Genomic DNA, 55,144 nt, shown 5'->3' with positions numbered 1-55,144 from the left:
TAGCGATCGCGGCACTTTCGTCGAGCGCGATGCGTTCACCGCTCGCCCGTTCCCAGTGTTCGACATCGCGCCCGAAGGGATGGCCCTCCTCCTCCCAGATGGCATATGCGCGCTTCTTGATCCATTCGTCCCGAGATTCCAACATCTGCTGTTCTCCGTTCGCATCATTGAACATGGTTTCGATGAACAATGCCCGTTCTTGAAACGCGGGCTTTCACGCCTCCCCCGAGCATCCGAGACGCCATGGCCTAAACAATGCCAGGCTTGTTTTCTTCGGTCTCGGCTCCCGAACGCAGTGGCGCTTCAAACAAGAAACAAAGTTACCGTGGGGGACGGTAGCGAAGCAGCCGAAGCACCCTAAGTATGAAGGCGCCAACAACTGTCTTCAATTAAAAATATCTAATAGGATGAGTTTTAGCACCATAATCGGCCAAAGATCTGCAATCGCAAGCCAGCTCGTTGCAGCTTTTGCGGGCAGAGATATACTCGCGCCATGATCGACCTGGTGGATGCCCATTGGGGCCAAGTTCTCGCTGTCCTGTCCATTGGGTTGGGGGCAGCCGCCGCGATCCATGCGGCAATGACCAAAGAGGATGTTCGCGCGGCGATCGGCTGGGTCGGTGTCGTGATCCTGTCGCCCATCATTGGCGCCGCGCTCTATGCTTTTGCGGGCATCAACCGCATCCGCAGGGCCTCGCTCAGTTCACAGCGAGATGCGCTTTTTCGCAAGGATGCGAACGGAGAACTCTCCAGCTTCGATGCCGAGGACGACCGGGTGCGGCGGCTTTTCGGCGAGCGTTTCGGCTCGATGAAAACGCTCGGCGACCGCGTCGTCCGCTATACGATGAGCACCGGCAACACGATCGAAATGCTGACCAGCGGCGACGCCGCTTACGGGGCAATGAAAGCTGCGATAGATGGCGCCGAACGCAGCATCCTGATGGAGACCTATATTTTCGATCGCGACCCGATCGGCCTGCGCATCGCCGACGCCCTGATCGCCGCCGCCAAACGCGGCGTCAGCGTGCGCGTGCTGATCGATGCCGTCGGGGCCCGCTATTCGGTGCCAAGCATCATGGGCTATCTCAGTCAGGGCGGCGTCGAGGTCGACGTCTTCAACGGCAATGTCATCATGGGCCTCAGACTGCCCTACGCCAATCTGCGCACCCACCGCAAGATTCTGAGCATCGACGGACGGATCGCCTTTACCGGCGGCATGAATATCCGCCAGGGATTCACGCGGGAATTTGCCCATGACCATTGCGCCCGCGACATGCATTTCTGCGTGACAGGCCCGGCGGTTGCCGATCTTTTCAATACAGCCGCCGAGGACTGGCGCTTTACCACCGGCGAGGTCCTCAGCGGAAACGAATGGCGGATTGCAGCGCCCTCCAATGAGCCGGGAGCGGCTGTCTTCATGCGGGTGGTCGCTTCCGGCCCGGACCGCAGCGTCGAGACCAACCACAAGATGCTCATCGGTGCCCTGTCGGTTGCACATAAATCGATCCGCATCATGTCGCCGTATTTCCTGCCGGATCGGGAGCTGATCAGCGCGCTGGTCACGGCAGCCCGGCGCGGCGTCGAGGTCGACATTGTCGTGCCGACCGCCAACAATCTCGTGCTTGTCGACCGTGCCATGACGGCGCAGTTCGACCAGATGCTGAAGAACTATTGCCGCATCTGGCGCGCCGAAGGCCCGTTCAATCATTCCAAGCTGCTGGCGATCGATGGAATCTGGGCCTATGTCGGCTCCTCCAATCTCGATCCCCGCTCCCTGCGACTCAATTTCGAAGTGGATCTGGAGGTGCTCGATCGCGGTTTCGCCGGCACGATCGATGCTCATATCGGCGCAATCCTGGAAACGGCGCGTCCGGTCGATCTCGAAAAGCTCCGGGCACGTCCCTTCGTCGTCAGGCTCATCGAGAAGGTTCTCTGGCTCGGTTCGCCCTATCTCTGACGGTCGAGCCCATAGACAATCTATCCCTGTCGCAGCCTTTTTACATGACAAGGCCGATTATCGCTTCTTATACTCCCATGCATGTGTCCGACATGATCTGATCAAAGAACGGTCGACGGATAGATGAAGAAAAAGAAAGAAAGTCTCCGTGCGAGCATTCTGGAAAGCCTGAAGAGCCGGAACAAATCGCGCGCCAAGCCGGTCGGCAAGCCTGATCGCCCTCAGGGCACGCTGATCGCCTCCTATAATGTCCATAAATGCGTCGGCGCCGACCGGCGCTTCGATCCGGAAAGGACCAGCCGGGTCATTCATGAAATCGATGCCGACGTCATCGGCCTGCAGGAGGCCGATACGCGTTTCGGCGAACGCACGGGCATCCTCGATCTGCGCCGGCTCGAACGCGAGACCGGGCTTACCCCGGTGCCTGTCGCCGGCGTTACCAAGGCACATGGCTGGCATGGCAATGTCGTTCTTTTCAAACAGGGCACGGTGCGCGACGTGCATCAGATAAGCCTGCCGGGGCTGGAGCCGCGCGGTGCCCTGATCGCCGAATTGGAACTGGCGCGTGGCGGAAGCATCAGGATCATTGCCGCGCATCTTGGCCTGCTGCACCGGTCGCGGGCGCAGCAGGCCCGCCTGATCGTCGACCTGATGAGCGATGGCGGCGAGGTCCCGACCATCTTGCTCGGCGACCTCAACGAGTGGCGGCTGGGCGATCGCTCATCGCTCAACACCTTTCAGGCCGCCTTCGGCCCGCTTCCTCCCGCTGTTCCGAGCTTTCCCTCGACGCTGCCGCTTCTGGCGCTCGATCGCATCATGGCAAACCGCCGCGGCATGATCTCGGCGGTCGAGGTGCATGACTCGCCGCTGGCGCGCGTGGCTTCCGATCACCTGCCCATCAAGGCCGTGGTCAGTCTGGAAGCGCTCGACTTCGACGCCCGGGCGCATTCACAGACTGCCTAAACGCTATCGACATGCTTCATGTTGATCCCACCGATATATGTGATGACGGGCGACGGACCATCTTATAGGCTCCCCGCCGAAATGACCGATCCGGGAGACAATCATGCTGAAAACTCTGTTGCTGACCGGCGCCGCCGGCGGTGTTGGCCAGGCAATCCGGCCGCTTCTGCCGCAGATTGCCGAGAGCGTTGTATTGTCCGATCTGACGCCGATAAACGATCTCCGTCCGAACGAGCGTTTCGTCGCCTGCGACCTTTCCGATCGCGGCGGCGTCGATGCCATGGTCAAGGGTGTCGACGGCATCATCCATCTTGGCGGCATCTCGGTGGAGAAGCCTTTCGACATGATCCTGCAGGGGAATATCGTCGGCCTCTATAATCTCTACGAGGCGGCGCGCGCCGCCGGCAGGCCGCGTATCGTCTTTGCGAGCTCCAACCACACGATTGGCTTCTATCGCCGCGACGAGCGGATCGACAACAAGGTGCCGACCCGACCGGATTCGCTCTATGGTGTTTCCAAGGTGTTCGGCGAAGCGGTCGCGAGCCTCTACTTCGACAAGTTCGGCCAGGAGACGCTTTCGGTGCGCATTGGCTCCTGCTTCCCCGAGCCGCGCAATACGCGCATGCTGGCCACCTGGTTCAGCGTCAGGGACTTTCTTTCCCTTTGCGGCTGTGCTTTCGATGCACCAAGGCTCGGGCACACGATCGTCTACGGCGCCTCCGACAATGACGAACAATGGTGGGACAATAGCAACGCTGCCTTCCTCGGCTGGAAGCCGCGCGATAGCGCAGCGCCGTGGCGGGCCGAAATCCTATCGAAAGCACCGCCGGAGGATCCCAATGATCCGACCGTCATCTACCAGGGCGGCGGCTTCGCCTCGGCCGGCCATCCGGAAGACTGACCCTCAGGCAATTCCAGGAAAATTACACTGCGGCTTTCCTGGAATTGCTGGAAAACGACGAGACGGAGCGGTTCAGAGATTCCGTGAAAAACTGAACCGCTTCAGCTGCCGTCGCGAAACAGCTTCCAGCGTGTCGGCCTGAAGGCGATACGGTTGCGATCCAAGGCATCCGCCTTGTTCGGCGGCAGCTCGATCTCGATAGGATCGTGCTCGGCACCGATGTTGATCTCAAGATGGCGGGTGCCTGCCACGCGCCTGCTGGCAACGAGCAAACCTGCAATCGCGCCGCCATCGCCGTCGCGGATCTCGATATCGTGGGGTCGGAAATAGAGATAGGCTTCGCCATCAGGCTCATGCGGCGTGCTGAGCCCCAGCGGCTTGTCATCGAACCAGATCTCGCCGCTGGTGATGCGCACCTTGAGACGGTTGGACTGGCCGATGAAGCCGTAGACGAAAGGAGAATTCGGCGAGTCGTAGATCTCGTCCGGCGTTCCGACCTGCTCGATAGCCCCCTTGTTGAGCACGACGACGCGGTCGGCGAGTTCCAGCGCCTCCTCCTGGTCATGGGTCACGAAGACGGTAGTATGGCCGGTCCGGTCATGGATTTCCCGCAGCCACTTGCGCAGGTCCTTGCGGACCTGAGCATCGAGAGCGCCGAAGGGCTCGTCCAGAAGCAGCACGTTTGGCTCGACGGCCATGGCGCGCGCCAGTGCAACGCGCTGGCGCTGACCGCCGGAAAGCTGGGCCGGATAACGCTTCTCTAGGCCGTTCAGTTGCACCAGCTCCAACAGCTCCAGGGCACGCCGGCGAATTTCATCGCGTGGCGGACGACGCGATGCCGAGCGGACTTTCAGGCCGAAAGAGACGTTGTCGAGCACGGTCATGTGCCGAAACAGCGCGTAGTGCTGAAACACGAAGCCGATATTGCGCTGCTGCACCGTCTTTCGCGACGCATCCTCTTCGCCGAAGAAGATCTGCCCCTCCGTCGGGGTCTCCAATCCGGCAATCAGGCGCAGTAGCGTCGTCTTGCCGGAGCCCGATGGACCAAGAAGCGCAATCAATTCGCTCGAGCGGATATCCAGCGACACGTCATGCAATGCGGGAAAGCGACCGAATTCCTTACGCAGGTTTTGAACGCGAACTTCCATCAAGAATTCCTTCAGTGACGCCGGCTAGCTGCGATCTCTTCGCTATAGCGCATTTCCAGCAGCGTCTTCAGTATCAATGTGACAAGGGCGAGCAGGGCCAGGAGCGTGGCAACCGCGAATGCCCCCGAAAAATTATATTCGTTATAAAGAATTTCGACCTGCAGGGGCATGGTGTTGGTTTCGCCGCGGATATGACCCGAAACGACCGAAACGGCTCCGAACTCACCCATGGCGCGGGCGTTGCAGAGCAGCACGCCGTAAAGCAGGCCCCATTTGATGTTCGGCAGCGTGACATGCCAGAAGGTCTGCCAGCCATTGGCCCCGAGCGACAGCGCCGCCTCTTCGTCCGCGCTGCCCTGCTCCTGCATTAGCGGGATCAATTCGCGCGCGACGAAGGGAAAGGTGACGAACATCGTCGCCAGCACCAGCCCGGGAACCGCAAACAGGATCTGAATGCCGTGGCCCTGCAGCCAAGGGCCGAGTGTGCTGTTCGAATTGAACAACAGCACGAAGACAAGGCCCGATATGACCGGCGACACCGAGAATGGCAGATCGATCAGCGTCGTCAGTAAGGCCTTGCCCTTGAATTCGAACTTGGCGATCGCCCAGGCGGCCGCAATGCCGCAGACGAGGTTCAACGGCACACTGATGCCAGCAACGATCAATGTCAGCCGGATCGCTGCGAAGGTCTCCTCGTCGACCAGAGCTCCAAAAAAGGTCTCGATCCCCTTGCGGAAAGCCTCGACAAAGACGGCGGCCAGGGGCAGGAGCACCATCAACGTCAAAAAGGCGAGCGAAATCAATATGAAGGTGATGCGCGCGAGCCGGCTTTCGGTGATGACGGAATGACCCGTTTCGGCAGCTGCAGAAAGATCATGCGCCATAGCCATATCTCCTTCTGCTCCACGACTGGATGAGATTGATGATCAAAAGCATGGTGAAGGAAATGAACAGCATCAGCGTCGCAATCGCCGTCGCTGCGGAATAATTATATTCCTCCAGGCGAATGACGATGAGCAGCGGTGCGATTTCCGAAACATAGGGCTTGTTGCCGGCGATGAAGATCACCGATCCGTACTCGCCGGCCGCGCGCGCAAATGCCAACGCGAAACCTGTCAGCGCTGCAGGCGCCAATCCCGGCAGAAGTACGCGCGTGATCGTCTGAAAGCGGTTCGCCCCAAGGGTTGCCGCCGCCTCTTCGACTTCGCGGTCGATCTCCTCCATGACGGGCTGCGCGGTGCGCACCACGAAAGGCAGACCGACGAAAATCAGCGCGATGACGATCCCGACCGGAGTAAAGGCGATCTTGATGCCGAGCGGTGTCAGGAACTGACCGATCCAGCCATTCGGCGCATAGAGCGTCGTCAGTGCAATGCCGGCAACTGCCGTCGGCAGGGCGAATGGCAGGTCGACCATCGCATCTAGGATGCGCTTGCCCGGAAAGCGATAGCGCACCAGCACCCAGGCAAGGATAAGCCCGAGCACCGCATTGACGAGCGCGGCGATGAAGGCGCCGCCGAAGCTCATGCGCAGCGCATAGAGCGTGCGAACATCAAGAGCCAAAGCCCAGAATTTTTCCCAGCCGAGAGCGCTGCTCTTCCACAGCAAGCCCGACAGCGGAATAAGAACGATAAAGATGAGCCAAGCCAAGGTAACACCGAGCGCCAATCCGAAGCCCGGAATGACGCTCGGCTGCCGTAACCGCCACCGTTTGCGGGTTATAGAATGCATTCAGTCTTACTGTCCCGGCTTGTAGATCTGATCGAAGATGCCTCCGTCAGCGAAGAATTTCGGCTGAGCTTGAGACCATCCGCCGAAATCGTCAATGGTTGCCAGCTTCAAGGCCGGGAAACGGGCAACATCCTTGGGGTCTGCAGCTTCCGGCTTGATCGGCCGATAATAGTGCTTGGCGGCGATCTTCTGACCCTCATCCGAGTACAGATAGTTGAGGTAGGCTTCCGCGACCTTGCGTGTACCCTTCGTGTCGACATTGCCGTCGACAACGGCAACCGGAGGATCGGCTCGGATCGAGACGGACGGAGTCACGATCTCGAATTGATCGGGGCCGAGCTCGTCGAGCGAGAGATAGGCCTCGTTTTCCCAGGCGAGCAGAACATCGCCGAGGCCACGCTGCACGAAGGTCGTCGTCGCGCCGCGCGCGCCGGTATCGAGAACCGGGACATGCTTCAGGAGCTTTGCGACGTAGTCCTGCGCTTTGGCATCGTCGCCGCCATTGGCCTGCTTGGCCCAGGCCCATGCTGCCAGAATGTTCCAGCGGGCACCACCCGACGTCTTCGGGTTCGGCGTAATGACTTCAACGCCGTCCTTGACCAGATCCCCCCAGTCCTTGATGCCTTTAGGATTGCCCTTGCGCACCAGGAAGACGATGGTTGAAGTATAGGGAACGGAATTGTTCGGGAACTTGGTCTTCCAGTCGGCGGGAATCTTGTGCGTCGCCTTGGCGATCGCATCGATATCGCCTTCGAGCGCCAGCGTCACGACATCGGCGTCGAGACCATCGATGACCGAACGGGCCTGCGCGCCGGAACCGCCATGCGAAGCCTTGATATTGATGGTTTCGCCCGTGTCCTTCTTCCACTTGGCGGCAAAAGCCGCGTTGAAATCCTTATACAATTCACGCGTCGGATCGTAGGAAACATTGAGAAACGTCTTGTCCGCCGCCCAGGTCGGCGCGACGGCCGCGACCGAAAAACTACCGATCAGAACTGCGGTGGCGAGAAGCCGGGAAAGCTTTATCGTCTGCATGGATGCACCCCCTTCGTTGTCCTTAAACCCTATCAACTTGGTCGTATAAAGTAACGAAGACCGTTCCCGTTTTAAGGAACTCCGGAGAACAGCATCCCATAGAATCTTGAAAAGTGAAATCACATTCCCGAACAGCGACGAGGGTGCGATCCAAGCACCTCAGGCGATGGAGTCGGACATGAAGACCGAATAGAGTTCGTCGGCGCTCCTGGCCTGCCGCATCGCCGTCAGAACGCCCTCGGTCCGCAGCCGTCTGGCAATCGCGGCAAGCACATTCAGATAGTCGCTCCGTCCGCCTTCCCCGAAAAGCAGCACGAACGCCCATTCCGTCGGAATATCGTCTATAGCCTCGAAATCGACGGCATGGGCAAAGTGCACCATCAATCCGCGCGGCCTCGTCATGCCGGCAATGGCGGCATGCGGAACGGCAACGCCGTTGCCGATGCCTGTGGTGCCGAGCTTCTCGCGAGCCTCCAGTACGCGCAGAACCATTGCCTCATCCAAGCCGAAGCAACTCGCCGCCTTCGACGACAGCATCTGCAGCGCCCGCCACTTGGTCGGAGCCGCCAATCCGACAAAGACGTGTTCGGGAAGAATGATCGTGGAAAGGTCCATGGTCGCACTCAGAGTCGGGCAATCGGTCGTTCTGGAATGATTTTCATCGCCGGAAGATCGAGGCTAAGCCACCTCGATAACGGATCCGAAGTCTTGATGGCTTCAATCCGGCTCGCGCAGGCGATAGCCGACGCCCGTCTCGGTGGTGATATAGTGCGGCTGATCGGGAATCTCCTCGATCTTCTGTCGGAGCTGGCGGACATAGACGCGCAGATACTGCACATCGGCCGCCGGTCCCCAAATCTGCTTCAGCAGGAATTGGTGCGTCAGCACCTTGCCGGCGTGCTGGGCGAGCACGCGCAGGATGTCGTATTCCTTCGGCGACAGCTTGATCTCCTTGCCGTCGACCTTGACGATGCGCTTGACGAGATCGATGGAAAGACCGCCGGTCTGGAAAATCGCCTTCTCGCCCTGCTGTTGCAGCCGATGGCGCAGCGCCACACGGATGCGGGCGGCAAGCTCGTTGACGCCGAAAGGCTTGGTCACATAATCGTCGGCGCCACTCTCGAGCGCCTTGACGATGCCCGCCTCATCCGTGCGGCTTGACAGAATGACGACCGGGATCTGCACCCCATCCTCGCGCCAACCGAGCAACAGATCATGGCCTGATTTATCCGGCAGGCCGAGATCGAGCACGATCAGATCAGGCTGGTCTTCATCGATCGACGCCTGGGCTGACGCGGCGCTCTGCGCCTCATTGACGACATAGCCCTGGGCACCGAGGCCCACGCGCAGCAATTTGCGGATCGGCGGCTCATCATCGACAACGAGAATCTTGACGGCAGTGGTGTTCATTTCAGTTCATCCAGCTTCGGGACATCTGTTGGTTTCGGCAGGCGAATAGTGAAGACAGCCCCTTGCCGATCAGTTCTATTGCCGGCGGCGATCGTGCCGCCCATCGCCTCGATGAAGCCGCGGCAGATGGATAAGCCAAGGCCGGTGCCGGCGCGCACCTGATCGCCCTTGCGCACGCGGTAGAACGTATCGAAGACGCGTTCGAGGTCGGCGGGCGGAATGCCGGGTCCCTCGTCCATCACGCGGAAGACGATATTGTCGACATCCGCCCAGGCCTCCAGGCGGATGGCCGATCCCTCAGGCGCGTATTTGGCGGCGTTGTCGAGCAGGTTGAACAGCACCTGTTCGAACAGCACCGGATCGACCTTCACCATCGGCAGATCGACGGGCATCTGCACATCGACGCGATGATGAGCCAGGATTTTTTCCGCCCGCCGCAGCGCGCTGCCGACGATATCGCCGCCATAATGCAGGGCGTAATTCGGCTCCATCGCACCGGACTCGATCTTGGTCATGTCGAGAAGATTGGCGATGAAGCGGTTGAGGCGTTCCGATTCGTCGATGACCGTCGACAGGAGATCGACGCGATCCTCAGGCGGTAGCGAATGAAGGTAGTCGCGCAGCGTTCCCGCTGCGCCGAGGATGGCAGCGAGCGGCGTCTTCAGATCATGCGAAATCGAGGTCAGCAGTGCGGAGCGCAGCCGGTCGGCCTCAACGGCGAGTTTCGCGCGGTCGACATCGGCCACCAGCTGCACGCGCTCGATGGCAAGTGCGGCCTGATCGGCGAGCGCATCGAGCAGCCGCTGCTGTTCCGGCGTCAGAAGCGGACCGTCGCGGCGATCGCTGTCGAGGCCGATGACGCCGACAGCGGTTCGACCGGTGCGGAGCGGAACATAAAGGCGCTTCGCGCCAGGCAGGGTATCCGCGCCACGGCCTGCCGCATGATTGTGCTCCCAGGCCCAGCGGGCCGCGGCAATATCGGCATCATCGAGCGTATCGTCGGGCGGATAGCCGGCCTTGACGGCGATCGTGCCATGTTCGGGAAGAAGCAGCACCACCCGCAGCTTCAGCATCGAGGCCAGCTGAAAGGCGGTGGCCCAGAGAACATCATCGAGCGTACCTGTGCCGGCGAGCTTCTTGGAGAAGAGATAGAGGTCTTCCGTCGTTCGTGCCCGTTGTCGCGCTGCAGCCGCTTGCCGTTGCACCGTCGCCGTCAGATTACTCGCAATGACCGCGACACCAAGGAAGAAGAAAAAGGCAAGCACGCTTTCCGGATCGCTGATCGTCAGCGTATAGCGCGGCGGCAGGAAGAAGAAGTTGAAGGCAAGCGCGCCGAGAAAACAGGAGTAAAGTGCCGGACGCAGACCCTGGGTCACGGCGCTTACCAGCACCGCCATCAGGAAAACGAGCGCCAGATTGCGGACATCCAGCACCTGATCGAGGATGACGCAAAAGCCCAGCGCGATGGCGACATAGAGCGTCGCCAGAACATAGCCGCGAAGCTGGAAGGGAGGCGGTGAAGGCGCGACCTTGACGCCGCGGCTCGCTGCCTGACCATCCGCTTCGCTACCGGAAATGACATGGACGCTGATATCCCCGGCCTTGCGAATGAGATCATAAGAAACTGAGCGGCGAGACCAATCACGCCATGAGCCGATTTTCGGCGAACCGATAACGATGTGTGTGACGTTGTTGCTGGCAGAATGACGAAGCAGCTCCTCCGCCACCTCCCGACCTGGAAGTGTGATGGCTTCACCACCAAGCTGTTCGGCGAGCCTGAGCGTTGCGGCAATCGTGTCGCGCTGCGCCTCGCTCAAACTGATCGAGCGGTTGGTCTCCACATAGACGGCTGCCCAGGGGGCACGCAAGCGCGCGGCCATGCGTGCGGCGTAGCGGACCAGCGCGGCAGAGCGCGGGTGATGATCGATAGAGACGAGCACGCGCTCGCCGGCAGCCCAAGGGCCCTGGATCGCGTGCGCCTGCATATGGGTCAGCAGCTGGTCGTCGACGCGCTGGGCGGTGCGTCGCAGCGCCAGCTCGCGCAAGGCCGTCAGGTTGCCGGGCGTGAAATAATTGGTCAGCGCCCGCTCGGCCGTCTTCGAGACATAGACCTTGCCGTCATGTAGCCGCTTGATGAGATCATCCGGCGTCAGATCGATGATCTCGACATCATCGGCCATGTCGATGATCGAATCCGGTACCGTCTCGCGCACCCGGATGCGGGTAATCTGCGAGACGACGTCATTCAGGCTTTCGACATGCTGGATATTCAGCGTCGTGTAGACATCGATCCCACGGTCAAGAAGTTCCTTGACATCGAGGTAGCGTTTGGGATGCCGGCTGCCATGGGCATTGGTATGAGCAAGTTCGTCGACCAGCACCAGGTCGGGGCGGCGTTTCAGGATGGCATCGAGATCCATCTCCTCGAGCGCCCTGCCCTTATAGTCGACATTGACTCGCGGAACGATCTCAAACCCTTCCAGCAGCGCCTGCGTCTCGCGGCGGCCGTGGGTCTCGACAACGCCGATCACGACATCGACACCGTCGGCGATCTTCGCCCTGCCTGACATCAGCATCTCATAGGTTTTGCCGACGCCGGGTGCCGCTCCCAGGAATATCTTCAGCCGTCCGCGTGTCTCGGCCCGCGCCTTTTCGAGAAGCGCATCGGGGGAAGGCCTGCTCAACATGTCGCGGCTGTCGTCTGCCATTCGAGAGTCGTCTTTCCTGATAGGTTGAGACGGCGCTAACCGTCTCAATCCCTTCAACTTATTGAGTCATAGAAGCATCGAGCGCCTGGTTCAATGCCAGCACATTGACCACAGGCTCGCCGAGAACGCCGAGCTCGCGGGGCTCGATGGCAGCATCGACGAGCGACTTGACCTTAGCCTCATCCATGTTGCGGGCCTTGGCGACGCGCGGAACCTGGAAATAGGCATCTTCAGGCGAGATATCCGGGTCGAGACCGCTGCCCGAAGTGGTGAGCAGATCGACCGGAACCGGCGTATTCGGGTTCTGCGCCTGCAATGTCGCAGCATCCCCCTTGATACGGGTGATCAGGCTCGAATTGGTCGGACCGAGATTGGAGGCCCCGGAGTTGGCGGCGTTGTAAGGTACGGAAACCGATTTGGTCGGATCATTCGGATCGGCGCCGGTCGTGGCCGAAGGGCGGCCGTGGAAATACTTATCCGCCGTGAAATTCTGGCCGATGAGGCTGGAGCCGATCACCTTGCCGTCCTTCTCCACCAGGCTGCCATTGGCCTGGTGGGGAAAGAGCGTCTGGGCGACACCCGTCATGGCAAGCGGATAGGCAAGGCCGGTCAGGACGGTCGTGGCGACGATCATGACGATGGCGGGTCTGATTTGTTTCAACATGAGAGAAACTCCTTAGGCGAGGCCGATGGCGGTGATCGCCATATCGATGGCCTTGATGCCGATGAAGGGGACGATGATGCCGCCGAGGCCATAGATCAGCAGGTTGCGGCTGAGCAGCGCGCCGGCGCCGATCGGCCGGTAGCGGACCCCCTTCAGCGATAGCGGGATCAGTCCGACGATGATGAGCGCATTGAAGATGATGGCCGAAAGAATGGCGCTTTGCGGCGTTGCCAGCCCCATGACATTCAGCATTTTCAGCTGCGGATAGAAGGCGATGAACATGGCCGGAATGATGGCGAAATACTTGGCGATGTCGTTGGCGATGGAGAAGGTGGTCAACGCACCGCGCGTCATCAGCAGTTGCTTGCCGATCTCGACGATCTCGATCAGCTTCGTCGGGTCGCTGTCGAGATCGACCATGTTGCCGGCTTCGCGGGCGGCGACCGTACCGGTATTCATGGCGACGCCGACATCGGCCTGGGCGAGCGCTGGCGCATCGTTCGTGCCGTCGCCGCACATGGCGACCAGCTTGCCCTGTGCCTGCTCCTGACGCATCAGCGCCAGCTTCATTTCGGGCGTTGCCTGGGCGAGAAAGTCGTCGACGCCGGCTTCGGCGGCAATGGCGGCGGCCGTCAGCGGATTGTCGCCCGTGATCATCACGGTGCGGATACCCATGCGGCGCAGTTCCGCAAAACGCTCACGGATGCCGCCCTTGACGATATCCTTAAGATGGATGACGCCGAGAAGACGACCGTCTCGCGCCACGGCAAGCGGCGTGCCGCCGGCCTTGGCGATCTCGTCGGCGATCACCTGCAGCTCGCGCAACGTTTCACTCGTCGTGCGCGACATCACGGCCGTGCCTTCCGTCGTGTCATTGGCCGCACCTTCGACATAGGCGACCACGGCATCGACAGCGCCCTTGCGGATCGAGGAGCCATCGAGATCGACGCCACTCATGCGGGTCTGGGCCGTGAAGGGAACGAAGGTCGCCTTCAGGCTCGTCATGTCGCGGCCACGGATCGCATATTTCTCTTTGGCAAGCACGACGATCGAGCGGCCCTCGGGCGTCTCGTCGGCAAGGGAGGCAAGCTGCGCGGCATCGGCAAGGTCCTGCTCGCTGATCCCCCGGACCGGGCGGAAGGCGGTCGCCTGGCGGTTGCCGAGCGTGATCGTACCAGTCTTGTCGAGAAGCAGCGTGTCGACGTCCCCGGCGGCTTCGACGGCGCGGCCGGACATAGCGAGCACGTTGAAGCGCACCAGACGGTCCATGCCGGCAATGCCGATCGCCGAAAGCAAAGCGCCGATGGTGGTCGGGATCAGCGTGACGAAGAGCGCAACAAGCACGACAGTCTGGATCGAGCCGCCGGCATAAGCGGCGAAGCTCGGGATGGTGACGGTCGCGAGCACGAAGATCAGCGTCATACCGGCCAACAGGATGTTGAGCGCGATTTCGTTCGGCGTCTTCTGCCGTTCTGCACCTTCGACCAGCGCGATCATGCGATCGATGAAGGTCGAACCAGCGGCAGCGGTGATCCGCACACGTATCTCGTCCGACAGGACCTGCGTGCCGCCAGTCACAGCAGAGCGGTCGCCGCCCGATTCACGGATGACAGGCGCAGATTCGCCGGTGATCGCGGCTTCGTTGACGGAAGCGACGCCTTCGATGACCTCACCATCCGAGGGGATGATATCGCCGGCTTCGACCAGGACGACATCGCCGACCTTAAGGCTGGTGCCGGGCACCATCTTGTAATCGGTGCGGCTGTTGCCGACGAGCAGCTTCGCCTGCGTTTCGGTGCGCGACTTGCGCAGCGAATCCGCCTGCGCCTTGCCGCGACCTTCCGCTACCGCTTCGGCAAAATTGGCAAACAGCACCGTGAACCACAGCCAGATATTGATCTGCAGCGAGAAGGCGAGATTGCCGCCGCCGGTCACGAGATCGCGCAGGAAGAGGACGGTCGTCAGCATCGAAACGACGGCGACCACGAACATGACGGGGTTCTTGGCAAGCGTGCGCGGGTTCAGTTTCTTGAACGAAGCGCCGATCGCCGGAACGAGGATGCGAGAATCCAGAATACTCGCTGATTTTAACTGGCTCATAAGAGGCTCCAGCGTGAAGAGGAAAACGTCAGATCGGAACGCCGCCGATCAGCCGATCAAAAATCCGAAGACGACAATGCCGAGGAACAGTGCGGCCATTGCCAGCAAGATGGCATCGGACGCGCAGGTCGTTCCGGCCGGGCCACGCCCCCTGTCGAAGGGGCGTGGATCGATGACTTTTCTAAGCTTGCCCAGAAGCGGTTGGCTCATGGCCGTCATTCCTTAGAAGGTCTGGCCTACGATCATCGACAGATGTTCGACGATCGGTCCGAGTGCCAGCGCCGGGAAGAAGGTCAGACCGCCGACGATCAGGATCGTGCCGACCAGGAGGCCGACGAAGAGCGGGCCATCCGTCGGGAAGGTACCGGCCGAGGCAGGAACCGTCTTCTTGCTGATCAGAGAACCGGCAATCGCAAGGGCCGGAACGATGACCAGGAAGCGGCCGATCAGCATGACGATACCGAGCGTGATGTTGTACCAGGAGGTATTGCCGGTCAGACCGCCGAAGGCCGAGCCGTTGTTTGCCGCGGCCGAGCTGTAGGCATAGAGGATTTCCGAGAAGCCGTGCGGACCGGCATTCGCGATCGAGGCAACGGCGGAGGGCAATACAACGGAGATCGCCGTGAAGATCAGCATGCCGAAGGGCAGGCAAAGCACGGCAAGCATTGCCATCTTCACGTCCTTGGCCTCGATCTTCTTGCCGAGATATTCCGGCGTGCGCCCAACCATCAGACCCGCAACGAAGATGGCGATGACGACGAACATCAGGATGCCATAGAAACCGGCGCCGACGCCGCCGACGATGACTTCGCCAAGCTGCAGGTTGATGAGCGGGATCAGGCCGCCGATCGCGGTGAAGCTGTCGAGCATGCCGTTGACCGCGCCGCAGGATGCGGCCGTGGTGATGACGGCGAAGAGCGAAGAGGCGGCAATGCCGAAGCGGACTTCCTTGCCTTCCATATTGCCGCCCTGGATACCGAGCGCATGAACAAGCGGATTGCCTGCCGCTTCAGCCCAATAGGTGACGATCACGCCGGCGATGAACAGCGTGCCCATCGCAGCCAGGATCGCCCAGCCCTGGCGCTGACTGCCGACCATGCGGCCGAAGACGTTGGTCAGCGCTGCGCCGATGGCGAAGATCGCCAGCATCTGCAGGAGGTTGGAGATGGCATCGGGGTTTTCGAACGGATGCGCCGAGTTGGCATTGAAGAAGCCGCCGCCATTCGTGCCGAGCATCTTGATGGCAAGCTGCGAGGCGACGGGACCGACGGCGATCGTCTGCCGCGCGCCTTCGAGCGTCGTAGCATCGACATAGGGACCGAGCGTCTGCGGCACGCCGAGATAGACGAAAACAATCGTCAGCACGATGCAGATCGGCAAGAGGACGTAGAGCGTCGCGCGGACCATATCGACCCAGAAGTTGCCGATCGCCTTACCCGAAGCACGTGCGAAAGCACGGATCAGCGCAATGGCGATCGCAATGCCGGTTGCTGCAGACACGAAGTTCTGCACCGTCAGGCCGGCCATCTGCACGAGGTAGGACATCGTGCTTTCGCCGCCGTAGTTCTGCCAATTGGTATTGGTGACGAAGCTCGTTGCCGTGTTGAAGGACAGTTCCGGGCCGACTGCGGTCATGCCGGCCGGATTATACGGCAGACTGCCTTGCAGTCGCTGCAGCGCGTAAAGAACGAGGAAGCCCGCGAGGCTGAACAGCAGCATGGAAACCGAGTAGGTCGTCCAGTGCTGCTCTTCGCGCTCATCCGTGCCGGCCAAACGATAAAGCCCCCGTTCCACAGGACGGAGGACGAAGGAGAGGAAGGTGCGCTCGCCGGTAAAGACACGCGTCATGTAACCGCCGAGCGGTTTGACGAGCAGGAGAAGGATCCCAATATAAAGGAGGATCTGAAGCCATCCGTTGAAGGTCATGGAGGTAACTTTCCCTATCCAGCGCTGTCAGAAGCGCTCGGGGCGAATAAGAGCATAGACCAGGTAGACGGTGAGAAAGATCGTCACGCCGCCACCGAGAATGTAATCGAGAAGCATTGCCGTCTCTCCGACTATAGGCTGTCGCAAGCCTTGGTATAGGCGACGCAAAGGAGGAAGAATAAAACGCCGATCCCGACAAGAATAATGTCCATCATCGATCGCGAGTCCTTGATTGTTATTGTTGATGACAGAAAATAGTAGGGAGCGCCTTGCATGAAGGCGCCTCTTTTCATTCTGCCTGGGGGAAGAGCACTTCAGGTGTATCTTCGCCATACAATATGCGACCGAACCGCATTAAGGTTCGAGACGGGCCGACAGGGGAAGATATAAAAATCTTATAAATGCCCATGGGATTGCCGAGACGAGCGGAGATGTTTCCATTCCGCACCTGGACCGCAAACCTGAGACGGTCGAAAAGGAGTGTGGCGAGATATGAATGCTGAGCGCCGCATCACGCTTGATGCCGTTTCCCGCCAGTGATTTAGTCCACGGCATACGGATCGAGTTTTGATAACTTGTCCTACGACTATTCGACCGCCAGACAAAGAAATGCGAGCCCGTGACCACCAGCATCAGACATATCGCCAAGCTCGCAGGAACATCGGTCTCGTCAGTCTCGCGCGTGCTGAATAATAGCGGCTATGCCTCTCCGGAGCTGCGGGAGCGTGTGGAGGCCGCCATCCGCACGCTCAACTATACGCCGAGCAAGGGAGCACGCATGCTGCGCGGCGCACCGAGCCGGATGATCGGGCTGATGCTGCCATCGATCGACGTGCCTTTCTTCGGCATTCTGGCCCATGCCATCGAGCAGGAACTGTTCCGGCGCGGTTATCAGACCCTGATCTGCAGCACGGCCGAAAATATGGATCACGAGGCGCGCTACATCTCCATGCTCCTATCCCAGCGCGTCGACGGCGTCATCGTCGCGAGCGCCTTCGGGAGCACCGAACATTTCGAAGCGCTGCGCGACGCGCAGATCCCGATCGTCGCCATAGACCGTGAACTGACTGGAATTGCCGGCGATGCCGTCATGGCCGATCATGAGGAGGGCGGGCGCCTGATGGCCCGCCATCTGATCAGCCTCGGCCATCGCGTAATCGGCATTGTTGGCGCCCCTGCCCATAGCCAGCCGGTCCAGCTTCGCCTTCGCGGCATCGGGGCGGAAATGGCCGAGATTGGCATAGCACCGGCGGTGGTGGCCATGGCCGAGGAACAAAGCTTCGCGGCGACCTATCCGCTCGCAAGGAAATTGGTGGCCTCCAGGCCCGAAGTAACAGCCGTCATCGGCACAACAGATATTTCGGCGATCGCCGCAATCCATGCCGTTCAGGATCACGGCTTTTCCGTACCACGCGACTATTCCGTCATCGGCTTCGACGATCTGCCGGAGGCCGCCTATGTCTTTCCACGCCTGACGACCGTCGCGCAGCCGATCCGCGGTGTTGGCGAGCAGGCAGTCCGGCGATTGGAGGCCCTGATCGAAGAGCAAGAGGCAGACGGCGAATCGCGAGAAGACGCGATCGTCAAAATACCTGTCAGATTGATCACGCGCGACTCCACCGGCCCTGTCCGCAAATGAATGCGCACCGCCGTCAATCGGCTTTTACGGTCGGACAATGACCTTGATCTCACCGGCCAATGGTGCGCTGCCGACCACGCTCGCCACCTCTTCAAGACCTATGGTCTTCGTGACAAGCGAATCCAGTTCCAGAATACCGCTCGCCACCATGGCGGCCGCGCGGGAATGGGTGAAGGGATTGAGATAGGCCGGCCTGATCTCGACCTCGTTGACGAGCAGATCGAACGGCAGAACGGGCACTTCGAGACCCGCCGGCGTTACCCCGAAGAGGACGAAGACTCCGCCGCGCCGCGCCATCCGTACGCCGGTCTGCAGCGTTTCGGGAACGCCGGCGCATTCTATGACGACATCCACGCCACCGCCGGTCGCATCCCGGACGGCGGCAACGGCATCGGTCGCCGTCGGATCGAGGGCCAGCGTCGCCCCCAGCCGCAGCGCCGCCTCGCGCCGCGACAGCTGTCTCGTGATCAGGATGATCCGGTCCGCGCCGGCCAGGCGGGCCAGCTGCACCATGAGCAGGCCGATCACGCCGCCGCCCAATATAGCGACGCTATCGCCCCGGCGGATCTTCGCCTTGTCGATGGCATGAATGCAGCAGGCAAGCGGCTCGCAAAAAGCGCCGTGGACGGGATTGAGATCGGGAGGCAGGGTGAACGCCTGGCCGCAGGGAACCGCGACATAGTCTGCAAAGCCGCCATCCCGCGTCACCCCGATGGCCTTCAGATTGGCACAGAGATTCGGCCGCCCGTGCCGGCAGGCGTGGCAAGTACCGCAGGCAATGTTCGGGTCCACCGTCACGAGCTCACCGCCCATGAAGGATGAAACACCCTCGCCCACTTCCTCGACGAGACCACAGAATTCATGGCCCAACGCGACAGGCATGGAAGTCGGATATTCGCCCTTGTACATATGCCGGTCGGATCCGCAGACGCCGGCGGCCAGCACCCGGACGATGATGTCTCCAGGTCCGGCGCTCGGCTTTTCCACATTGCGCATGGCCATGGATCCGATCGCTTCCAAACGGACTGCCCTCATTCTCCTCCTCCGAGCATAAGGTTCAATTTCCTGATCCTATCGCGCCGCTCCCGTCGGCACCATAGCATCCAATGATACGCGTTACCGCTTCGCAACCGACACGTCATACGCAGGCATGCTGCATCGCCGTCACATCCTCCAGAAGCGTTGCCATGTCGGGGATGCCGTCGGTCGCGGTCGCGCCTCCCAGGCAACGGGCAGCGGCGGCATGGGCGGCGGCGCAGATGCGCTCGACGGGCCAATCTTCATGCAGGCCGTAAAGTACGGCGGCGCAGAAGGCATCGCCGGCGCCGACCGTACTGACGATTTCAGCCGGATCGACCGGCCGCGATCTGCAAACAATAGGCGAGTGCCCAGGCGCAAACCAGAAGCAGATTTCCGGAGCATGAATGATCGCACCCCTGGCGACGCCTGCCGCCAGCAGCCGCTCGCCGGCCGTCAGAAGTGCGGCTTCGATCAACTCTCCCTTCCCGTCGCGTACGGTTACGCCGGTTGCCCGCCCCGCCTCGATTTCATTGATGACAAGGAAATCGCAATATGGCAGCGCCGCGCCAACCTTGACCGCAAACTCCGGATCTTCGCTGGAGACGAAATCGACGCAGGTGGTCAGGCCCGCATTGCGCGCGGCCTCCAAAAGGCGCGATGCCCCGGATCGGCCGTCCGCATCGAGCGTGTCGAGACCGGGCAGCAGCATGAGATAGCCGAGATAGAACAAGCGATAGCCGGCATCCGCAAAGACGCCGGCTGAGACGAGCGCATCCGTCACCGCGTCGTTGGCGCCGCCATGATAGAAGAAGGTGCGGTTCTGCCCCGGCACGTTCATGACATGCGTGTGCGCCGTCGCGTGGTCCGGAAGCTGCCGCAGACCGCTCGCATCGATGCCGGCGCTCTGAAGCCGTGTCTTGACGATCTCTCCGTCGATATCCGCGCCGATACAGCCGGCGGCGGCGAGCTTTCCGGGAAAGCCGAGCGAGGCCAGGTCGGTGACGACATTGGCAGCCCCTCCCCCGACCCCCACATCCTGATGCAGGATATGGGCGAGATCACCCTGCTCGGGCCAATAGGACAGCGTGTGCACGCGGTCGACGATGAAGTTTCCCGCGCAAACGATACCTCCCTTGTCTTTCTTTTCGCCGCCTTGAACCTCCTCCCCGGTCCGCATCAGCCACCTGCCTCATTCCATAGGGGTCTGAGCGGCGGCTCGTCCTCCTCGATCGCGGCGAAGCGCCCGATCGGTTCCAGAAAGTAATTATCGGTATTGTCGTCGTTGACTTGACTGACCTCGCCGACGAACACAGGCCCGCCGCCCTTGCGGCCGTAGAACCGATGATAGAGCCCAGTTCGAATCGTGACACTTTGGCCGGGCGAGAGAACCAGCGGCTCCCATACGGCAAGCTTCCTCGGCAAGCCGTCAACCGGAACGGTGACATCATCCTGCAGCACATTGCCTTCCGCGTCGGTCGCGGCGAATTCGATGACGAGATCACCGCCGGCCCTGTTGATGATGTCTTCCATCTTGGCTTGATGACGATGCGTCGGTGTCATCTGCCCTTCCTCGACGAAAAGCAGCTTCTCGGCATAGGTCCGCTCGCCTTCGACACCGACGATACCGTTGCGCAGGCAGAAGAGCACGAGGCCGCATTCGGCAAAGCGGCCGGAGCCGAAATCGGTGACGTCCCACCCCAATTGATGGGCACGCAAATAGCGCGCCGCCTCCTGATTGGTGGCGAAATCCGCCGCAGTCCAATAACCCCATTCCGGCAGCGACCAGCGCCAATGGTCTAGGGTTTTGCTTGCGCGCCGCAGCGCTTCGTTGATTTCGGAGCGCTTCATCGGGCGGCCGCTCCTTCGTAATCGACGGGTACGACGATATTTTCACGGCCGGATTTCAGCGCCGCCGTCAGCACTGCGTGATGCGCCTGCGCTTCTTCGGGCGTCGCACAGGCAAAGCCATTGGCGTTTCCGCCTGCCAATTCGTCGACGAAGGCGGCCCACATTTGCTGGATGGCATCGGCGAAGCCGAACTCGAAGATCTTGCCTGTTATCGCCGGGAAAAGCGAACCGTATCCCAAATCTTCGGTGCTCCATGCCTGCGCGCCACCGGTATAGTCCATCCACTGCCATTGCCGCGGCGACTTGGTGGTGAAGAACGCGCTCTTCTTCATACCGAGGATCCGAATATACCAGTTATTGGCTTCGCCCGGCGCGATGCGCCACGTCTTCAGCACCATCGGAAAATCCTGGCCACCTGCACTGACGCGTGTGCTGATCGTTGCATTGTCCCAGGTCGTGCACGGCACCATGCCGCCCTTGCCGTCCGGGCGCTCGGTGATCTTCTTGACCAGCTGCGCATGGAGGGTTTGCGGGCGCCAGCCGAGCCGCAGGGGCACATGCAGCACATGCATGCCAAGATCACCCATGCAGCCATAGTCGCCATTAATATCGGCCATGCGCTTCCAATTGATCGGCTTTTGCCTGTCGATGTCGGAAGAATGCAGGAAACCGGCCTCGACTTCGAGGATATCGCCCATCTCGCCGCTTTCAGCGAGCGCAATGACCTTCTGCGCTCCAGGGAAGAAGGGCATTTCCGACGAGCAACGAACCAGAAGCTTCGGATTCTCGGCAAGCACCGCCATGATCTCGCGGTTCTGTGCCGCATCCATGCCGAACGGTTTTTCGCCGAGCAGATGCTTGCCGGCCTTCAGGATATCGACGTAAAACTGTTGATGAAGCACATGCGGCACGGCGCAATAGACCGCGTCGACATCCGGATTGGCGAGCAGTTCCTTATAGTCGTTGGTGAATTGCCGGACCGACGGCACATTGTCCTTGAACCAGTCCAGCAGTGCCGCATTGGTATCGCAGACGGCAACGATTTCCGGCCGTGCCCTGGTGTCGGCAAGATGCAGCCAGCGTGCCGCAGCGCTTGCGAATTCACGCCCCATCAGGCCGCAGCCGATGACGCCGAAGCGAAATACCTTCTTCATGTTTCCTCCTCCCAGGATGCGTCAGACGAGATGCCGCGAGGCGTCTTCGACGGAAGCCTCCTCGTGGACGATCGCCATCAGGGCGCGCGTCATGCCAGCGGGGTTACTGTGCTGGATGACGTTGCGGCCATAGACGATGCCGCGGGCGCCCTGCTCCATCAACTGTTTCGTGCGGGAAAGAATTTCCTGATCCGAGACGCGGCCGCCGCCTCGCACCAGTACGGGCAAGCCCTGAGCGATCTCGATAACGCGGTGATATTCCTGCACGTCGTCACAGGGGTCCGCCTTGATGATGTCGGCGCCGAGTTCGGCAGCCTGGCGTACCAGCGGCAGGATCTTGTCGATCGCGCCATCGACCATATAGGCGCCCTTGGAATTGTCCTGCATGACCAGCGGCTCGACCATCAGCGGCATGCCGTAAATCTCACATTCGCGCTTCAGGCTGTTCACGTTGCGCACGCAGGCGCGATAAACCTCCGGCTGGTCAGGCAGCATCAGAAGATTGACGACGACGCAGGCTGCATCCAATACCAATGCCTGCTCGACACCCCGGTCGATCATCTCGGAAAACAGCGCCGAGGGCAGCGGATTGCCGTAGATGTTGGCGATATCGGTCCGCAGCACCAGAGCCGGCCGATGTTTGCCGGGAATTGCCTGGAGGATCGGCGCAGTGCCCGGCGGAAGCTGGATGGCATCGGGCGCGGCATCGGCAATGACCTTGATCGCTGTCCGCATATCCTCGATGCCGGAAAGAAAGGTCCGTTCATTGAACATGCCATGATCGATGGCAACATCGAAGCAATTTCCGGACACGCCGAAGAGGCGGTTGAGCCGCGCCGATTTCATCTGTTTCCTCCCGATGTGGTAACGTTTCCACACAAGCACATTAGAGGACGGATTTGGCGAGTCAAGGCGGATGCCGATCGTCCTCGACATCTGCTCGACCTCTCCAGGGTCAAACGGGGAGCACAGTCAGTTTTCGGATAAGGCTGGCCGCCCCCGATCCTCGTGGGGCGGCCCTTTGCGGAAGCTGCGTAGGATTAGTGCTGTTCCGTTCCCTGGATTGCTGAAAGCGTCCAGTCCGAACCCGGCTTGCGCACGAAGGTCCACAGTTCGGTCGTTTCCGAAGGATTGCGATCGTCGCCATCAACGAGCTTTCCCGTCGTGCGATCGACCAGAGCATCGATGCTCGAATAGCGCATCGCAAGCGTTGCATATTCGGCGTTATCCTCGCGCCAGGCCTCGGCAATATCGCCCTGCAGCAGGCGGACATCGGAAACGCTGTTGCGCACGCCATTCGTCGCGTTTTCCCCAAGCTCTTCGGCCAGATAGGACATCGCCTCCGGCGTGGTCAGCCGGCGCAGCGTGGCGTAGTCTTCCTTGCCATAGGCCGACTGGATTTCGGTCAGGAGATGCTCGAAGCGATCGAGATCGGCCTGGTGCAACCCGATCTCGTCATTGGCTTGACGTGCTTTCTGCGCAGCCGCCGCTCCGCCACCGAGAGACGGGATGGAGAAGGAGGGACGCTGCGAGGCGCTCGCATTGTTCATCGGATTCACATTGTAGGGCGTGCCTGATCCCGGTGCTGCATATTGCGTGCGCTGGCGGTTTGCGAAGAACCGCATGGCAAAGCTGATGAGCAGCACGATCAAGCCGATCTGCAGCAGCATACCGAGGAAGCCGATTCCGCCACCGAAACCATGGCCGAGCAGCATGCCGAGAAGGCCACCGGCGATCAGTCCGCCGATCATCGACCCACCGAAGCCGCCGAAAAGGCCTGGACGCTGTGGCGCGCCAAGCGGCGGCTGGCTCGTCGTCTGCTGCGGCGGCCGCTGCGTCATCGTCCGGTCAATGGGTGCTGCCTGCGTGGGCGCTGTCCTCGTAATGGCCGGCGTATCGAAGGTACGCATCCCGCGGCTTCCGAATCCGCTGGATCCAGCCCGACGCGCATCGGCGGCGTCAAAGGTCGCTACGGACGAAGCGGCGGCAAGGACGACGATAGCTGCGATCTTGGCAAAACGCGGTACTGCACTGAACATTGGCTCTCCTGTCATAGGGCAGAAAGACGAATTTGCCCTCTATATGGGGATGCCGGCTCATGATTGTAAGGTGCGATTTTAAGTTGGTGCAGCTTGAAAAGCTCAATCCTGAGCATGCCGATCGCGCGAGCATGCGGATGACAGGCCGCAGCCTCCGGAGACGATGCTAGTCTTCATCCGCACCTTCGGTCAGACCGTCATAAACTTCCATCAGCGCATTGGTGATCGCCTGCCCGAGCGCATTGCCGGCGGCGCGGACATCATCGTCCGTGCCGTCACGCGCGGCTCTTGCCAGCTCAAAGCCCTCATCGCTGATGATCTGCTTTGCGACCTCGATCGCCCAAAGCCCGAAATCGCCACGATTGTCTATCTTGATCTCGTGTTCCATTGCCTGTCCCATTCCTTCATCGTGAGCAAGCCTCTATAGGCCCTCCCTGCGAAAGACCAGCCTCGATTACGCCGCCACAGGCCGGATCCGCATGGCGAAAAGGCGCGCTGGAGCCGCCGATTCCGGACTTTTCAGCAGATTCGCAGGCGCCCCCGGATGCCGCCGACCGCTCACCTGCTGGCTGCTGGCCTGTTCTTCAACTGGAAAATCACCCGCGGAAAGCGTCCGAAATGGCTTCAATACGTCGGAAATTGTGGAAATGCAGGCATTCTCGGCCTTTCCGGGCAGGACCCCACGTGACAATAGGCACCGGCAATGGAAATGATTCCGGCGTCATCAATGCGGGGGAAGCCTCATGACCACTACCAATGAAATCGCAGATAAGATTGCCGCAGAGCATAAGCTCACCAAAGTCCAGAGCAAGGCAATCGTAGAAGCCGTCTTTGCAGCCATCACCGGAGCCGCCACCTCCGGCGCCGAAACCTCGATTCCGGGCTTCGGCAAATTCAAGGTCAAGGACACTCCGGAGCGCGAAGCGCGCAACCCGGGAACGGGCGCAACCATCAAGGTTGCCGCATCGAAGAAGCTTGCCTTCACGCCCGCCAAGGCGCTGAAGGATGCGCTCAACAAGTAATCCCGATCCCGGATCGTTAAGATCCGATGATTCAATGGCCGGCTCTATCGTTGGGGCCGGCTGTTCGCTTTTTCAAGCGAAGGCGAACGCCGCTGCGTGATCGGTTCCGGATGATTACATCGCAAGACCAGCTAACGCGTCCCGAAATAGGTCGGTACACGGTTCGCCGCTTCAACTGATCTTGCTCTCGCGAATGCGATCGGCAAGATCCAGAAAATTCTGACGTATGCGGCGCAAGGTGAAATCGAGACCGAATAGGCGGCCCGTTTCGCTAAAATCCATCGATTGAGCCGCCTCGGAACGCTGAAGTGCGCTGAATGCGGCCTCGAAAGCCGCGTCACCGGCCGAAAGCATCTCTGGATCGATCTCGCCACCGTCACGCAGTGCCCGGCCGCACGCTTCCGCGAAGCGGGCCTGTGCCTCGAGCACTTGCCCTGCCTGCGGCCCGATTGCTTCGACGATCGCCGGCGGGAAAGGCGTTTCCACGATGTGGCTGACATAGGTCATGTCGTTGCGAATTCGCCAGAGCGAGCGCGGGATGGCTTCTGAAATTCCCTGCCTCGTCAGCCAGAAGGCGCGTTCGCGCTGCGCGTCGGTCAAAAGCGCCTCCGTCGCCATCAGGGATTGGCGCAGCGCGATATTGGCTTGCGAGGCGGAGACCGGCTCGCCCTTTTCGACCGCCGATGCAAGCGTGCGCAATATCTGCGCCATGAGGTCGAGGGCGGATCCGAAGCGATCGAGCACCACGGTCCGCGAACGCGTCGGCAGGATGAAGAGGCTGGCGAGCACGCCGACGACACCGCCGAGCGTAATCTCGGCAATGCGGTCGATCACGAAAATCTCGACGGGAACGGCGGCGGAATGAGTGAGCATGACGATCGCCGCCGTCAGCCCGGCATTGCGCAGGCGAGGCAGGCGCGCTGCCACGAAGCTCGAAAAGCCGACGACACAGATCAGCGCGATCCCGATGGCGAGCGGATCCTGCGGTGCCACGAATACCGCCATGCCTCCAAGTATCGCCCCGGCGACCGTCGCCACCAAGCGATCGACAGCCATGCCGGCCGTCGCGCCCACCGAAGCCTGCATGACGATCAGCACGGTGAAGACAGCCCAATAACCTTGCTGAAGGTGGAGAAGCTGGGAGATGGCATAGGTGATCGTGCAGGCGATCATGACCCGCAGCGCCTGCACCGCTGCGCGCTGGGTTTGAACGAGGGATGTTTTTGGTTTTGACGGAGGCTGGCTTTGGCGAGATGCGGGCTCGGTCATCGCGCAACTTTTCGTCTGGAAACGTATGCTGACAATGGCCGTTTGGGTCTTGCCCCTCCCCTTTGATGCAATGCCGCCGATCGCCCGGCGAACCGGCGCTCACGATGGCGGCATTCGACATAATATGGAAGGTGCCTGCCCAACGGCAACCACCGGCCCATTCCGCGTCTTCTGCCGTGCTTCCTACCCGGAAGCACGGTCCTTGGACGATAGTCACAGACCAGATTTTGAGCTCAAACCGTGGCGGAGGCCGCAGATGTCGGAGTCGTCTCGCTGACGAGAACCTGCCGCAGGCGTTCTTCCTGCTCGGGCGAAAGCGAGGTGCGCAGCAGCCTTGCATGCTCGCCCTTGAACTCGGCAAGCACCTTCTCAGGCTGAACCTTGCGGATCAGCAGGAACAGCGCGGAGCTTTGCGCCGGAATGGTCTCGGCAAGCTTCTCGATGAGCCCGTCGTCGATGCCGTAATCGGCCATCGATCCGGCGAGAGCACCGGAACCGGCACCGATTGCACCGCCGACCACAAGGCCGGCAAGGGGATTGAGAAACAGCAGGCCAACGAGCGATCCCCACAGGGCGCCCGAAAGGCCGCCGCTTGCAGCGCCTGCCGCGGTCAGATTGACGCTCTGCTTCAGACGAACCTTGCCGGACTCGTCGCGGACGGCAATGACCGCATCTTCGAGGTCGATCAGATATTCCTTCTCGAGCTGGACGAGGCGGTTGAGAACCGCGTCCGCTTTGTCGGCATTATCGAAACCGAGCACTATGAGTTCTGACATCGAAATTCTCCGGGTCGGGGTGTCGAGACGGGAACTGGAGTCTTCAAGCCGATCAGTGAACAGCCGTGCTGATCAACCGGTAAGGATGAGTAGCATTGAACTGCGAGATCATTGCGACAGCCTGCTGCAGCAATTCCTCGGCTTGTTCGGGATCGTCGCGGGCCAGTTCGTCAGCATTGACGCGGATTGCTTCCGCCATGTTGGTGGAAAGCGCCGCAAACTGCTTGTTGCCCTCGACAAGGGCCTCAAGCGCCGTGCCTTCCAGCGTTCGGGCGACATTGATGAGAATTTCCTCGCGCTCTTCGATGCTGAGGTCTTCGATGGTTTTGGTTTTATCTTCCATTTTGATTACTCACTCTTCATAGACGTGATGGCAACCGAGCTCATGAAGCCTCGATTACTCCTCACGTAGGAAGACGCAAATTCGGGTTCAAGGTTCCCTCGTTCGACCCGATATCGGCCAAATCGTGATCTCGCCGATAGGAGATGGGACCTTCATTAGCCGCGAAGAAAGGCATCGCCCTCGCCAATGCGGAACATTGTGGCCGTCGCACGGTTCGATTGGTGTGGCCGGACACCTTTCATCCGGGAAGATTTCGGCCGCGCTGCATTTGAAATGACGCGAGCTCTTGCAAATCAGACGAATAAGGTAATCGACATGACGGATTCGCGACGAGAAAACAGCCAAACAACGGCTGAACGCAATACAGGCTCTCGCAGCCACCGGCCTGCGGCAGCCAATCAGACCAAAGGTGAACTCGACGCCGCGTCGGAGCACGCCAAAGAGCGCGGTCCCGACGACCTGCCCAATATCGAGGCCACGAAGGAGGCGGTGCGTCAGCACGACGATGCCTTCATCGTGAAAAGCGATCTTGAAGACGCAGACGAGCGCGAGGCGTCACCGGGCACCCGCGAGCAGCCCTGAGATTGCGCCGGGGCGCCTATCCTCCACCCACGCTAAAAGTAAACTCAAGGAGATCGCCATTATGGATATCGATGAGAACGCCCGCGTTTGGGAACTGGTCGAGAAGATCGGCGTCTGCATGCTGACCACTCAAACCTCCGGCAGCCTGCGCGCCCGACCGATGGCCGCACATCCCGAACCGATCGAGAATGCGATTTATTTTCTGACGGATGTCGCCGGCCACAAGGATGAGGAGATCGCCCGCTGGCCGAACGTCTGCCTGGCCTTCGCCGACACGAAAGGCCAGAAATATGTCTCGATATCCGGTACGGCGGAAGTCAGCAACGACCGCGAACGAGTGGAGGATCTCTGGACGACGGGTGCGAAGGCCCGCTGGCACAGCGTCGACGATCCCTCCATCCGCGTCTTGAAGGTGACCCCTTCTTTCGCCGAATACTGGGACAGTCCCGGGACGATCATCAGCTACATCAAGATGGCCGCTGCCGCCGTTTCAAATTCAAAGCCCGACATGGGCGAGAACGTGAAAGTCGAGCTTTAGAGGCGATGGATCACTGCGAGCCATGCCGCGCCAACCGGGGCGGCATGGCTCGCACCAGAGCCCGGGCCGGATGGCATGAACTCCTATTCTTCCCATTCCTCTTCATCGGCCGAAAGCAGATCCACCAAGACTGCCACATTACCGGCAGGCAGATGGCGGCCTTCGCCGATCAAAGCCTCATCGCTGTTTACCCAGGCCCAAGCCTCGGATAGTTCCGTCGGCGTTGCGCCTGTTGCAACAATTTCGGCGATAAGGGTCTCGTCCACAGGGCCGAGTACGGAGGTGACGTCTTGCGAGGTCAATGTCATGTCCTGCTCCTCTTCCTGTTTGCCAGACCATGAACATCCCTGAAATATAGCAACTCGAGGATAAACTTCCACCCGCGGCCGGGCTATGCAGGCACGAGATACTCTCGCCAACGCCCTGAAATAGCGGAATAAACTTCCCTTCGTCGGCAACGAAAAATCTTGCAGGCCGCTACGCAGCGCTTGCTCTGCAATCAAGCGACGGCTCCCACGACGATCAAGAAATCGGCTCGAGATCGCATAGATCGTAAGATGATCAAAAAGTCGGCCCGGACGCGCCGCTCTTCAGCGTGAAATAAGCAAAGGCTGCTACGAAAAATGCGATGACGGCCAGGATCGCCAGCAAACGCTTGAGCCAAGGGGGCGTTTGCCTCGGCGGCTTTGGCTTAGGACGACGTTCAAACTTGATGACATTATCGGACATGACAATCGATTAGCGAAGATCAAACAGTTTGCCAATCCGGTATGGATGCCGGAGGCGATGTTTCCAAAAATGGTCGGGCAAAGCGCTCAATTCATCTCAACTTCAATCTTGTCTGCAACGCCCCGGGGGCTGTGGTGGCGGATATCCGATTGAAATCCACCAACTCTGAAGGTGCCTCTTGAATATCCTCAGTAAAATCCGCCCCTGGACGGCGCAGCAGCGTGCATTGATTGTGCCATTTCCAGCAGAACAAGATCTGGCCGAACGCAGATCCACGTCAACCATCGCCGATGGCCCGATCGTCGCTTTCTTCACGGAAGGCAGTTTTTACGAACATGAGAAGGATCGCATGGTCCACTCCGCCAAGCGTATCGGACTGAGCGTTCAGGCGACGCCAGTGCCCAGCGCTGGTAGCTGGGTATTGAATGCCGGCCTGAAACCCGGTTTCCTGCTGCAGGAGAGGGCAAGGCTGCGCGGACCCATACTGTACGTCGACGTCGACGCGGTCTTCCATCGCAATCCCTGGCCGGAACTTCGTAAGCTCGAATGCGACCTTGCGGTCTATTACGAAGGCAATGCGCGCCTCATCAGCGCGACGATCCTCATCAACGATACGCCCGGGGCGGCGCGGCTCATCGAGCTCTGGCAGGAAGGATGTCTTGCCAAGCCCGACATGTGGGACCAGCTCGTTCTCCAGCAGATCATTGCCGAAGATGCCGCAACTCCGAACCCGCAATTCAAAGTCGTGAAATTGCCCGTGTCCTTCTGCTGGATATTCGATCGGCTCGAAAATGAGCCTGCGAGCGAAATCTTCATCGAGCAGCTGCAGGCAAGCCGCGAGGCGACGAAGCGTAAACGCTGGTTCGGCCGTATCGGCAAACGCCTGAAGCGTCGCCGCGACCGGATCGAGGAAATCGAGCGCATCCTCGGCCGTCACGAGTGAGGCACGCTACCCGGTCTGCACTTTGACTTTGGCAGTGAACGGCAAGCCGCCGGTGACATGATCACAGCATGTCGCCGAGCGTCCAATGGTTGTTCCATCTGATATCAATCTCGTCCTCGACATTCTGATACCGGATGTCGGTGGAGAGACGCAGCCGTTGCCGTCTGTCCTGGTTGGTGGTCGAGGCGTGAATCATGAAGGGCGAATGGAGCATGACGTCGCCGGCCTCATAGTCGGCGACCAGCCAGCGCGTATCGAAACGTTTCGCCATCTCGGGCAGATCCTTCGAAACCCAGCCGCCCTCCGTCATGTTGCGGTTATAGGCGCTCACGCGCTCCTCGGGACCGAGATCCTTGTTCCGCTCGCTGAACTCACGCTCCATCTTGACGCCGATGGCATGCGATCCCTCCAGATAGGCAAGGCCGCCCATTTCCATCGGGATATCGCCGATCGGTATCCATGCCGTCACGATCCGGCTCGTTCCGCCACGCAGATAGACGAGATCATAATGGGCAGGCGTTGCCGTCGTCGTTCCCGGCCGGACATGGCGCATGATCTTGCGCTTGTGCAGATAGGAAATGCCCGACAGGAATTCGTCCATGAAACGCGACATGCGAGGCTGCGCGCAGAAGCCCTCATAAGCGACCGAACGGACCAGCGACATCAGGCAGCGATCGACATCACCGCCTTCGGGCGCCACAGCGGACGCGATGCCATCCCTCGGATCCGTTCCCTTCTCGATCAGCCCCGTCGCCGCCAGATGACCGAAAACCCAGCCGCGAAAGTCGATGACGTCTTTGCGCGGCAGGAAACCCTTGAGCCACACATAGCCATTCTCTTCATAAAGGCTGCGGATTGCCTGAACGCCGATGCCCGGATCAGTCGGCGTCAGATAGCCGAGCCGATCGGGTGCGGTGGAAAGAACCTTTCCGTTGGCGACAAGATTGAGCTCGCGCTCGCCGGATTGCACGGCCTGCATGGAAATAGACATTTCATTCGCCTATCGCTCGATGTGATTGCCCATTGAATCTAGCAGTCAGTGATGTTCCATTACATGGACGGAAATCATACTGGACTTTTCGCTCATCATGAGACCGACGGAAGCCGTCTACCGATCATCACTCGCGGCCGCCAGCGGGCTAGCTATCACCGGCAGTGGAAGACAGCATGCAATGCACGCCGTCAAAGGACGGAAGCTGCCGTGCTATGCGGTCGTCCTCGTAGAGAATGGCCAGGGCTTTCTCGAGACCGAGGCTTGCGGTCGCCGGAGCGTGAAAGGCCCGGCCCTCTTCTGGCTCTTTCCAAACCGCCAGCACTCATACGGCCCGGATGCTGATGGCTGGAACGAGCGATGGGCGCTTTTCGAGGGCTCTCTGGTGCGGGACTTTCTGAGGCTGCGCCTCATCAGCGAGCAGGATCCGCTCATCAATCTGCGCAATCTCGATCGCATCCAGCGCCTTTTCGGCGGCATTCACGGCGATCTGCTCGCGGATTCGAACCTTGCGAGAGCCTCGGCGGCCGCTTCGCTCCACCAGATCGTTGTCCTGGCGGCGCGAAAGGCCTGCCAGACCACGCCTTCCCTTCAGGAAGGAGCGGATATGGCCGAAATCGTCGAGGCGCTTCGGCGCAGGGCGATGCAACCGCTCGATATCGCCGCCTTCGCCGCCGAATATGGAATGTTGCCCGCGACACTCCGCAGAAAGATCGCAAGGGAGGTCGGGCTGCCGCCGAAAGGCTTTCAGCTTAGGGTGCGCATGGATCATGCCAAGGAACTCCTGGCAACGACGGACGACAAGATCGAGGTCATCGCCGCCAAGGTCGGCATTGACGATGCGTTCTACTTCTCCCGGCTGTTTCACGAGCGGGAAAACTGCACGCCGCGCGAATTTCGCTCGCGGTTCAGGAGGAGCTGAACGCTCAAGACCGGCCGCCTCGTCGCAACCATCCGTTCATCGGACGGCCGCCGCTGGATGGAATTCCGTTTCAGGCTTGGCCGTCGGCAGGCGGCCGGAGTATCCGCTCCCAAATCCTGGTTCGAACATGATAGCCTGTTGCCGGTGCGGAAGTGGCAGAGCCTGACCTGAAGGCACAGCCGATTATCGCGCCTTAAGCGTTACCCCTGGGAGCGGATGAAAAACACCCGCTCCTCATCAACGTTCGAAGCGCGAGGAGGCAATCATGAATTTGAAAGACGCAACATTGTTCCGGCAGGCCGCGTTGGTCGGCGGTGATTGGATCGAAGCCGATCCATCCAACGCGATCAAGGTCGACAACCCCGCAACGGGCGAGATCATCGGCCTCGTTCCCAATCTGGGTGCTGCGGAGACCAGGAAGGCGATTGCTGCAGCCGAAGCCGCGCAGAAGGAATGGGCCGCCCGCACCGCCAAGGAACGCTCCGGTATCTTGCGCCGCTGGTTCGAGCTGATGATGGAAAACCAGGATGATCTCGGACGTATCCTGACAGCCGAACAGGGCAAGCCGCTGCCTGAAGCCAAAGGCGAAATCGCCTATGGCGCGAGCTTCATCGAATGGTTTGCCGAAGAAGCCCGCCGTGTCTATGGCGACATCATTCCCGGTCACCAGAAGGACAAGCGCATTCTGGTCATGAAGCAGCCGGTCGGCGTTGTCGCGGCGATCACGCCCTGGAATTTCCCGAACGCCATGATCACTCGCAAGGCCGGTCCTGCCTTTGCCGCTGGCTGTGCCATGGTCTTGAAGCCGGCCTCGCAAACGCCGTTTTCGGCGATCGCCATTGCGGTCCTTGCCGAACGCGCCGGTCTGCCCAAGGGGCTTTTCAGCGTACTGACGGGTTCGGCTCGCGCCATCGGCGCCGAGATGACCGCAAGTCCGGTCGTGCGCAAGCTCACCTTCACCGGCTCGACCGAAGTGGGCGCAGAACTCTACAAGCAGAGCGCGCCGACCATCAAGAAACTCGGGCTGGAGCTCGGCGGCAACGCACCTTTCATCGTGTTTGACGATGCCGATCTCGATGCTGCCGTCGAAGGCGCGCTGATCGCCAAGTTCCGCAACAATGGCCAGACATGCGTCTGCGCCAATCGTCTCTATGTTCAGGACGGCGTCTATGATGCCTTTGCCGAGAAGCTCTCTAAGGCTGTGGGCTCGCTGAAGACCGGCAACGGCTTCGACGAAGGCATCAATCTCGGCCCGCTGATCGACGAGGCGGCCCTTGCCAAGGTCGAGGAGCATGTTGCCGACGCCCTTTCGAAGGGAGGCCGCATCGTTGCCGGCGGCCATCGCCACCATCTCGGTGGACGCTTTTATGAGGCGACCGTCCTTGCCGACATCACGCCCGCCATGGCCGTCGCCAAGGAAGAGACATTCGGGCCGGTCGCTCCCCTCTTCCGCTTCAAGGACGAGGCCGATGTCATTACCCAGGCCAACGACACCGAGTTCGGCCTTGCCTCCTATTTCTATGCCAAGGATCTCGCCCGCGTCTTCAGGGTCGCCGAAGCGCTGGAATACGGCATGGTCGGCGTCAATACCGGCCTGATCTCGACGGCCGAAGCGCCGTTCGGCGGCGTCAAGCTTTCCGGCCTCGGCCGCGAGGGATCGCGCTACGGCATCGAGGAATTCACCGAAATCAAATATGTCTGCCTCGGCGGCGTCGCCTGAGGCCAAGGGGAGGCCGTCGGGAGAGGTTTATGGCACCTGCACGAGGCGGCCGCTGCCTCTGATCTCCGAGCGTCGCAGGACTGGATGCCCATATAGCTCGATGTTGCCGCTTCCGCTGATCGATATATCCGCATCGGCAGCAGCGGCAACCTCAGCATCGCCGCTGCCCCGAACCCTGATCTTCACCGATTGGGCGGCCAGGTCTTTCAACCGTGCGGTACCTGAGCCGGAAATCTCCAGATCGACCGTATGCGCGCTGCCCGTGGCGGAGACGCTGCCACTTCCGGATATGCTCAAACGCAAATCGGACTGATCGAGCTGCGACAGGGCAAGATCGCCGCTGCCGCGCACCTTCCAATCGGTGACGAGCGGTCCCGACAGGCTGACTTCGAATTTGGAGCTGGACCAACCCGGATCGCAATCCAGGCTCAGCCTGCCACCCTGCAGGCGTACATGATCCAGAAGTGCCGGATCACCGCTGATGACGGCCTCCGCCTTTCCGCCCGGCCGGTACTGAACGGAGGCCGGAATATCGACCGCCAGGCTGCCATTGGAGCTGAAAGGCAGGATGACCTGCTGCTTGCCGGATGCCGCAGATTCGCAACCGGATCGCATGCCACCCCACCAACGCCCCGCATTGGCCCAATCCGGCCCGGAAAGCCCGGTGCCGAGCGTAAGAAAGACGAATGCACAAATCAGTCCGGTCGTCGCGACAGTCGCCAATTTCCCGTTCATTGTCCATTTCCTCCAACGATGCGCAGTCCGGTGCTCAAGCTCGACTTTCGTCCACTTGAGCCAGGCGGAAATGCAGGCGAGCATATTGCCCAAGCATGCGGATGCCCAAACTCAGACCCATCAGCAGCAAAGCACCGCCACCCACGAAGCAGCTCACCAGGCCGGCACCGATCAGCAGGCGGGCCAGCATGCCGACGGAAGGCAGGCCGATGTGGAACAGCACGGTGGTGACGATGATCTTCAGACCCACGGCGCCGACAGCCACCAATGCAATCGCAAGGCCAAGCGTGACGAAGATCGCAGCAAAGAGCAGCGGCAGCAGGAAAAAAATATCGACAATGGCAAGGCCGGCCAGGGCCATCATAGCGGCCAGGAGATTCGGTACGCTCCAGTGGGCCTCCAAACGGCGCAGCCCCGCATCCGCCCGCAGCTCCCGAGCGATCCTGCCCGGATCGCCAAGCGCTGCGGCAACCTCCTCCTCGCTTCGGCCGGAAGCCTCGGATTCGGCAAAATGGGCTGCGTAATCAGCCAGGATATCGTCAATCTCATGCGGCGGCAGGCTCGCAAGCCCAAGCCTCAACGTGCGTAAGAAAGCGTCCCTGGTCATGGTGAATCCTCAAGAAGTTTATCGACAGCGTCGGCTAGCGAGCGCCAGTCGCGGCGATGGGCTTCGAAAATCGAGCGGCCGAGCGGCGTGAGCCGATAATATTTACGCGGCGGCCCGCTGCTCGACTCGACGATGCGGGTCGCAACCAGTCCGTCATTCTGCATCCTGCGCATCAGCGGGTAGATCGTTCCTTCGCCCATGCCCACCGCCGCAACCAGCGTACTCGCAATCTCATAGCCGTAGCTTTCGCCCCGCGAGAGCACGGCCAGGACGCAAAGATCGAGCACGCCCTTCCGCAATTGAACTTGGATCGAGTCAGTCATGAACGCCTCAGCTTTACAGAACGAATATAACAAGCTATCTGTTTATGCAAGGTAGCTAGGACGGCTTTCGCAACCGGCACATGCCTCTTCGTGTCATCGTCTGGACTACGGACCGACATGCCTTGCCATCACAGCCATCGCGCAGCCTGTATCTCTGGTTAAATGGAGTAGTTGTGATGATCCGCTTTGGCCTTGCTCTCATGGCCGCGCTCTTTATTGTCGCGTCATCGGCATGTGGGGCAGGTTTGAAATTCATTCACATATCAGGTGATGCGGACAATCCGGCGATCGACGCCGCCATATGGTCTCCTTGCACAAGCCCTCCGGCAGAAGTGAAGATCGGAGCTCTCGCAATGCCGGCAACGCCGGATTGCCCAATTGCAGGCGAGGAACTGCCACTCATCATCATCTCGCATGGCTATGGCGGCTGGTATCTCGGCCATCACGATACCGCCGAAGCGCTTGCCGACTCTGGCTTCATTGTCGTCGCCATCAATCATCCGCATGCCAATCATGCCGACATGAGTCAGGCAAACGGTCTTGGCGTATTGATCGAGCGCCCCGCCGACATCAAGCGCACCGTCGACTTCATGCTTGATGCGTCTCCCTATGCGGGAAAGATCGATCCACAGCGGATCGGCTTCTACGGGTTTTCCCAGGGCGGATATACCGGTCTCGTCGTTGCGGGCGCCAATCCGGATTTCACCAAACTGCCGCCACGCTGTTCAGATCCGAAAGCAGCCAGCTGTCCGCCGGCTGGTCAAGTTCAGCCTCCCCGGCGACAACCGCCACCACAGTTGCTAACTCACGATCCCCGCATCAAAGCAGTCGTTGTAGCCGACCCGCTGAGCATCGTCTTCCCGACCGTGGACAGCGTGGAAGATGTCAAAGTTCCGCTTCAGCTTTGGGGCTCAGAGCTTGGAGGGGGTGGTGGAGCATCTCCTGAAAATGTCGCAACGCTTGCACGGCTATTGCCGGAAAAACCTGATTTTCGAGTCGTCCCCAATGCCGTTCATTTGTCGTTTCTGACACCTTGCCCGGAAATGAGGCCGTCGTCGGATGCCTGCACCGATGCGCCGGGCTTCGATCGCGTCGCGTTTCATAGACAATTCAACGCCGCTGTCGTCGCATTTTTCCGCCGGCATCTGACGCAGCGGTAACGGCAAGCATATCGGAGCGTGAAGCAGCATGTGACGTGGAACAATGCGCAGGCATTATGAGCGTTGAAACTCGTCCGCGAATCCGATCAGATCATGACAAAAACGATACGCATAGCGGCGGCTCTGGTGCTGCGCCCGGACGGGAAGACATTGCTTGTGCGCAAGCGCGGCACTATTGCCTTCATGCAACCCGGTGGCAAGGTGGAGCAGCAGGAGACGCCAGAGACGGCGCTGATCAGGGAACTCCTCGAAGAACTGGGCCTTGCGGCAGAGATGAAGGATCTGACTTTCCTCGGTCGTTTCTAGGCGCCGGCAGCCAACGAACCGCACCATACTGTCGTCGCGGATATATTCCGGCTGCATGTGGGCGATCCGGCAATCACAGCAGCGGCAGAGATCGAGGAGATCCGCTGGGTATCGCCCCACAATCCGGGACATATAGCTATGGCTCCCCTGACCGAGCATCATATCCTTCCTCATTATCGGCAGCAGACTGTGTCCGCGGGCCAATGAGGTCGAATTTCATCGGCTCCAGACAATGAGGGCAACTTCGGCGATTTCCTGGAAATTCCTGGCCTGGAATACAACTTCGTTCGCCTATTCGCCTATGGGCGGCAGACGCGTTGCTCACGGCGGACGAGCCGTCCAATTGCACGTCGCTTTACATGGGGCGAGAGTAAAATTTAAATATTGTAACAAAATGAAAAATTAATAGATTTCAACTTTAGCGGTGAGCTTATTTACTACGAATATGATAACATGCGCAGAATACATGAGGCCCTCGTTATTTTAATTGAAAGTAAAAACAACTTTGGATACATGAGTAAAAAAACACGACGTGAGGCCGAAAATGAAAAGAGAAAATACTGCCAGCCACGAGAGGTTTATTGAGCTGACAAGCAAGATCGTCTCGGCCTACGTTCTTCGCAACGCGACCGCGCCGGAAGATTTGCCGAGGCTCATCATAGACACATATGCCGCGCTTACCGGTTCTCGGCAACCTGAGCCGTTGTCATCGGAAAAGTCGCTGAAGCCGGCGGTGCCGATCAAGAAATCCATTACCGATGAATATCTGATCTGCCTGGAAGACGGCGGTAAGTACAAATCGCTGAAGCGGCACCTCAACACCAAATACGGCCTGACACCCGAAGAATATCGAAAGAAATGGGGCTTGCCGGCCGACTACCCGATGGTCTCGGCCACCTATGCAGCCACACGATCGACGCTGGCGAAGAAAGCCCTCCTCGGCCATACAAAGAACGCGACCGATATTGCGCCGGCTGCCGAGCCGGCTCGACGGCAGCGGAAAACCGGCTGATTTGGAGTAGTTCTGCGTTTCTTCGAAAAGCGTACGCGCCTATCTTTTTATTTCCCAGCGCGTTGCGAACGGAAAATCGCTGCGCGCACGCTTGTAGATGCTCCAGGAACGTTTTGAGCCACTTCGCGTGATCCGCCCTGTCCGCACTTCGACGATAATTGCGCGATCAAGTCGCTGCAGGATCACGGAATTTCGATTGTCTTGGCATTGACGGTAATCGCGCGGCCGGCAAACCAGCCGTTGATACCGGCGCCGAGGCCGAGCAGGACGAACAATACGGAGCTCCAGGCAAAACTCCCGGTCCAGCCATGGATCGTGCCGACGACGAGCGGGCCGATCGCGGCAAGCAGATAACCGACGAATTGCGCCATCCCGGAGAGATGGGCCGCCACATGCGCGTCGGGCGATCGCAACACGATGACGGTCAGTGCCACCGCGATCAATCCGCCCTGCCCGATGCCTTGCAGCACGGCCCAGAACCAGACCGTCCAAAGCGGCGCAAAGAGCAGGCCCAGCAATGCTGCGACCGCGACCAGGCAGAGAATGACATTGATGGCGCGCTGGTCCCTTCCCTTGACGGCGATATGGGGTGCGACGAGGCAGGCAACGGCCTGCACCATAACCGAGGCGGAGACAATGGCTCCGGCGGTCACGCCGTCAAGGCCGCGTTCGCGCAGAATAGGCACGAGCCAGCCGAAGACGCAGTAGGCAAGTGCCGATTGCAGCCCCATGAAAAGCGTTACCTGCCAGGCGATGCGATCCGACCAGAGGCCGGTGACACGAAAACCAGCGCGGCGGACCTGGCTGCGCGTTCGAACCACCTGCGGCAGCCAGAGAAGTCCGACCACGAAGGCCGGCACGGCCCACGCCGCAAGCGCACCACCCAGCGATCCACCGAGGGCATGCTCGATCGGAAGCGTGAACCCGGCAGCACTTGCCGCGCCGGCGCATAGCGCCATCGTATAGCAGCCCGTCATCAGGGCGGCCTTGTCCGGGAAATCACGCTTGACGAGCCCAGGCAGCAGCACGTTGCCGATGGCAATACATGCGCCGGTCAGTGCCGTTCCGAGGAAGAGCAGGGAAATGGAGGAAACTCCGCGCAGCGCCGTGCCGAGCGCAAGCAGGAAGATGACCGCAAGCAGGACACGCTCGGTTCCCATGCGCTGCGCAAGCCTTGGCGCAAATGGCGAAAACAGCCCCATGCAGACCACGGGCAAGGTCGTGAGGATGCTGGTACCGAAGGCCGAAACGCCAAGCGCGGACCTGATTTCCGGCAGAAGCGCCGATGCGCTCGAGAAAACCGGTCTGAGATTGAACGCAATGAGCACGAGGCTTGCACCCAGCAGAAACCTGCCGATCGGCGATTTGCCTCCACGTGGCCGCGGTACGGGAATTTCATCGGCCTCGGCATCGATCAATTCGAGCGAGGCGGCATTTTGTGAAGTTATGGTCATGACATCAGCAATCGATCAAGAGTAGCGACGACGGGCGCCATGAAGCGGCGTACGGCGGCATCGGCCGCTTCAGGATTGCCGGTTTCGATCGCGTCGACGATCGCGATATGCGCCTGCATATCCGGCTCGGGAATATCCGCGCCGAGCGTCGCCTCGATGGTCTCGGCAATGGAAAGGGAGAAGAATTCGTAGAGCTCGATCATCGCCCTGTTCTGTGAGGCCGCGACGACCGCCTTATGGAAGGCAAGGTCGCGCTCGATGAACGCGGCCTTGTCACCGCCGGTATAGTTTCCGCGCGCAATCAGCAAGGCGCGCAGTTGCGAAACAATTTCCGGCGAATGACGCAAGGCAGCGAGCCGTGCGGCCTCGACCTCCAGCGCAAGCCGGGCCTCGAACTGATCGCGCAAGCCGGCGCGACGCGCCATATCCAAAGGACGGCTGACATCCGTCACCGAGCGAACATAGGTGCCGGACCCCTGCCGCGTCTCGAGAAAGCCTTGGGAGACCAGCACCCTCACTGCCTCGCGGATCGTGCCGCGGCTGACCGACAGCATGGATGAGAGCGAGGCTTCATTCGGGAGCTTTTCGCCGACAAGCCAGCGTCGGGCGATGATTTCGCCGCGAATGGCCTCGACGGCATTGTCCGCAAGAGTGGTTTTGGTCAGGGCACGCATGATCTACTATCATCAAGTCATCGGATGACTTTATGATTTAGGCGGCGAAAAGCTCTTCGTCAATCCAATTGCAGGAATGATCAGCGGCTAGTTATGACGTCTGCTCTTTTCGAAGAAAAGCAGTAAGGCAAGTCCCAGCAGACCGGCGGCAGCACCGATAAGGGCCGTTCCGGAATAGCTGCTGATCGCCGTGCCGATCGCGAAGAGAAGAGCGCTCAAACCTGCACTGAGGAAGATATTGACCGATATGAGCGCGCTGCCGAGACCGGGGCGCTCGGCAATCAGATCCTGCAGATAGGTAATGGGAATACTGATGAGCGCTGCCGCGCCGATCCCGCTGACGAGGGTCAGCGCATAGACGTGCCAGGGTGCGTAAGCCAAGCCGAGCAGGACCAGATAGACGACGTAGATGACCGTGCCGATCCCCAGCGCCATGAGATGGGTCATGATCCGCTGCGCCCGCCCCCACGCGACAATGAAAACGACTTCAAGAAGGGCGACGATCCCGACAAGGATACCGATATCGGCCACCGTTCCGTGCGCCGCGCCGGTGACGATGAGTGGCAGAATGGCGCCATTGACATGCAGCGTGCTGGTGATCAGTGCCACCGCGATGAGGCGCACGAAGACCGGCGGTGACATAACTTCGCCCAGCGCGGCAAGATAGGAAAGATGGCGTGCCGATGCCTTGTCGGTGCCATCCTGGCGCGGAAGGAAAAAGGCGATCAATCCGAAGCAGACCGCACAGGCGAGACCGGCAAACAAATAGGCCGGCAGCATGCTTGCTGAATTTGCAAGCAGGACGCCAGTTATACCAGGCACCAGAACCCAGGAGAGCGAGATCATCGCACGTACGCCGGAATTGACCGTGGCGACATGGTTGCGCTCCATTCCGCTTGTCGCCACCCTGACATTGGCAAAGAGCAGCGAGTTGAGCGAACCGTAGACCGGCAGGAAGAACAAGGCGCTGAGAACGAAGGTTGCCTGCGCAGGCACGGCATAGACGGCGCCATAACCCAGGACCCCGAAAATGGCGACGCTCAGCATCATCACGCGATACTGGCCGATCCGGTCCGCCAGATTTCCAAGCAGGATGCTGACGACGACGTTCACCGCGGCCGCGCAGAAGATCAGCGTCGAATAGAGCCCATTGCTGAGTCCGAGTTCGTGGATGCCGACGACCGATTGATAGGGCGATGTGGCGGCGCCGGCAAAGCCAAAGGCAAAAATGGCAAGCATGCTCACCCGAATGGTCGGGTCGCGGAAAACATCAGGAAGAAGGTGGGTCATCGGCGGGTCGAGGATGTTGTAAATCACGCCTTCGGGGCGCTGGATATCCTTCCGTCAAAGTGGATCGAGACGCAAATGGTTGCTTTGTGCTTGACCCCTTCGGACATGGATTGTCCACATCATTCATCACATCAATGACGGCAGGTGGGCTTCAGCCGGGCATCGCGCGCGAATAGGCGGCCAGGATGAAGCGCTCTGACTGAAACAAGTATTTCTCCAGTGCGTCGGCTGCGCTCACGGACGCCCCTTGCTCCAGATGCGCCAGGATGGCCGCGTTCTGGCCGACATAGGGAGCATGCAGATATTCGGGATCGCGGATCAGGCCGAAGACGAGGCGCAGTTCCAGGGAAATCTGGGCATAGAAGGCTGAAAGCCTTGGACTGTCGGCAAGCGCGACGATGGCGGCATGAAAGGCGATATCCGCGCTGCCGACCTCCAGCCACTCGCCACGATCACGATGCTGGACGGCGGCATCGATGGCGGCGCGCATCTTGTCGACGCTCGGGTGGCGGTGATGCGCATTGGCGAGCGCCGAGCATTCGATCAGGCGGCGAATATGAAAGATATCCATGATTGTCGAGATGCTCGGCGTAGTGACGAAGACGCCCCGATTGGCCTCATGACGCAGCACACCCTCTTTCGTCAGCAGCCGGAAGACTTCGCGCAGCGTGTTGCGCGAGACCTGCAATTCCTCGCAAAGAGCCGCTTCGGACAGATGGCTGCCAGGCGAGAGCGTGCCGCTGATCACGCGCTCGCGGATGCGGGCGGCGGTCAGTTCCGCAACCGTCTGCCCCGTCTCCGCGACAACCGTCGGCTCGATGCTGGCAAGATTTGTCTGCTTCATTTGCTCTCCCGGCACCTGCATTCAATCGCTCCGACGGCCACTAATCAGCCACTTGTTGGAAAGCGAGTGGCTATTCGTACTTGTCTGCGGTTGGCGGCCCGTTGACAGCAAGGTCCGGCGGGCGATTTTGCGCAGATTTGTCCCCGTTTTCGATTGGCAATATGAAAATTGTTGAACAATATAGACCACATTGTGGTTTGATGCTATCTCACGTTCTCACAAACATAACGGGAACGCAGATACAGATGTTCATGAGACGCCTGTTTTGTAGAAAAACCTCGCCTGCTTTTGTCAGGCTGCAGCGGGTGTCGGCATGAGGATGCTGCGGTTCGATTTCGGCGAGTGCACCTGCATCATGAATGCACAGAGCAACATCGTCATCATCTCGGATGCCATGAGCGACCAGCCCAATACCGAGGTAAGCGCATGACGAATGCTGCGGGCGACAACAAACCGCTTCTGTCTGTAGCGGATCTGACTGTGCGGTTCGGTGAAAACCGCGTGCTCGAAGGGCTTTCCTTTTCGATCGAGCCGGGCCGGACGCTCGCAATCGTAGGCGAATCCGGCTCCGGCAAATCGGTGACCTCGCTTTCCATCATGCGCCTTGCCGATATGATGGGCGCACGCTTCGAGACAGGCACCATCCTCTTCGACGGCAAGGATCTGCTGAAGCTCCCGCAGAAGGAGATGCGCGCTGTTCGCGGCAAGGAGATCGCCATGATCTTCCAGGAGCCGATGACCTCGCTCAACCCTGTCTTCACCATTGGTGATCAGATCTGCGAAGTCCTCCTTCTACATGAGAGGATCGGCAAATCCGCTGCCATGGCGGAGGCGCAGCGCCTGCTGGAAATGGTGCGTCTGCCGGATGCGCAGGCACTCTTGAAGCGCTATCCGCATCAGCTTTCCGGCGGCATGCGCCAGCGTGTGATGATCGCCATGGCGCTCGCCTGCCGCCCGAAGCTGCTGATCGCCGACGAGCCGACGACTGCCCTCGACGTGACGATCCAGGCACAGATTCTCAACATCATGCGGGACCTGCAAAAGGATCTCGGCATGGGCATGATCTTCATCACCCATGACATGGGTGTGGTGGCCGAAATGGCTGATGATGTCGTGGTCATGTGGAAGGGCAAGAAGGTCGAGGAAGGCCCGGTTCGCGAGATCTTCGCCAATCCCGGGCACCCTTATACGAAGGCGCTTCTCGCCGCAGTGCCGAAGCTTGGCAGCATGACCGGCCAGGACTTTCCGAAGCGCATGCCCTTGACGGTGCTCGATGGTGGCGAGCCGAAGATCGTCGGTGAAGAACGAGTCCAGAATACCGCCCGCTACGACCAGCAGCCGCTGCTATCGGTACGCGACCTCTTTGTGCGCTTCGACATAAGAAAGAACATATTCGGCCAGGTCACGCATCGCTGCAGCGCCGTCCAGAAGGTCGCTTTCGATATTCATCCCGGTGAAACCCTGGCCCTCGTCGGCGAATCCGGCTCCGGCAAATCGACGATCGGCCGCACCATCCAGCAATTGCAGAAAGCGCGTTCCGGTGAAATCACCTTCAACGGCAAGAGTTTCGCCGCCATGTCGCAGCTCGAACGTTTCCGCCTGCGGCGCGACGTGCAATACATTTTCCAGGATCCCTTCGCCTCGCTCGATCCGCGCAAGATGGTCGGCTTCTCGATTGCGGAGCCGATCAACACCCATGGCATCATCTCCGGATCGAAGGAAGTTCGCTGCCGGGTGGACGAACTTCTGGAGCGCGTCGGCCTGACGTCGGCTCATGCCGATCGCTATCCGCACGAATTCTCAGGCGGCCAACGCCAGCGCGTCTGCATCGCCCGTGCCCTGGCCTCCGATCCGAAGCTCATCATCGCCGACGAAGCGCTATCGGCTCTCGACGTGTCGATCCAGGCCCAGATCATCAATCTCTTGATGGATCTCCAGGCCGAACGCGGGCTCGCCTATCTGTTTATCAGCCATGACATGGCCGTCGTCGAGAAGATCAGCCATCGCGTCGCCGTTCTCTATCTCGGCCAGATCATGGAGATCGGCAGCCGCCGCCAGGTCTTCGAAACACCAATGCACGCCTATACGCAGCGCCTTCTCTCGGCCGTACCGATCGCCGATCCGACGCAGGAGCGCAGAACCACCCTGCTGGAGGGCGAGATCCCCAATCCCGTCCGCCGCGTTGGCGACGAGCCGCCGATCCTGGCTCACGAGGAAATCACCTCAGGCCACTTCATCGCCAAGAGCGCCTGAGCGACTACCAAACATCGCATCGATCTGAAGAGGAAACAGGTTCAATGAAAAGAATGAAATGGGGACTGAAGACCGCTCTGACCGCACTCATGATATCGAGCGTCGCCATCAGTGCCGCTCCCGCCTTCGCGGCCGGCAAGCTGACGGTTTCGTCGTCACAGGATCCCGGTAGCTGGGACCCGATCGACACGTTCCTGGTGGCATGGGCTGCCGTTTCGACCAACATCTTCGACGGCCTCACCTATCGCGGCCCCGATCTCAAGCTGGTGCCGGGCCTTGCCGAATCCTGGGAAGAACTGGATCTGGGCAAGCGCATCCGCTTCAAGCTGCGTCACAACGTGAAATTCCATGATGGCGAGCCCTTCAATGCCGAAGCGGTGAAGTTCACCTTCGACCGCCTGCTCGGCGAGCAGGGCGCCAAGGGACCGCAGCGCTCGAACTACACCGCGATCGAAAGCATCGACATCATCGACGACTACACGGTCGATATGAAGCTGAAGACGCCCGATCCGGTACTTTTGACGAAACTTGCCGGCTATGGTGCGATGATCGTGCCGCCGAAATACATCAAGGAAAAGGGAGAGGATTATTTCAATCTCAATCCGGTCGGCACCGGCGCCTTCAAATTCGTTTCCTATACGCCGAAAGTGAACATCAAGCTCGAAGCCAACCCGGATTACTGGGGTGGCGCACCGAAGCTCTCCGAGCTTGAATATCGCTTCATCAGCGAGCCGGCGACCGCCGTTGCCGAGCTTCAGGCGGGCCGCGTCGATATCGTCATCCCGCCGACCATCCCGATCGGCATGCTGCCGGTCATCCAGGGCGATTCCAAGCTCGAAATCGCCAGCGTTCCCGGCCCGACGGTCGATGCGCTGCGCTTCAACACCCGCGACGGAATTACCGCCGATCCGCGGGTGCGCAAGGCGATCATCATGGCCGTCGATCGCGACACGATCGTCAAGTCGATCCTTGCAGGCCAGGGGACCGAAATCGTCAGCTTCCAGAATTCGCTTTCCTTCGGCTACGATGCCGACCTGAAGCCGCTTCCTTACGACCCGGCAGGCGCCAAGAAGCTGCTTGCAGAAGCCGGAGTGAAGCCCGGCGCGGCATTGCAGATCGACATTCGCGGCAATGACGCGACGATGAACGAGGTGGCGCAGGTCGTGGCAAGCTATCTGCAGATGGTCGGCCTCACCGCCACCATCAAGCCCTATGAAACCAACGTTCTGCTGAACGACATCATTCCGCAGGGCAAGACCGGCGCGATGTTCCAGCAGAAATGGGGCGGCTGGACCTTCGACTACGACAACACGGCCTATTCGATGTATCACTCCGGCGAAAAGTGGAATCCTTATGAAAAGGATGCCGCTCTGGACAAGCTCTTGGAATCGCAGCGCCCGCTCACCGATCGCGCCGAGCGCGAAAAGGTGCTGAAGGACATCGGCAAATATGTCGCCGACAAGGCGCTCGAACTGCCGCTCTACAACAGCAATGCGATCTACGGCGTCAGCAAGCGCGTCAAGGGCTTCGTGCCCGCTCCGGATACCCGCATCAAGCTGAACGAAGTCACCGTCGACTAATCATCAAGCAGGACGCCGTCGGCCCGGCCGGCGGCGTCATCCGAAAGCTCTCGGGGTAAGAACGTGGCCGGTTTTCTCATCAAGCGATTGCTGCAGGCGATTTTCGTCGTGATCGCCATCACTCTTCTCGTCTCCTTCGCCATCCGCCTCACCGGCGACCCTGCCGTGATGATGTTTCAGGGCGGCGGCAGCATGACCGAAGACGACCTGGCCCGTATCCGCACAGCCCTCGGCACGGATCAACCTTTCCTCGTGCAGTATTTCAGCTTCCTGAAGGGGCTGCTGACGCTCGATTTCGGTCGCAGCTTCACCGGCGGCACGCCTGTTTCCCAGCTAATTGCCAATGCCCTGCCCGCGACGCTGCTACTCGCCTTCATCTCCATGGTGGTCTCGATCGCGCTCTCCATCCCGCTCGGCATCAAGGCCGCGACGGCGCGGGGCAAGACAGCAGACCAGATCATCCGCGTTCTCTCGCTCCTCGGCCTCTCCTTCCCGAACTTCTGGCTGGCGCTGATGATGGTGCTGTTGTTTTCCATCACGCTCGGCTGGCTGCCGCCGAGCGGCATGGTCGGAATTTCGAGCTACATCATGCCGGCTGTGACCATGGGCGTCATCCTGACGGCAACGAATGTGCGCCTGGTGCGTACCGCCATGCTGGAAACGCTGCAATCTCAATACATTATGGTCGCGCGCGCCAAGGGCCTTAGCGAAAGCAAAGTGCTCTACAAGCATGCATTGCGCAATTGCGCGATACCGCTCATCACCTATTTCGGCATCCAGTTCGGTGGGCTGCTCGGCGGCATCGTCGTCATCGAGCGCGTCTTCAACTGGCCCGGTCTCGGCACGCTGGCATTCGATGCCGTTGGCGCCCGCGACTACCCGGTATTGCAGGGCGTGATCACCGTGCTGGCGCTGTTCATCGTCGGCGTGAACCTTCTCGTCGACATCGCCTACGGCCTTGTCGATCCCCGTATCCGCACGGAGTAACGCCGATGGCTGCCACGATCTCGCGCCGTTCGCGCTTTCTAAACTTCGAATTCATATTCGGCGCTTTGCTCACCATCGTCATTTGCCTTGCCGTTCTTCTCTCCGACGTCCTTTTTCCCGGCGGCGCCGAAAAGATCGACCTGATGGCAAGGCTTGCCAGGCCCTTCGCCAGCCTCGCCCATCCCTTCGGCACTGATCCTCTGGGACGCGATGTGCTGGCCCGTGTCGTTGCAGGTGGCAAGATATCGCTGACCGTCGGCCTGACGTCGGTCATCGGCGGCGTTGTGCTTGGCGTGCTGGTAGGGCTTGCCGCGGGTTACTACCGCGGCATCTGGGACATGCTGCTGATGCGCTTTGCGGATATCCAACTCGCGATGCCTTTCATTCTGCTGGCAATCACCTTCATCGCCATCGTCGGCGGCAGCCTCACCAACACGATCATCCTCTTGATCGTCTCGCAATGGGTGCAATATGCGCGCCTCGTGCGCGGCTCGGTGCTGAGCTTGCGCGAGCGCGAGTTTATCCTGTCGGCTCGGGCGATCGGCGTCAAAGACTGGCGCATCATCTTCCAGCATCTGCTGCCGAACCTTATCGGTCCAGTTATTGTGCTGATGACGCTGAACATCGCCAACAACATCCTTCTGGAAAGCAGCCTCACCTTCCTCGGACTGGGCGTCGACCCGACCATTCCCAGCTGGGGCGGCATGCTCGCCGACGGACGCACCTATTTGCAGACGGCATGGTGGGTCAGCCTCTTCCCCGGCCTTGCAATCCTTTTGACTGTGCTTGGCCTTAATCTCCTCGGCGACTGGCTGCGCGACAGCCTCGACCCGACCGGCAGAACGACAAGGTAGATATCATGACCGTGATTTTCGAGAGACGTTTTGAGCGCACGCTGTCGCGCCTTGTCGCCGATGCCAAGCCTGGCCAGAACTTCGAGGCATGGACTTTCGATGACAGAGACAGCCGCCAGCAAGCTGAACGCAAGCTCGCGGAAAAAGGCATCAAGGCCCGCATTCGCAGCACCTACAAGCCGCTGGTAAATGCCTTTATCGAGGAAATCGACCTGCATGATGTGGATGCGATCGAGATCCGCTACCCGGTTCATCCCAGTGCACCGGGAAACCGCTTCCGTCTGGAAGCCTATCCGCTCGCGGCAATGGTGGAAAATCGCGAGATCACCTTTGTCGCAAGAGCTGACAGTGACTTTCACTATGGCGTTCTGCTGAAAAGCAAAGCCGGTGAAGAGCGCCAATTGAAGGTGCTGGTGCCTAATCGCGTCCATATAGACGCCGCCGGCGAAACGAGCGTTTCCCCGACCGGCTGGCTCGTGCGGGATGGCAATGCGACGGGCGATCGGCTCGCCACCGATTATGAACAACTCTTCGAGGAGACCATTGCCGCGGTCACACACTTCGACTGGGGCGCAAGCGAACCCTATTTCGAGGAACTGAACATTCGCGTTGCCCTGCCGGCGCTGGACGAGGCCTTGCCCGTCGGCGACGAAGTCATGAGCCTTCGCGAGGCGCTACATGAGGATTTCTATTTTTCGCTGCTCGAATTCTTCCAGAAGAAATCCGGCCGCCCGCTCGGCGACCGCGGCTTGAAGCCGGGGCAGATCGTTCCGCAGATCCTGCAGTCCTCTGGTGAGATTTCCGTCCGAGTGGAAACGCAGCCACTGACGTCTCGCTACTGGGATAGAGCCGAACAGCAGATCGAGACGGCGACGGAACCTCTGGCTATGCAGCAGATCGAGGCCGAGCTTAGCAAGATCGGCGGCGAAGCATTTGAGGCTGCCGCACGCTCTGGTCGCACAGTTCGAGCGCGCTACATCAAGGGCAGCGACGCGGCCGTGATGATCAGCGGTGGACAGCACGCCAACGAGACGACCGGGGGTGCGGGTGCCTTGCGTGCGGCCCGTCGGCTTGCCAAGGTTGAAGGCGCGCATTTCACGATCTCGCCGCTCGAAAATCCCGATGGCTACGCGCTGCATCAGCGCCTGCGCCAGGATAGTCCGCGCCATATGTATCATGCCGCCCGCTACACCGCGCTTGGCGACGATCTCGAATATCGGACCGAAGAGACTGCCGGCCCCTATCTCTTCGAAAAGAAAATCCGCTTCCAGGCGGAGAGGCTGAGCGGAGCGCAGCTGCACGTCAACCTGCATGGCTATCCGGCGCACGAGTGGACACGGCCGCTCTCCGGTTATGTCCCACGCAACTTCGCCATGTGGACGCTGCCGAAGGGCTTTTTCCTGATTGCCCGTTATCATTCCGGCTGGGCGGCTCAGGCCGAGCAGCTTCTGGATAAAGTGACCAAACACCTCGACGCCATCCCCGGTCTACGGGATTATAACGATCGTCAGATCGCACTCTATGAAACCCATGCCGGCGAAACAGGCTTCCGCATCATCAACGGCTTCCCCTGTCTCGCCAATATCGACGATCGCCATACGGTGCCATTGACCTTGATCACCGAATATCCGGACGAGACCATTTACGGCGACGCCTTCATCGCCGGCCATACCGCGCAAATGGAAACAGTGCTTTCCGCCTACCGCTCGTGGCAGGAAATCATGGCGTTGAGCTAATCGGGCTCGCCGATCTGAGCATATCGAGCAGAGCGGTCATGGCGCTCGTCGTATAGGCATCCGATCGGCGCACGAAAAGCGTATCCACCAGAGACCGTTCCGGAGGAAGCGTGTGGATTGCAACCCTGCCCTCTTGGGCGGCGGCAGCGACGACACCTCTTGGCAAGAGAGTGATGCCGACGCCGGCCGACACGCAGCTTATGATCGTATCCAGAGAGCCGAATTCCAGCGGCTTCGAGGTGACGATACCCATATCGGCAAGAAGCGACTCCAGCCGCTGCCGGTAGGAGCAGCCGATCTGGAAGACGATGGTCTTGAGATCGATAATGCCGGCCAAATCTTCCATTCCGCGAATGGCAGGCGATGTCACGAGAACGAGCTCTTCCTGAAAGATCACCTCCTGCTCGAGATCGGGATGGCTGACAGGACCCGCCACGAAGGCGCCCTCGACCCGGCATGAAACGACATCGTCGATCAGCCGGCGGGTCGTGCCTGTTGTCACGACAAGACGTACCTGCGGATAGGTCTTGGCGAATTGGCCGAGGAGCGGCGACAATCGCAGCGCTGTCGTCGTTTCCAGGCTGCCGAGGGAAAGCGTCCCGCCCGGCTCGCCATCATCCTTGGCGGCGGTGCGGGCATCGGCCAGAAGCTTGGTGATGCGGCCGACAAATGGGAGAATTCGTTGTCCCGCCGGTGTGGTCGACACGCCCCTTGCATGCCGCTGGAATAGGCTGACACCCAGCTCTTCTTCCAGTGCCCGGATTCGCGCGGTCACATTCGATTGAACAGTGTGCAGCTCCTGCGCCGCCCGGTTCATGCTGCCGTGCCGTGATACCGCTTCGAAAACTCTGAGATCCGATACGTCCATTTCATATCTCCCAAAGAGATAACTGCTCTCATAATAATTCAGTTTTTATGATAATATGTGTGCCGTATTCTCTCAAGCACTGATCACTGAGAGAGTTCCCATGATCGACGCTGCCACGCACGAAACCGACCGGAACCATTATGATGCCCGGATGGCATGGCGTGCCATCCTGTCGGCATTCTGTGCCTGCCTGATCGGCATCGGCCTTGCCCGCTTCGCCTATACGCCGCTTCTGCCTGCCATCGTCGATAACAATTGGTTCGAAGCCCCGGCAGCCGCCTATCTCGGTGCCGCAAATCTTTCCGGTTATCTGGTCGGCGCATTGCTCGGGCGGACAATCGCCGCACGCGCCTCCACTGTCCTGACGCTCAGGATCATGATGCTTGCCGCAACGGCGGCCTTCTTTGCCTGCGCCTTCCCTGTCAGCTTTCCATGGTTCTTCGCATGGCGTTTCGCAGCCGGCCTTGCCGGTGGCGCCCTGATGGTACTCGCGGCGCCAACCGTCCTGCCGCTGATCGTACCGTCTCGCCGAGGGCTTGCCAGCGGCGTGATCTTCATGGGCATCGGCGCCGGCGTTGCACTATCGGGCACATTGGTTCCCCTGCTGCTGCAACAGGGCTTGCGCGAAACCTGGCTCGGCATCGGCGCCCTGTCGCTGCTTTTGACGATCATTGCCTGGGCCGGATGGCCGCGCGAAATCGCCGGTCACACCACCGCAAGCCACCATGCCACGCATGTCCCGAAACGCTGGACGCTACGCGCGCTCTACATCGAATATGCGCTGAATGCCGCCGGCTGGGTTCCGCATATGATCTTCCTCGTGGATTTCGTTGCCCGCGGATTGGGAGAGGGCTTGCAGGTTGGCGCGGAATACTGGGTGCTGTTTGGCCTTGGCGCCACCATCGGCCCGATCCTTGCCGGCCATCTGGCCGATCGCACCGGTTTCGCCGCAGCACTGCGATTTGCCTTTCTGCTTGAAGCCTTCGCAGTCGTCATTCCCGCCCTTGGTCTCGGACAGGCATGGCTCATCGCATCGAGCCTGATCGTCGGGGCATTCGTGACCGGCACGGTTCCCTTGATGCTCGGGAGGATCGCGGAATTGCTGCCGCACCATCCGGCGCAGCAGAAGGTCGCATGGAGCCTGGCAACCGTATTCTTTGCCCTATTCCAAGCGGCGGCGGCTTATGGACTTTCCTTCGTCTTCGCCCAAACCGGCGGAAACTATTACCTGCTCTTCTTCATCGGAACCGGCGCCATGGTCCTCGCCTTGACGATCGACCTCGCCGTCGCGGTGTTGGTTCGAGTTCCTCAGGGAAGTGCCCGGGATCACGACGCATAACAATAGGAGAACATGACATGGCAAAGCTTTTGACTGAAATTACCGGCAGCGAAGACATGGTGAACAATGGCGGCGCCCTCGACGCACTTATCGGCTTCTACCGCGCTTTCAATGCCGGCGACCTGACTGCCTTGACCGCCAATTGGGCCGATGGCGACAAGCCAAGCATGGACAATCCGATCGGAGGCATCCGGCGCGGATGGCCGTCGATCCGCGACGGTTATCAGAAGCTGTTTACCGGGAAGGCGAAGGTCCGGGTCACATTCCACGATTTCACCAGTCAGGGCGGCGATGATTGGCACCTGTTCGTCGGCCGGGAGAAAGGAACCTGCGTCACGGCCGGCGAGAGCATTGAACTTCGCATTCGCACAACCCGCTGGTTCGTCAGGATCGACGGCGTCTGGCGGCAGCTTCATCATCACGGCTCCATCGAGGAACCTGCCCTGCTTGCAGCCTATCAGCAGATCATCTTCGGTGCGCCGCTGGATCGTCCGGCATAGGCTCCGTCGCAAGATTTTAATCGCCTGCGCGGTATCGTGCCCACATGGCGCCAAAGTTTTCGGGCGAGTTGAGGTTCATGAGGCATTTTCTGCTGCTGCTCTCCAGCCTGTTCATTATCTGCCTGGGCTCATATGCGCCGCCGGCGCATGCGGAGGGATTCGTCCGCGCCGATCATCAGCAAATCGTTGATGGCAAAGGCCATCGGCTCATCCTGCGTGGCCTCGGCCTTGGAGGATGGATGGTGCAGGAAGGCTACATGATGGGCCCTTCCAATCTGAAGGCGCAGCACATCATTCGCCGCCGCATTTCCGAAATCATCGGCGAGAAAAGGACTGAACAATTCTATCGGTCCTGGCTCGATAATGCCGTGACGAAAGCCGATATCGACGCAATGGCCAAATGGGGCTTCAACAGCGTGCGCCTGCCGATGCATTGGAACCTGTTCATCAAGGATAGGCACGGCAAGAAAACGTCCAAGAACATTGTCTGGAACGAGGAGGGCTTTCGCCGGGTTGATGCGCTGATCGGCTGGCTGAAAGCCCATGACATGTACTTGATACTCGACCTGCATGCGGCACCTGGCGGCCAGGGTCACGACATCGCCATTTCCGATCGCAATCCGAACAAGCCGTCGCTCTGGCACAGCGATGAGAACCAGGCAATGATGATCGCGCTCTGGAGCGAGATCGCCCGTCGCTACAAGGACGAATCGACGATCGCGGGTTATGACCTGCTTAACGAACCGAATTGGGGCTTTCAGGACAAGAAAGACAAGGGCGGCTGCCGCGAAACCGAAAACCGGCCGCTGCGCGACATCTACATACGCACCATTCGTGCGATCCGCGCGATCGATACCAACCATATGCTTGTGATCGAGGGCAATTGCTGGGGCAATAATTATGCCGGCGTGCTGCCGATCGAGGATCGCAACACGGCGCTCAGCTTTCACAAATACTGGACGCCGACGACGCGGGAATCGATCGAACCGTTCCTGAAACTGCGCGAGCAATATGACATGCCGCTCTGGAACGGCGAATCCGGCGAAAACAACAATGACTGGTATGCCCGCGCCGTGGCGCTGCAGGAGAAAAACGGCATCGGCTGGTCATGGTGGCCCCTGAAGAAAATCGGTGCGGGCAACCCGCTCGAAATCAAGGCGAATGCAGACTACCGCCGCCTGGTCGCCCATCTTCGCGGAGAGGGCAAAAAACCTTCGGCCAAGCATGCCTTCGCGGGATTGATGCAACTGGCAAACGACAGCCGTTTCGACCGGAACATCCACCATCAGGGCGTGATCGACGCATTGATGGGAGCTTCGCGCAAACCAGACATGCCCGACTAGGGCCGTCCGGTCATTCGCACTGGTGAATTCGCCCTACCCCACCGCGTGCCGGATCGTTTTCGACAGGCGCAAGAGGAACCGAGGCCTCGATGAGGCAACGAGTTTCCATGAAAGAATTGCTTTTGCCATATGGCGAGGAAGGATGCCGACCGACAGAAACCAGGCGGCCAGCATCGCACGGCGCCGTCTGGACGCATTCATCTTCAGGCTGGCGACCGCTCCGGCGGCGCCGAGAGAGAGCCGGGAATCCTCGGCGACAGGATGTCGTTCCCTGTCGATACAAAGCGATGCAAGACGCTCCTCCAAATGCACAGGATCGCGCAGACCGGCATCTTGAGGTACTTCCAGGCCGATCTCCGCCGCCTGATCCGACAAAGCCTCCAGCCGGCGAAAATCATGCTGTATGCGCCAGCGCGCACGCCGGCCGAGCCTTTCTGCAAAGACGGAATGATTGGCGCCGTGGATACGATAGGCACCCAGACAATCATCGATGGATGTCACCTCGCCATGCAGGGGAGCAACCGTCGCCAGATATCCGTCGGCGCCCTGTCGAAATTCCCGTTCCGGAACGGGCATCACCCTGTCGAGAACCGAGCGGCTGAACGCCAGGCCGCTCGTGACGGTCGTCTGATAGCGCCCCTTTCGCAAAAGCTCCGGAGTGACGTCACCGGAATCGAAAGGTAGTTCCGCAGGTGGAAACACGTCCTTCACCTGCATGTACTCATCAACGATATGCAGCCTGAACTGCATCTGGGCAGTCTTCTCTTCCCAGGCTTCGACCACCTCCGACACCGCATTCGGATAAAGATAATCATCCGCATCGAGAAACAGCACGATCTTGCCGCGACTGGATGCGAAGCCTGTGTTGAATGCTGCGGCATGTCCGCCATTCACCTCTCTGAGGCAGGTCTTAATCCGTGAGTCATAAGAGGCGATGACATCGGTTGTCGCATCCGTCGATGCGTCATCGACGACGATGACTTCGGCATTGTCGTAGTCCTGTTCCAATGCGCTATCGATGGCGCGCCTCAAATAATGAGCGTAATTATAGTTGGCGATAACGATGGAAACGGGAATGCGGTCGTGGATGGAATACATCGCATTGAACCTCGCAGATCTGCTTTGGTCGTGGCGAACCTTCTCATCAGGTCCTGTGATTGAACCCGCTGGCAGCGGGATGGGCATGGCGCACGAGTGGCGT

General features: G+C 60.0%; 57 protein-coding genes (2 of these 57 running past the window's edge). 22 read left to right on the top strand and 35 right to left on the bottom strand.

The features are described 5' to 3' along the window. A protein-coding gene (locus tag DQ393_RS27445) for a DUF2934 domain-containing protein (protein WP_112345201.1) crosses the window boundary here: on the bottom strand, positions 1-145 show its 5' portion. 116 nt of this gene lie to the left of the window's left edge; the window shows 145 of its 261 coding nt (coding positions 1-145); its start codon is at positions 143-145; the stop codon falls past the left edge of the window. Between the two features lie 348 nt (positions 146-493). Between DQ393_RS27445 and DQ393_RS27440 the strand changes: the two genes are divergently transcribed. From DQ393_RS27440 to DQ393_RS27430, 3 genes are all read left to right on the top strand, one after another. Next, complete coding sequence (locus DQ393_RS27440) at positions 494-1,957, top strand: phospholipase D-like domain-containing protein (protein WP_112344832.1); 1,464 nt, start codon at positions 494-496, stop codon at positions 1,955-1,957. Between the two features lie 123 nt (positions 1,958-2,080). Next, positions 2,081-2,920 (top strand): endonuclease/exonuclease/phosphatase family protein, encoded by an 840-nt coding sequence (locus DQ393_RS27435; RefSeq protein ID WP_112344831.1) that lies wholly within the window; start codon positions 2,081-2,083, stop codon positions 2,918-2,920. A gap of 103 nt (positions 2,921-3,023) precedes the next feature. Next, the gene (locus tag DQ393_RS27430; protein ID WP_112344830.1) at positions 3,024-3,821 is read left to right on the top strand and encodes an NAD-dependent epimerase/dehydratase family protein; all 798 of its coding nucleotides are present in this window, start codon (positions 3,024-3,026) and stop codon (positions 3,819-3,821) included. 101 nt (positions 3,822-3,922) lie between these two features. On the opposite strand, the gene DQ393_RS27425 is transcribed toward DQ393_RS27430, so the two are convergent. The 12 genes from DQ393_RS27425 to kdpF all read right to left on the bottom strand — a co-directional run bounded on the left by DQ393_RS27425 (position 3,923) and on the right by kdpF (position 16,660). Then, positions 3,923-4,969 (bottom strand): sulfate/molybdate ABC transporter ATP-binding protein, encoded by a 1,047-nt coding sequence (locus DQ393_RS27425; RefSeq protein WP_112344829.1) that lies wholly within the window; start codon positions 4,967-4,969, stop codon positions 3,923-3,925. Between the two features lie 11 nt (positions 4,970-4,980). Beyond that, complete coding sequence (cysW, locus tag DQ393_RS27420; RefSeq protein WP_162737012.1) at positions 4,981-5,853, bottom strand: sulfate ABC transporter permease subunit CysW; 873 nt, start codon at positions 5,851-5,853, stop codon at positions 4,981-4,983. Beyond that, the gene (gene cysT / locus DQ393_RS27415) at positions 5,843-6,700 is read right to left on the bottom strand and encodes a sulfate ABC transporter permease subunit CysT (RefSeq protein ID WP_112344827.1); all 858 of its coding nucleotides are present in this window, start codon (positions 6,698-6,700) and stop codon (positions 5,843-5,845) included. The genes cysW and cysT overlap by 11 nt, the downstream gene beginning before the upstream one ends. Before the next feature lie 6 nt (positions 6,701-6,706). Continuing rightward, positions 6,707-7,735 (bottom strand): sulfate ABC transporter substrate-binding protein, encoded by a 1,029-nt coding sequence (locus DQ393_RS27410; protein ID WP_112344826.1) that lies wholly within the window; start codon positions 7,733-7,735, stop codon positions 6,707-6,709. A 159-nt stretch (positions 7,736-7,894) separates the two neighbouring features. After that, positions 7,895-8,350: a PTS sugar transporter subunit IIA gene (locus tag DQ393_RS27405; protein WP_112344825.1), complete on the bottom strand. Its 456-nt coding sequence runs from the start codon at positions 8,348-8,350 to the stop codon at positions 7,895-7,897. 102 nt (positions 8,351-8,452) lie between these two features. Beyond that, entirely contained in the window at positions 8,453-9,145 is a 693-nt protein-coding gene (locus tag DQ393_RS27400) for a response regulator transcription factor (RefSeq protein WP_112344824.1), read from the bottom strand. Then, complete coding sequence (locus tag DQ393_RS27395) at positions 9,142-11,853, bottom strand: sensor histidine kinase (protein WP_112344823.1); 2,712 nt, start codon at positions 11,851-11,853, stop codon at positions 9,142-9,144. The genes DQ393_RS27400 and DQ393_RS27395 overlap by 4 nt, the downstream gene beginning before the upstream one ends. A 58-nt stretch (positions 11,854-11,911) precedes the next feature. Continuing rightward, positions 11,912-12,517: a K(+)-transporting ATPase subunit C gene (locus tag DQ393_RS27390; RefSeq protein ID WP_112344822.1), complete on the bottom strand. Its 606-nt coding sequence runs from the start codon at positions 12,515-12,517 to the stop codon at positions 11,912-11,914. A gap of 12 nt (positions 12,518-12,529) precedes the next feature. Beyond that, positions 12,530-14,617, bottom strand: coding sequence for a potassium-transporting ATPase subunit KdpB (gene kdpB / locus DQ393_RS27385; protein ID WP_112344821.1), 2,088 nt, complete (start codon positions 14,615-14,617; stop codon positions 12,530-12,532). Positions 14,618-14,665: 48 nt separating this feature from the next. Continuing rightward, positions 14,666-14,827 carry a hypothetical protein gene (locus DQ393_RS33575; protein WP_162737013.1) on the bottom strand — a complete coding sequence of 54 codons (162 nt, stop codon included), beginning with the start codon at positions 14,825-14,827 and terminating at the stop codon, positions 14,666-14,668. Positions 14,828-14,839: 12 nt separating this feature from the next. After that, positions 14,840-16,543, bottom strand: coding sequence for a potassium-transporting ATPase subunit KdpA (gene kdpA, locus DQ393_RS27380; protein WP_112344820.1), 1,704 nt, complete (start codon positions 16,541-16,543; stop codon positions 14,840-14,842). Between the two features lie 27 nt (positions 16,544-16,570). Next, entirely contained in the window at positions 16,571-16,660 is a 90-nt protein-coding gene (gene kdpF, locus DQ393_RS27375) for a K(+)-transporting ATPase subunit F (RefSeq protein ID WP_041678183.1), read from the bottom strand. A 502-nt stretch (positions 16,661-17,162) separates the two neighbouring features. Between kdpF and DQ393_RS27370 the strand changes: the two genes are divergently transcribed. Further along, positions 17,163-18,182, top strand: coding sequence for a LacI family DNA-binding transcriptional regulator (locus DQ393_RS27370; protein WP_112344819.1), 1,020 nt, complete (start codon positions 17,163-17,165; stop codon positions 18,180-18,182). 24 nt (positions 18,183-18,206) lie between these two features. Here DQ393_RS27370 and DQ393_RS27365 read toward each other — a convergent pair whose 3' ends face one another. The 7 genes from DQ393_RS27365 to DQ393_RS27335 form a co-directional block, all read right to left on the bottom strand. Continuing rightward, positions 18,207-19,217 (bottom strand): zinc-dependent alcohol dehydrogenase family protein, encoded by a 1,011-nt coding sequence (locus tag DQ393_RS27365; RefSeq protein WP_112344818.1) that lies wholly within the window; start codon positions 19,215-19,217, stop codon positions 18,207-18,209. A 103-nt stretch (positions 19,218-19,320) separates the two neighbouring features. Then, entirely contained in the window at positions 19,321-20,379 is a 1,059-nt protein-coding gene (locus DQ393_RS27360; RefSeq protein WP_112344817.1) for a carbohydrate kinase family protein, read from the bottom strand. After that, on the bottom strand, positions 20,379-21,050 hold the full coding sequence (locus DQ393_RS27355) for a D-lyxose/D-mannose family sugar isomerase (RefSeq protein ID WP_112344816.1): 672 nt from the start codon (positions 21,048-21,050) through the stop codon (positions 20,379-20,381). The genes DQ393_RS27360 and DQ393_RS27355 overlap by 1 nt, the downstream gene beginning before the upstream one ends. Further along, positions 21,047-22,204, bottom strand: a complete 1,158-nt coding sequence (locus DQ393_RS27350) for a Gfo/Idh/MocA family protein (protein WP_112344815.1) — start codon at positions 22,202-22,204, stop codon at positions 21,047-21,049. Before DQ393_RS27350 ends, DQ393_RS27355 begins: the two co-directional genes overlap by 4 nt. Before the next feature lie 21 nt (positions 22,205-22,225). Then, positions 22,226-23,050, bottom strand: coding sequence for a class I fructose-bisphosphate aldolase (locus DQ393_RS27345; protein ID WP_112344814.1), 825 nt, complete (start codon positions 23,048-23,050; stop codon positions 22,226-22,228). 194 nt (positions 23,051-23,244) lie between these two features. Continuing rightward, entirely contained in the window at positions 23,245-24,243 is a 999-nt protein-coding gene (locus DQ393_RS27340; RefSeq protein ID WP_112344813.1) for a Tim44 domain-containing protein, read from the bottom strand. 166 nt (positions 24,244-24,409) lie between these two features. Beyond that, positions 24,410-24,631 carry a hypothetical protein gene (locus tag DQ393_RS27335; protein WP_112344812.1) on the bottom strand — a complete coding sequence of 74 codons (222 nt, stop codon included), beginning with the start codon at positions 24,629-24,631 and terminating at the stop codon, positions 24,410-24,412. A gap of 355 nt (positions 24,632-24,986) precedes the next feature. Here DQ393_RS27335 and DQ393_RS27330 point away from each other — a divergent pair, with 355 nt between their 5' ends. After that, positions 24,987-25,265: an HU family DNA-binding protein gene (locus DQ393_RS27330; protein WP_112344811.1), complete on the top strand. Its 279-nt coding sequence runs from the start codon at positions 24,987-24,989 to the stop codon at positions 25,263-25,265. A 171-nt stretch (positions 25,266-25,436) separates the two neighbouring features. Here DQ393_RS27330 and DQ393_RS27325 read toward each other — a convergent pair whose 3' ends face one another. The 3 genes from DQ393_RS27325 to DQ393_RS27315 all read right to left on the bottom strand — a co-directional run bounded on the left by DQ393_RS27325 (position 25,437) and on the right by DQ393_RS27315 (position 27,653). Then, positions 25,437-26,534, bottom strand: coding sequence for an FUSC family protein (locus DQ393_RS27325; RefSeq protein ID WP_112344810.1), 1,098 nt, complete (start codon positions 26,532-26,534; stop codon positions 25,437-25,439). Between the two features lie 233 nt (positions 26,535-26,767). After that, positions 26,768-27,310 (bottom strand): DUF1269 domain-containing protein, encoded by a 543-nt coding sequence (locus tag DQ393_RS27320; RefSeq protein WP_112344809.1) that lies wholly within the window; start codon positions 27,308-27,310, stop codon positions 26,768-26,770. Between the two features lie 52 nt (positions 27,311-27,362). Continuing rightward, positions 27,363-27,653 carry a hypothetical protein gene (locus DQ393_RS27315; RefSeq protein WP_112344808.1) on the bottom strand — a complete coding sequence of 97 codons (291 nt, stop codon included), beginning with the start codon at positions 27,651-27,653 and terminating at the stop codon, positions 27,363-27,365. A gap of 315 nt (positions 27,654-27,968) precedes the next feature. Between DQ393_RS27315 and DQ393_RS27310 the strand changes: the two genes are divergently transcribed. Next, entirely contained in the window at positions 27,969-28,235 is a 267-nt protein-coding gene (locus tag DQ393_RS27310) for a hypothetical protein (protein ID WP_145644288.1), read from the top strand. Between the two features lie 61 nt (positions 28,236-28,296). Then, positions 28,297-28,773, top strand: coding sequence for a pyridoxamine 5'-phosphate oxidase family protein (locus tag DQ393_RS27305; RefSeq protein ID WP_210260438.1), 477 nt, complete (start codon positions 28,297-28,299; stop codon positions 28,771-28,773). An 83-nt stretch (positions 28,774-28,856) separates the two neighbouring features. Here DQ393_RS27305 and DQ393_RS27300 read toward each other — a convergent pair whose 3' ends face one another. Together DQ393_RS27300 and DQ393_RS33570 are read right to left on the bottom strand one after the other, a co-directional pair. Further along, on the bottom strand, positions 28,857-29,081 hold the full coding sequence (locus tag DQ393_RS27300; protein WP_112344806.1) for a hypothetical protein: 225 nt from the start codon (positions 29,079-29,081) through the stop codon (positions 28,857-28,859). A gap of 253 nt (positions 29,082-29,334) precedes the next feature. Continuing rightward, a complete protein-coding gene (locus DQ393_RS33570; RefSeq protein WP_169643241.1) occupies positions 29,335-29,502 on the bottom strand; it encodes a hypothetical protein in 168 nt (55 codons plus the stop codon). A 178-nt stretch (positions 29,503-29,680) separates the two neighbouring features. Here DQ393_RS33570 and DQ393_RS27295 point away from each other — a divergent pair, with 178 nt between their 5' ends. After that, the gene (locus DQ393_RS27295; RefSeq protein ID WP_245430470.1) at positions 29,681-30,445 is read left to right on the top strand and encodes a putative nucleotide-diphospho-sugar transferase; all 765 of its coding nucleotides are present in this window, start codon (positions 29,681-29,683) and stop codon (positions 30,443-30,445) included. A gap of 61 nt (positions 30,446-30,506) precedes the next feature. Here the strand turns inward: DQ393_RS27295 and DQ393_RS27290 are convergent, their stop codons facing one another. Next, positions 30,507-31,436 carry a phytanoyl-CoA dioxygenase family protein gene (locus DQ393_RS27290; protein WP_112344805.1) on the bottom strand — a complete coding sequence of 310 codons (930 nt, stop codon included), beginning with the start codon at positions 31,434-31,436 and terminating at the stop codon, positions 30,507-30,509. Between the two features lie 97 nt (positions 31,437-31,533). On the opposite strand from DQ393_RS27290, the gene DQ393_RS27285 reads away from it, so the two are divergent. After that, a complete protein-coding gene (locus tag DQ393_RS27285) occupies positions 31,534-32,358 on the top strand; it encodes a helix-turn-helix transcriptional regulator (RefSeq protein ID WP_112344804.1) in 825 nt (274 codons plus the stop codon). Between the two features lie 265 nt (positions 32,359-32,623). Continuing rightward, complete coding sequence (gene gabD / locus DQ393_RS27280; RefSeq protein ID WP_112344803.1) at positions 32,624-34,078, top strand: NADP-dependent succinate-semialdehyde dehydrogenase; 1,455 nt, start codon at positions 32,624-32,626, stop codon at positions 34,076-34,078. A gap of 27 nt (positions 34,079-34,105) precedes the next feature. Here the strand turns inward: gabD and DQ393_RS27275 are convergent, their stop codons facing one another. From DQ393_RS27275 to DQ393_RS27265, 3 genes are read right to left on the bottom strand one after another with little or no spacing between them, the layout of a single operon-like run. Beyond that, on the bottom strand, positions 34,106-34,813 hold the full coding sequence (locus tag DQ393_RS27275) for a GIN domain-containing protein (protein WP_112344802.1): 708 nt from the start codon (positions 34,811-34,813) through the stop codon (positions 34,106-34,108). Positions 34,814-34,847: 34 nt separating this feature from the next. Next, complete coding sequence (locus DQ393_RS27270; RefSeq protein WP_112344801.1) at positions 34,848-35,420, bottom strand: DUF1700 domain-containing protein; 573 nt, start codon at positions 35,418-35,420, stop codon at positions 34,848-34,850. Further along, positions 35,417-35,743: a PadR family transcriptional regulator gene (locus DQ393_RS27265; protein ID WP_112344800.1), complete on the bottom strand. Its 327-nt coding sequence runs from the start codon at positions 35,741-35,743 to the stop codon at positions 35,417-35,419. The genes DQ393_RS27270 and DQ393_RS27265 overlap by 4 nt, the downstream gene beginning before the upstream one ends. A gap of 176 nt (positions 35,744-35,919) precedes the next feature. Here DQ393_RS27265 and DQ393_RS27260 point away from each other — a divergent pair, with 176 nt between their 5' ends. The 3 genes from DQ393_RS27260 to DQ393_RS27250 all read left to right on the top strand — a co-directional run bounded on the left by DQ393_RS27260 (position 35,920) and on the right by DQ393_RS27250 (position 38,221). Beyond that, positions 35,920-36,903, top strand: coding sequence for an alpha/beta hydrolase family protein (locus tag DQ393_RS27260; RefSeq protein ID WP_112344799.1), 984 nt, complete (start codon positions 35,920-35,922; stop codon positions 36,901-36,903). Positions 36,904-36,996: 93 nt separating this feature from the next. After that, on the top strand, positions 36,997-37,209 hold the full coding sequence (locus DQ393_RS34230) for an NUDIX hydrolase (RefSeq protein ID WP_348628029.1): 213 nt from the start codon (positions 36,997-36,999) through the stop codon (positions 37,207-37,209). 544 nt (positions 37,210-37,753) lie between these two features. Continuing rightward, complete coding sequence (locus DQ393_RS27250) at positions 37,754-38,221, top strand: MucR family transcriptional regulator (protein WP_112344798.1); 468 nt, start codon at positions 37,754-37,756, stop codon at positions 38,219-38,221. A 182-nt stretch (positions 38,222-38,403) separates the two neighbouring features. Here the strand turns inward: DQ393_RS27250 and DQ393_RS27245 are convergent, their stop codons facing one another. The 4 genes from DQ393_RS27245 to DQ393_RS27230 form a co-directional block, all read right to left on the bottom strand. Next, positions 38,404-39,675 (bottom strand): CynX/NimT family MFS transporter, encoded by a 1,272-nt coding sequence (locus DQ393_RS27245; RefSeq protein WP_112344797.1) that lies wholly within the window; start codon positions 39,673-39,675, stop codon positions 38,404-38,406. Beyond that, complete coding sequence (locus DQ393_RS27240) at positions 39,672-40,349, bottom strand: FadR/GntR family transcriptional regulator (RefSeq protein ID WP_112344796.1); 678 nt, start codon at positions 40,347-40,349, stop codon at positions 39,672-39,674. Before DQ393_RS27240 ends, DQ393_RS27245 begins: the two co-directional genes overlap by 4 nt. Positions 40,350-40,436: 87 nt before the next feature. Continuing rightward, the gene (locus tag DQ393_RS27235; RefSeq protein ID WP_112345198.1) at positions 40,437-41,639 is read right to left on the bottom strand and encodes an MFS transporter; all 1,203 of its coding nucleotides are present in this window, start codon (positions 41,637-41,639) and stop codon (positions 40,437-40,439) included. Between the two features lie 151 nt (positions 41,640-41,790). After that, positions 41,791-42,483, bottom strand: coding sequence for a GntR family transcriptional regulator (locus DQ393_RS27230; protein ID WP_181592425.1), 693 nt, complete (start codon positions 42,481-42,483; stop codon positions 41,791-41,793). A gap of 426 nt (positions 42,484-42,909) precedes the next feature. On the opposite strand from DQ393_RS27230, the gene DQ393_RS27225 reads away from it, so the two are divergent. From DQ393_RS27225 to DQ393_RS27205, 5 genes are all read left to right on the top strand, one after another. Further along, on the top strand, positions 42,910-44,736 hold the full coding sequence (locus DQ393_RS27225) for an ABC transporter ATP-binding protein (protein ID WP_112344795.1): 1,827 nt from the start codon (positions 42,910-42,912) through the stop codon (positions 44,734-44,736). 53 nt (positions 44,737-44,789) lie between these two features. After that, on the top strand, positions 44,790-46,316 hold the full coding sequence (locus tag DQ393_RS27220) for an ABC transporter substrate-binding protein (RefSeq protein WP_432422039.1): 1,527 nt from the start codon (positions 44,790-44,792) through the stop codon (positions 46,314-46,316). Between the two features lie 63 nt (positions 46,317-46,379). Then, positions 46,380-47,303: an ABC transporter permease gene (locus DQ393_RS27215; RefSeq protein ID WP_112344793.1), complete on the top strand. Its 924-nt coding sequence runs from the start codon at positions 46,380-46,382 to the stop codon at positions 47,301-47,303. A gap of 5 nt (positions 47,304-47,308) precedes the next feature. Beyond that, entirely contained in the window at positions 47,309-48,157 is an 849-nt protein-coding gene (locus DQ393_RS27210) for an ABC transporter permease (protein WP_112344792.1), read from the top strand. A 5-nt stretch (positions 48,158-48,162) separates the two neighbouring features. Further along, on the top strand, positions 48,163-49,893 hold the full coding sequence (locus tag DQ393_RS27205; protein ID WP_112344791.1) for a M14 family metallopeptidase: 1,731 nt from the start codon (positions 48,163-48,165) through the stop codon (positions 49,891-49,893). Here the strand turns inward: DQ393_RS27205 and DQ393_RS27200 are convergent. After that, positions 49,877-50,761, bottom strand: a complete 885-nt coding sequence (locus DQ393_RS27200; RefSeq protein WP_112344790.1) for a LysR family transcriptional regulator — start codon at positions 50,759-50,761, stop codon at positions 49,877-49,879. The genes DQ393_RS27205 and DQ393_RS27200 overlap by 17 nt on opposite strands. A 100-nt stretch (positions 50,762-50,861) precedes the next feature. On the opposite strand from DQ393_RS27200, the gene DQ393_RS27195 reads away from it, so the two are divergent. From DQ393_RS27195 to DQ393_RS27185, 3 genes are all read left to right on the top strand, one after another. Further along, positions 50,862-52,100: a YbfB/YjiJ family MFS transporter gene (locus tag DQ393_RS27195; RefSeq protein WP_112344789.1), complete on the top strand. Its 1,239-nt coding sequence runs from the start codon at positions 50,862-50,864 to the stop codon at positions 52,098-52,100. A 17-nt stretch (positions 52,101-52,117) separates the two neighbouring features. Continuing rightward, positions 52,118-52,600: a YybH family protein gene (locus DQ393_RS27190; protein WP_112344788.1), complete on the top strand. Its 483-nt coding sequence runs from the start codon at positions 52,118-52,120 to the stop codon at positions 52,598-52,600. A gap of 77 nt (positions 52,601-52,677) precedes the next feature. Next, entirely contained in the window at positions 52,678-53,943 is a 1,266-nt protein-coding gene (locus DQ393_RS27185) for a glycoside hydrolase family 5 protein (protein WP_112344787.1), read from the top strand. 33 nt (positions 53,944-53,976) lie between these two features. On the opposite strand, the gene DQ393_RS27180 is transcribed toward DQ393_RS27185, so the two are convergent. Beyond that, positions 53,977-55,041 carry a glycosyltransferase family 2 protein gene (locus tag DQ393_RS27180; protein ID WP_112344786.1) on the bottom strand — a complete coding sequence of 355 codons (1,065 nt, stop codon included), beginning with the start codon at positions 55,039-55,041 and terminating at the stop codon, positions 53,977-53,979. Between DQ393_RS27180 and DQ393_RS33240 the strand changes: the two genes are divergently transcribed. Next, positions 55,031-55,144, top strand: partial view of a hypothetical protein gene (locus tag DQ393_RS33240; protein WP_145644290.1) — the 5' portion only. It continues 87 nt past the right edge of the window; only the first 114 of its 201 coding nucleotides appear in the window; the start codon lies at positions 55,031-55,033; its stop codon lies off the right edge, out of view. The genes DQ393_RS27180 and DQ393_RS33240 overlap by 11 nt on opposite strands.

The sequence above is a fragment of the Martinezella tropici genome, from assembly GCF_003287875.1.
Taxonomy (GTDB): Bacteria; Pseudomonadota; Alphaproteobacteria; order Rhizobiales; family Rhizobiaceae; genus Rhizobium; species Rhizobium tropici_C.
The sequence above is the reverse complement of the archived record's forward strand: the minus strand, read 5'-3'. Positions and strand labels throughout refer to the sequence as shown.

Bases quoted from the DNA above. Each gene is read 5' to 3' on its own strand.
- DQ393_RS27440 (WP_112344832.1), top strand. From the start codon at position 494: ATGATCGACCTGGTGGATGCCCATTGGGGCCAAGTTCTCGCTGTCCTG.
- DQ393_RS27435 (WP_112344831.1), top strand. From the start codon at position 2,081: ATGAAGAAAAAGAAAGAAAGTCTCCGTGCGAGCATTCTGGAAAGCCTG.
- DQ393_RS27430 (WP_112344830.1), top strand. From the start codon at position 3,024: ATGCTGAAAACTCTGTTGCTGACCGGCGCCGCCGGCGGTGTTGGCCAG.
- DQ393_RS27425 (WP_112344829.1), bottom strand. From the start codon at position 4,969: ATGGAAGTTCGCGTTCAAAACCTGCGTAAGGAATTCGGTCGCTTTCCC.
- cysW (WP_162737012.1), bottom strand. From the start codon at position 5,853: ATGGCGCATGATCTTTCTGCAGCTGCCGAAACGGGTCATTCCGTCATC.
- cysT (WP_112344827.1), bottom strand. From the start codon at position 6,700: ATGCATTCTATAACCCGCAAACGGTGGCGGTTACGGCAGCCGAGCGTC.
- DQ393_RS27410 (WP_112344826.1), bottom strand. From the start codon at position 7,735: ATGCAGACGATAAAGCTTTCCCGGCTTCTCGCCACCGCAGTTCTGATC.
- DQ393_RS27405 (WP_112344825.1), bottom strand. From the start codon at position 8,350: ATGGACCTTTCCACGATCATTCTTCCCGAACACGTCTTTGTCGGATTG.
- DQ393_RS27400 (WP_112344824.1), bottom strand. From the start codon at position 9,145: ATGAACACCACTGCCGTCAAGATTCTCGTTGTCGATGATGAGCCGCCG.
- DQ393_RS27395 (WP_112344823.1), bottom strand. From the start codon at position 11,853: ATGGCAGACGACAGCCGCGACATGTTGAGCAGGCCTTCCCCCGATGCG.
- DQ393_RS27390 (WP_112344822.1), bottom strand. From the start codon at position 12,517: ATGTTGAAACAAATCAGACCCGCCATCGTCATGATCGTCGCCACGACC.
- kdpB (WP_112344821.1), bottom strand. From the start codon at position 14,617: ATGAGCCAGTTAAAATCAGCGAGTATTCTGGATTCTCGCATCCTCGTT.
- DQ393_RS33575 (WP_162737013.1), bottom strand. From the start codon at position 14,827: ATGAGCCAACCGCTTCTGGGCAAGCTTAGAAAAGTCATCGATCCACGC.
- kdpA (WP_112344820.1), bottom strand. From the start codon at position 16,543: ATGACCTTCAACGGATGGCTTCAGATCCTCCTTTATATTGGGATCCTT.
- kdpF (WP_041678183.1), bottom strand. From the start codon at position 16,660: ATGCTTCTCGATTACATTCTCGGTGGCGGCGTGACGATCTTTCTCACC.
- DQ393_RS27365 (WP_112344818.1), bottom strand. From the start codon at position 19,217: ATGAGGGCAGTCCGTTTGGAAGCGATCGGATCCATGGCCATGCGCAAT.
- DQ393_RS27360 (WP_112344817.1), bottom strand. From the start codon at position 20,379: ATGCGGACCGGGGAGGAGGTTCAAGGCGGCGAAAAGAAAGACAAGGGA.
- DQ393_RS27355 (WP_112344816.1), bottom strand. From the start codon at position 21,050: ATGAAGCGCTCCGAAATCAACGAAGCGCTGCGGCGCGCAAGCAAAACC.
- DQ393_RS27350 (WP_112344815.1), bottom strand. From the start codon at position 22,204: ATGAAGAAGGTATTTCGCTTCGGCGTCATCGGCTGCGGCCTGATGGGG.
- DQ393_RS27345 (WP_112344814.1), bottom strand. From the start codon at position 23,050: ATGAAATCGGCGCGGCTCAACCGCCTCTTCGGCGTGTCCGGAAATTGC.
- DQ393_RS27340 (WP_112344813.1), bottom strand. From the start codon at position 24,243: ATGTTCAGTGCAGTACCGCGTTTTGCCAAGATCGCAGCTATCGTCGTC.
- DQ393_RS27335 (WP_112344812.1), bottom strand. From the start codon at position 24,631: ATGGAACACGAGATCAAGATAGACAATCGTGGCGATTTCGGGCTTTGG.
- DQ393_RS27330 (WP_112344811.1), top strand. From the start codon at position 24,987: ATGACCACTACCAATGAAATCGCAGATAAGATTGCCGCAGAGCATAAG.
- DQ393_RS27325 (WP_112344810.1), bottom strand. From the start codon at position 26,534: ATGACCGAGCCCGCATCTCGCCAAAGCCAGCCTCCGTCAAAACCAAAA.
- DQ393_RS27320 (WP_112344809.1), bottom strand. From the start codon at position 27,310: ATGTCAGAACTCATAGTGCTCGGTTTCGATAATGCCGACAAAGCGGAC.
- DQ393_RS27315 (WP_112344808.1), bottom strand. From the start codon at position 27,653: ATGGAAGATAAAACCAAAACCATCGAAGACCTCAGCATCGAAGAGCGC.
- DQ393_RS27310 (WP_145644288.1), top strand. From the start codon at position 27,969: ATGACGGATTCGCGACGAGAAAACAGCCAAACAACGGCTGAACGCAAT.
- DQ393_RS27305 (WP_210260438.1), top strand. From the start codon at position 28,297: ATGGATATCGATGAGAACGCCCGCGTTTGGGAACTGGTCGAGAAGATC.
- DQ393_RS27300 (WP_112344806.1), bottom strand. From the start codon at position 29,081: ATGACATTGACCTCGCAAGACGTCACCTCCGTACTCGGCCCTGTGGAC.
- DQ393_RS33570 (WP_169643241.1), bottom strand. From the start codon at position 29,502: ATGTCCGATAATGTCATCAAGTTTGAACGTCGTCCTAAGCCAAAGCCG.
- DQ393_RS27290 (WP_112344805.1), bottom strand. From the start codon at position 31,436: ATGTCTATTTCCATGCAGGCCGTGCAATCCGGCGAGCGCGAGCTCAAT.
- DQ393_RS27285 (WP_112344804.1), top strand. From the start codon at position 31,534: ATGAGACCGACGGAAGCCGTCTACCGATCATCACTCGCGGCCGCCAGC.
- gabD (WP_112344803.1), top strand. From the start codon at position 32,624: ATGAATTTGAAAGACGCAACATTGTTCCGGCAGGCCGCGTTGGTCGGC.
- DQ393_RS27275 (WP_112344802.1), bottom strand. From the start codon at position 34,813: ATGAACGGGAAATTGGCGACTGTCGCGACGACCGGACTGATTTGTGCA.
- DQ393_RS27270 (WP_112344801.1), bottom strand. From the start codon at position 35,420: ATGACCAGGGACGCTTTCTTACGCACGTTGAGGCTTGGGCTTGCGAGC.
- DQ393_RS27265 (WP_112344800.1), bottom strand. From the start codon at position 35,743: ATGACTGACTCGATCCAAGTTCAATTGCGGAAGGGCGTGCTCGATCTT.
- DQ393_RS27260 (WP_112344799.1), top strand. From the start codon at position 35,920: ATGATCCGCTTTGGCCTTGCTCTCATGGCCGCGCTCTTTATTGTCGCG.
- DQ393_RS34230 (WP_348628029.1), top strand. From the start codon at position 36,997: ATGACAAAAACGATACGCATAGCGGCGGCTCTGGTGCTGCGCCCGGAC.
- DQ393_RS27250 (WP_112344798.1), top strand. From the start codon at position 37,754: ATGAAAAGAGAAAATACTGCCAGCCACGAGAGGTTTATTGAGCTGACA.
- DQ393_RS27245 (WP_112344797.1), bottom strand. From the start codon at position 39,675: ATGACCATAACTTCACAAAATGCCGCCTCGCTCGAATTGATCGATGCC.
- DQ393_RS27240 (WP_112344796.1), bottom strand. From the start codon at position 40,349: ATGCGTGCCCTGACCAAAACCACTCTTGCGGACAATGCCGTCGAGGCC.
- DQ393_RS27235 (WP_112345198.1), bottom strand. From the start codon at position 41,639: ATGACCCACCTTCTTCCTGATGTTTTCCGCGACCCGACCATTCGGGTG.
- DQ393_RS27230 (WP_181592425.1), bottom strand. From the start codon at position 42,483: ATGAAGCAGACAAATCTTGCCAGCATCGAGCCGACGGTTGTCGCGGAG.
- DQ393_RS27225 (WP_112344795.1), top strand. From the start codon at position 42,910: ATGACGAATGCTGCGGGCGACAACAAACCGCTTCTGTCTGTAGCGGAT.
- DQ393_RS27220 (WP_432422039.1), top strand. From the start codon at position 44,790: ATGAAATGGGGACTGAAGACCGCTCTGACCGCACTCATGATATCGAGC.
- DQ393_RS27210 (WP_112344792.1), top strand. From the start codon at position 47,309: ATGGCTGCCACGATCTCGCGCCGTTCGCGCTTTCTAAACTTCGAATTC.
- DQ393_RS27205 (WP_112344791.1), top strand. From the start codon at position 48,163: ATGACCGTGATTTTCGAGAGACGTTTTGAGCGCACGCTGTCGCGCCTT.
- DQ393_RS27200 (WP_112344790.1), bottom strand. From the start codon at position 50,761: ATGGACGTATCGGATCTCAGAGTTTTCGAAGCGGTATCACGGCACGGC.
- DQ393_RS27195 (WP_112344789.1), top strand. From the start codon at position 50,862: ATGATCGACGCTGCCACGCACGAAACCGACCGGAACCATTATGATGCC.
- DQ393_RS27190 (WP_112344788.1), top strand. From the start codon at position 52,118: ATGGCAAAGCTTTTGACTGAAATTACCGGCAGCGAAGACATGGTGAAC.
- DQ393_RS27185 (WP_112344787.1), top strand. From the start codon at position 52,678: ATGAGGCATTTTCTGCTGCTGCTCTCCAGCCTGTTCATTATCTGCCTG.
- DQ393_RS27180 (WP_112344786.1), bottom strand. From the start codon at position 55,041: ATGTATTCCATCCACGACCGCATTCCCGTTTCCATCGTTATCGCCAAC.